Genomic DNA, 57,671 nt, shown 5'->3' with positions numbered 1-57,671 from the left:
CTGCGTGGTTTCGCCGACGCGCTGATGATGCGCCTGCAGCAGGCGATCGCCTTCGGCGACAACCTCGGCTACCTGCCGCCGCACCACTACGACCAGATCTTCACCGCGCACGGCGTGATCATGATCTTCTTCGTGGCGATGCCGCTGGTCACCGGCCTGATGAACTACCTGGTGCCGCTGCAGATCGGCGCGCGCGACGTGGCGTTCCCCTTCCTCAACAACTTCAGCTTCTGGATGACCGCCAGCGGCGCCGGCCTGGTGATGATGTCGCTGTTCTTCGGCGAGTTCGCCGCCACCGGCTGGCTGGCGATGCCGCCGCTGTCGGGCAAGGCCTTCAGTCCATCGACCGGCGTGGACTACTACATCTGGTCGTTGCAGATCGCGGGTGTCGGGACATTGCTATCGGGCGTGAACCTGCTGGTGACCATCATCAAGATGCGCGCGCCGGGCATGACCCTGATGAAGATGCCGGTGTTCACCTGGACCTCGCTGTGCACCAACGTGCTGATCGTGGTTTCGTTCCCGGTGCTGACCGCCGTGCTCGCGCTGCTGACGATGGATCGCTACCTGGCCACCAACTTCTTCACCAGCGATCTCGGCGGCAACGCCATGATGTACGTGAACCTGATCTGGATCTGGGGTCATCCGGAGGTCTACATCCTGATCCTGCCGCTGTTCGGCGTGTTCTCCGAGATCGTGTCGACCTATTCGGGCAAGCGCCTGTTCGGCTATTCGTCGATGGTCTACGCGACCGTGTGCATCACCGTGCTCTCGTACCTGGTGTGGTTGCACCACTTCTTCACGATGGGCTCGGGCGCCAGCGTCAACTCGTTCTTCGGCATCACCACGATGATCATCTCGATCCCGACGGGCGCGAAGATCTTCAACTGGCTGTTCACGATGTACCGCGGCCGCATCCGCTTCGAAGTGCCGATGCTGTGGACGATGGGCTTCATGATCACCTTCGTCGTCGGCGGCATGACCGGCGTCCTGCTCGCGGTGCCCCCGGCGGACTTCGTGCTGCACAACAGCCTGTTCCTGGTCGCGCACTTCCACAACGTGATCATCGGCGGCGTGGTGTTCGGCCTGTTCGCGGCGATGACCCACTGGTTCCCGAAGGCCTTCGGCTTCAAGCTCGACGACTTCTGGGGCAAGGTCTCGTTCTGGTTCTGGCTGGCCGGCTACTGGTTCGCGTTCACGCCGCTGTACGTGCTCGGCCTGATGGGCGTCACCCGCCGCATGAGCCACTTCGAGGATCCGTCGCTGCAGATCTGGTTCCAGATCGCCGCGTTCGGCGCCGTGCTCATCGCGATCGGCATCGCTGCTTTCCTGTTCTGCATCTACATCAGCTTCCGCCGCCGCGAGCAGCTGCGCGACCACACCGGCGACCCGTGGGATGGCCGCACGCTGGAATGGTCGACCTCGTCGCCGCCGCCGGCCTACAACTTCGCGTTCACGCCGGTGGTGCACGACAGCGACGCCTGGTGGGACATGAAGCGTCGCGGTTTCGAGCGTCCGACCAGCGGTTTCCTGCCGGTGCACATGCCGAGGAACACGGGCTCGGGTGTGATCCTGTCGCTGCTCGCCACCACCTGCGGTTTCGCCCTGATCTGGTACCTCTGGTGGCTGGCCGCTGCATCCCTGATCGCGCTGGTCGCGTATGCCATCTGGCACAGCTTCGACTACGACCGCGACTATCACATTCCTGCCGAGGAAGTTGCGGCCACGGAGCAGGCACGCACCGAGCAGCTGAGGGCTTCCCATGTCTGAGTCCATCGCCCTGAACCGCCCCGACGGCACCCCGGTCTTCCTGGACACGGAGGGTCGCCATCATCCCGAGAACGGCACGTTGCTCGGGTTCTGGATATACCTGCTCAGCGACCTGATGATCTTCGCCTGCCTGTTCGCGACCTACGGCGTGCTGGGGCGCAACTATGCGGCGGGCCCCTCCGGCGCGGACCTGTTCGAGCTGCCGCTGATCGCGGTCAACACGGCGGTGCTGCTGGTGTCGTCGATCACCTACGGCTTCGCGATGATCGCGATGCAGGGCCGCCGGGTGCGCGGCGTGATCGGCTGGCTGCTCGCGACCGGCCTGCTCGGTGTCGCGTTCCTCGCGATCGAGATCTACGAGTTCGCGCACCTCATCCACCTCGGTGCCGGTCCGCAGCGCAGCGCCTTCCTGTCGGCGTTCTTCGCCTTGGTCGGCACCCACGGCCTGCACGTGCTGTTCGGCGTGGTCTGGCTGGTGGTGCTGTGCGTCCAAGTCCGCAAGCATGGCCTGACCCGCGCCAACATGCGGCGCATCGCCTGCCTCTCGATGTTCTGGCATTTCCTCGACGTCGTCTGGATCGGCGTCTTCACCTTCGTCTATCTGATGGGCACGCTCCCATGAACAACGCTTCCGCGAACAGCGACGCCATGCGCGACCTTCACGCGCACCACGAAGACGATGCGCACCACGACGACGGCATTCCGCATGTATCGCTGCGCGAGTACATCAACGGTTTCGTGCTGTCGGTGGTACTCACCGCCATCCCGTTCGCGCTGGTGATGACCGGCAGTTTTTCCGACTCGCGCGTCGCGGCGGTGGTCCTGCTGTTGTTCGCGGCGGTGCAGGTGGTCGTGCACATGGTCTATTTCCTGCACATGAACACCAAGTCCGAGGGCGGCTGGAACCTGCTGGCCCTGGTCTTCACCGCCGTGCTGGTGATCATCGTGCTCGCCGGGTCGCTGTGGGTCATGCACCACCTCAACAGCAACATGATGCCGGGCGAGCACGACATGCAAGAGATGATCAAGGCCGCGCAATGACCGTCGACCGCGCCACCGAAGGCACCGCCACCGATCGCCGCGACCGCGCGCGTTCGCCGTGGTCGGTCGTCCTCGGTACAGCCCTCGCGGTGGCGTTCGTCGGGTTCATCGCGCTGGGTGTCTGGCAGCTGCAGCGCATGACCTGGAAGCAGGCGCTGATCGAACGGGTCGATGCACGCCTCGCGGCCGAACCCGTGGCGCCGCCGCCGCGCACGGCCTGGGCCGGCGTGAGCGAAGAGGGCGACGCCTATCGGCGCGTCATCCTGTCCGGGCGTTTCGTCGAGGTGCCCGAAGTGCGCACGCAGGCGGTCACCGCGCTCGGGGCCGGCCACTGGCTGCTGGCGCCGCTGCGCACGGACGGCGGCGACATCGTGCTGGTCAATCGCGGCTTCGTCCCGCAGGGCGTTGAGGCCGCACCGCCGCCGGCCGGATCGGTCACGATCACCGGCCTGCTGCGGATCAGCGAGCCCGTGGGCGGCTTCCTGCGCCGCAACGATCCGGCTTCGGATCGCTGGTATTCCCGCGACGTGGCGGAGATCGCCCGCGCACGCACGCTGCCGGCGGCCGAGGTCGCACCGTACTTCGTCGATGCCTTCTCCACGGCCGGGCCCGGGGTCGCCACGGATGCCCGCTGGCCGCGCGCCGGGATGACCGTGGTGCGTTTCCGCGATCCCCACCTGTCCTATGCGCTGACCTGGTTCGGCATGGCCTTGCTCACCGCGTTCGCGACCTGGCGACTGGTCGTGTCCGGGCGGCGTTTCCGGCAAGATCGGGGCCCGCGAGGAGATTTCCACCATGCAGGCGCCATCCCGCACCGCTGAGCCATCCGACGAGCTCGCCATCGCAGGCCTGCGGGGTCTGCCCGAGGCGTGGCCGCAGGACCGCACCGGCCTGCGCAACATGCAGCAGCTGATCCAGCTGCGCTGGATCGCGGTGGTCGGGCAGGTGGTCACCATCCTCGTCGTGCACTACGGCATCGGCATCGACCTGCCGCTGCCCGCGATGTTCGCGGTGCTGGGCACGCTCGTGGCGTTCAACCTCGCCAGCCAGCTGCGCTGGTGGCGAGATGGCCCGGTGTCGAATGCGGCGCTGCTCATCGCGCTGATGGTGGACGTGGTCACGCTGGCGGTGCAGCTGCACCTCAGCGGCGGCATCGCCAACCCCTTCGTCTTCCTGTTCCTGCTGCAGGTCGCACTCGGCACCGTGCTGCTGCGTCCGCCGGCGAGCTGGGTGCTGGCGCTGGCGACCGTGCTGTGCGTGGTCGGGCTGATCGCGGTGCCCGCGCCGGTGCACATCGACGTCGACCCTGCGCGCGGCTTCGCCGATCACTACGTGCAGGGCCTGCTGATCTGCTTCGTGCTGGTGGTCTCGCTATTTGTGGTGTTCATCGCCCGCATCGCGCGCATCCTCAGCGACCGCGACGCGCGCCTGGCCGAGCTGCGCCAGCGCGCCGCCGAGGAGGAGCACATCGTGCGCATGGGCCTGCTCGCCTCGGGCGCGGCGCATGAACTGGGCACGCCGCTGTCGACGCTCTCGGTCATCCTCGGCGACTGGCACCACCTGCCGACCTTCGCCTCCGATCCGGAGCTGTCGCAGGACGTGTCGGAGATGCAGGCCCAGGTGATGCGTTGCAAGTCCATCGTCACCAACATCCTGCTGTCGGCGGGCGAAACGCGTGGCGAAGCGCCGGTCGAAACGTGCCTGCACGACCTGTTCGACGACCTGGCCGACGAGTGGCGGACCTCCCGCAGCGTCGGCCATTTCCACTACCGGATGAAATGCGCCGAGAACCCGCGCATCGTGTCGGATGCGGGCCTGCGCCAGATGGTGTTCAACGTGCTCGACAACGCCGTGGAGGTCTCGCCGGACTGGGTGGCCTTCGATGTCGACTGCCGCGATGGCGCGCTGCGCATCGAGGTTGCCGATGCCGGCCCCGGCTTCGCGCCCGAAGTGCTGGAGCGCCTGGGCGCGCCCTACAACTCGACCAAGGCCCGTCCGGGTGGCGGGCTGGGACTCTTCCTTTCGGTCAACGTGGCCCGTACGCTGGGCGGGCGCCTGTCGGCGCAGAACCGCCCGCAGGGTGGCGCCCTGGTGACAGTGACCCTGCCGATGTCCGCGATCGCCATCGAGGAGCGCGACCATGACGACTGAACGCCGCCTGCTGCTGGTCGAGGACGATGCATCCTTCGCCCGCACCCTCGCGCGCTCGTTCGAGCGACGCGGCTACGCGGTGCGCACCGCCACCGGCGAAGAGGCCCTGCCTGCGCTGCTCGCGGACTTCTCGCCGACGCACGCCGTGGTCGATCTCAAGCTGGCCGGGCAGTCGTCCGGGCTGACCTGCGTGCAGCACCTGCACGAGCACGATCCCGACATCGTCATCGTCGTGCTCACCGGCTACGCCAGCATCGCCACCGCCGTCGAGGCGATCAAGCTCGGCGCGCGCCACTACCTCGCCAAGCCGTCCAACACCGACGACATCGAGGCCGCGTTCAAGCGCACGGCCGGCGATGCGGGCGTCGAGCTGACCGCGCGCACCACCTCGATCAAGACGCTGGAGTGGGAGCACATCCACGAGACCCTGGCGCAGAGCGACTTCAACATTTCCGAAGCCGCGCGCCGCCTCGGCCTGCACCGGCGCACGCTGGCGCGCAAGCTGGAGAAGCAGCGGATCAAGTAGGGCTTGTCGCATCGTGCAGGCGATGCGTTGCCGAAACGACGCGGGCCGGCGAATGCCGGCCCGCGTGCGTTCCGATGCGGGGGCTGCGCCCCGTGATCAGAGGTTGAACAGGTAGGTCAGCTTCATGAAGATCTGCTTGCCGGTTTTCAGGTTCAGGCCCTCCGTCGGCTGGATCACCGGCGGGCTGCCGACCAGGCGCAGGTTCTGCTCCTGCTCGGTGTAGCCCACGTACAGCGCGGTGCCCGGGCTGAGCACGTAGCTGACCAGGAAGTCGGTGGTCAGGCGCTTGGTGCGCGGCGCCGCGAACAGCGTGTTGTTCGGATCGAGCGCGGCGTAGTCGAAGATCACGCGTGCGTCGAGGAACTTGCTGAACTGGTAGCGGATCTTGGTGCGCGACTGCGTGCTGCGATAGGCGCGGCTGCCGGCGTCGTTGCCGTTGATCGCGCGCTGCGTGCGCAGGTCGGTCCAGATGAACTGCTGGTTGATCAGGAACTGCGGGGTGATCTTGAAGTCCGCCGAGGTCACCAGCTGGCGCGAGTCGCCGAGGAACGGGTCGACGCCCGGCGCGGGGAAGAAGTTCACCGCGTCGCCATGGTTGTAGCTGACCGAGGCGCTGAGCCACTTGAACCAGTCGGAGCTGGCCGCGAGGCTGATGTTGCGCTTGCGGAAATCGAAGCCCTGGTACAGCTCGTAGGACTCGATCAGGCGCGCCTCGAACGAGGTCAGGCGGCGGCCGTTGATGCGGTAGCCGGCTTCGGCGCTCCAGTCCTGCAGGTCGCCGTCCTGGTCCCAGGTGCGCGAGGTCGCGAACACCGGGCCGGCGCTGACCAGCCACGGGCGTTCGCTGAACTGGTGCAGGTAGGACAGCGAATGCGTGGTCTGGCGGATGTCGGTGCGCGGGATGAAGCCGAGGTCGGCGCGGAAATCCTCGCCGATGTCCAGGTACTCGCCTTCGTAGCTCCATTCGCGGCTCGACCGGCTGGCGGCTGCGTACAGGAGCCGGTCGTCGCCGCTGATGCCGGCGCCGTTGTCGAAGCGGCTGCCCACGACCTGGCCAGTGAGCGCCCAGTTGTCGTTCAGGCGCACGCGGCTGTCGAGGCTGTAGACGCGGTTCTCGACATCGCCGACGCGCCGGTCGCTGAGGAACAGGCCGACGTTCGACTGCTTCGCGAAGTCGCGCTGCACGCGCAGCACGCCGATGTGACCGGTGTCGTCGGTGCCCAGCGGCAGGCCTGCGGCTTCGTCGTTGATCGCCAGCGCGCCGACCGCCCAGCGGCCGAAACGGCCGGTGGCGCGTGCGCCGTATTCCGGATCGACGATGCGGCGCGAGAAGAACAGCGACTGCGGGGTGCCGAAGAAACCCGAGTTTTCGAGGAAGAACGGGCGCTTTTCCGGGAAGCGCACTTCGAAGCGCTGGTTGACAATGACCTGCGGCGCATCCGATTCGACTTCGCCGAAATCCGGGTTCACGGTCAGGTCGACCGCGAGCGCGTCGCGGATCACGAACTTGGCGTCGAGGCCGACTTCCGTCTCGGTCTCGCGGCGGATGCCGGGCACGCCGAAGCGGTCTCGGCCCAGCAGTTCCTGGTTGCGGTAGGTCAGGGTGGGGGTGAGGCTGATGTTGCGGCCCGGGGAGATGCTGCTGTCGATCTCCATCGGCGCGAACTGCTGCACGAAGCCCTGCTTGCGCTGGGTGATGTAGGGCCAGTACGAGAACTCGCTGAAGCGCGGGATGATGCGGCCGATCGCCACGCCCCAGTTCTGCTTCTCGCCCGGGCGGAAGCGCAGGCTCTTGAACGGAATCTCGAAGACCGTGACGTAGCCGTCCTTGGTGATCGTGCCGTTCGACTTCCACTGCGTGTCGAAGTTGTAGTCGTAGCCCTGGCCCTCGGTGAGCTTGCTGTCGAGCTGCACGCCGTAGGGATTGGCCGCGAACACGAAGGCGCGCTGGTCGTCGTCGAAGGTGTCGAGCAGGATCTGCACGCCTTCGTCGCCGAAGATGTTCTCGCGCCGGGCGATGCGCGCACGCACCAGTTCGGGGTCGTCCTTGCACACGAACACCACATAGAGGTGGTCTTCGTCGTAGGACAGATAGGCCCGGGTCTCCAGCGAGACCGGGTTGCCGTCGCCGGGCGACTGCTGCTTGAACTCGGAGATCTCGATGCCGCGGTCCGCCGGCAGGCCGGCGACGTAGTCGTCCAGCTTCGGCGGCGCCGAGGCGCGCGGGATCTTCAGCGTGTCCTGCGCGCGGACGTCGGCGGCGCCGAGGCTGCCCAGCGCGAGCAGGGCGGCGAGGCAGTACGAGAGGCGGCAGTAGGAGAGACGCTTGCGTTGCATCGGAGAATCCTTTCGATGGGTGGTGCGGTCGTGCGGACTGCGTGGCCGGATCGCGGTCGCGACCCGGATTGGGGTGGGGAATTCATGGGTGCGGTGCCGGATGCCATCCGGTCCGCGGCGTTGCTGCTTGCATGCGTCCGTCCCTGGGCGCCCGGATCTAGGGGGCGAGGGGGCGTGGCGCCGATGCGGCGCTCCCCGGGACGCGCTCGTGCGTCGTCCGCTGACTGGGGTGCGGGGGCCGTGTCTGGCCTGCGCGGGGGAGCCTTGCCGTTTTCATCAATCGCCTGTCCTTGACGGGTGTCGTGGTGCAATCGGGTCTCGATCCCTGATACGGCACTGTGTCACTGATTCGTGACATGCGGCCGTGCCCGGACCTCCCGGGTATGTCCGGATGCATACGCTCGGGAATGGGTCAATCCGCCGATATGTGATCGCGGCTTGCAGAATAAGGCGGGTGTGGTAGCTTGTGAAGCGGGGATGCAGGAGCACGCCCGGCTGTCAATGTCCCGCCACAGCCGGTGTCACAGGGAAGTCAGGTAGATGAACGATTTGCAACAGCGCTTCGCGGGGTTGTCGCCTGAAAAGCGAGCGCTACTGGAACAGTCTGCTGCACGCGGCCGCACCGCGCGGTCCCGCATCCGCCGCGAACCCCGCCCCGAACGCATCCCGCTCAGCGCCGGCCAACGCCGCCTCTGGCTGCTCGACCGTTTCTCGCCCGGGCTCGTGGCCTACAACATGGCCCAGGGCCTGTGGCTCGAAGGCCCGCTGGACATCGAATGTCTGCGGGTCGCCGCGCAATCCCTGATCGACCGCCACGAGGTGCTGCGCACGATCTACCGCAGCGATGCCGGGCTGGCCTGGCAGGAGATCCTGACCGATTGCCCCGTGCCCTGGCACGAGGTGGATGTTCCGGGCATCGATACCGATGCGAGGCGCGCCGAGGCCCTCTGTCTGGCCCGCGAGGCGGTGGCGAAGCCCTTCGCGCTCGATCGCGAACCGCCAATCCGTGCACATCTTTTCCGCCTCGAATCCGAGCGCCACCTGCTGGTCCTGGCCTTCCACCACATCGCCATCGACGGCTGGTCGCTGAGCACCCTGGTCGACGAGTTGGCCGAGCGCTACACCCGCCTGCGCGCGGGCGATGCGACCCCGCTGGCCGAGCCCGAGCTGCAGATCGCCGACGTGGCCCTGTGGCAGGCGCGCAGCCACGATGGCGAAGGCCTCGACCGGTCGCTTGACTTCTGGCGCGGCCATCTCGCCGATGCGCCCGCCATGCTGGACCTCCCCGGCGATCGTCCGCGTCCGGCGGTGCAGCGTTTCCGCGGCGATGTCCTCACCACCGTCATGCCGCAGGCGCTGCGCGATCGCGTCGACGCCTTCGCGCGATCGCGCAACGTCACCCCGTCGACCGTGCTGTTCGTCGTGCTGCAGATGCTGCTGGCGCGATACAGCGGCCAGGATCGCGTAGTGGCCGCGATGGGCCATGCCGGCCGCACCCGGTTCGAGCTGGAGCCGATGGTCGGCTTCTTCATCAACCTGCTGCCGCTGGTGGCGGACGTCGCCGACGAGCCGACGTTCGATGCCCTGCTCGCACGCGCGCAGGCGAAGCTGCTCGAAGCCCTGGAGCATGCCGACGCGCCGCTCGACCGCATCCTCGAAACCCTGCGCGTCGCGCGCTCGGCGAGCTACACGCCATTCGCGCAGGTCATGTACTTCTTCCAGAACTATCCCGCGCACGCCCTGCGCCTGCCTGACCTGCGCGTCGACGCAGTGCACTGGTCCGACCTGCGCCCGCCGACCGCGCAGGCCGACCTGTCGCTATTCGTGAACCAGCACGCGCCGGGCGAGCTGATGGTCGAATTCAGCACCGATCTGTACGACGCCGACACCATCCGGCGCATGGTCGGGCATTTCCTCGCTCTGCTGGAGGCCGCGCTCGACGCGCCGCAGCGGCCGGTGTCGCAGCTGTCGATGATGACTGCCGAGGAAGTCGCGGCGCAGGCGCGCTGGAACGACACCGTGCGCGCGTTGCCGGACGATCCGACCATCGCCGCCCAGATCGCGGCGCAGGTCGCGCGCACCCCGGACGCAACGGCGCTGGTGTTCGGCGATCGTGCGATCAGCTACCGCGAACTGGACCTGCGCGCGAACGCGGTCGCCCAAGCGCTGCGTGCGGCCGGGGTCGGTGCGGGTGCGCTGGTCGGCTTGTACGTCGAGCGTTCGCCGGCGATGGTCATCGGCCTGCTCGGCATCCTCAAGGCCGGCGGTGCCTACGTGCCGCTCGATCCGGCCTATCCGCAGGATCGCCTCGCCTACATGGTCGAACTGTCCGCCGCGCAGGTGATCGTCACCCAGCCGGAGCTGCGCGACTGCCTGCCGCTGGCGGTGCCGTCCGTGGTCGAGGTAGACGACGCCGCGCCGCACGACGGTCTGCCGTCCGCGCCGCCCGACGGTGGCGCCGGCCCCGACGATCCGGCCTACGTGATCTTCACTTCCGGCTCCACCGGGAAGCCCAAGGGCGTGGAGATCCGCCAGCGCTCCGCGGTGAACCTGATCCGTTCGATCGCGCGCGAACCGGGCATGACCGCCGACGACACGATCTGCGCGATCAGCACGCTGTCGTTCGACATCGCGCTGACCGAACTGGTCGTGCCGTTGACCGTGGGCGCGCGCATCCTGCTGCTCGACCGCGACACCGTGCGCGACGGCCTGCGCCTGCGCCGTTTCATCGAAACCGCGCGGCCCACGCTGATGCAGGCCACGCCCGCGACCTGGCGCATGCTGCTGGACGTGGGTTGGCCGGGCGATGTGGCGATGCGCATCATCTCCACCGGCGAGGCCCTGCCGCGCGAGCTGGCCGAGCGCCTGCTGCCGATGGCGCGCGAGCTGTGGAATCTCTACGGTCCGACCGAAACCACGGTCTATTCCGCGCTGTGCCGCGTCGAGCCGTGCGAGGGACCGATCCTCGTCGGGCGTCCGGTCGACAACACGGTCATCCACATCGTCGACCGACGCATGCAGCGCCAGCCGGTCGGCCTGCCGGGCGAACTGCTGATCGGCGGCGAAGGCCTGGCCGCGGGCTATCGCGGTCGCCCGGACCTGACCGCCGAGAAATTCATCGCCGATCCCTTCTCGTCGCAGCCCGGCGCGCGCCTCTACCGCACCGGCGACCTCGCGTTCTGGCGTGCCGACGGCACGCTGCAGGTGATCGGGCGCATCGACCACCAGATCAAGCTGCGTGGGTTCCGCATCGAACTGGGCGAGATCGAAAGCGTGCTCGCGCAGTGGCCGGGCATGCGCCAGGTCGTGGTGCATTGCCGTGAGGACGTGCCCGGCGACCGTCGCCTGGTGGCGTACTTCGTCTGCGAGGCTGAAGGCGATGCGCCCGACACCGCAGCGCTGCGCGAACACCTGGGCCGCGCGCTGCCCGAGTACATGGTGCCGTCGGCGTTCGTGGCGCTGGACGCCTTCCCGCTCACGCCGAACGGCAAGATCGACCGCAACGCGCTGCCGCCGCCGGGCCTCGCGGCCGGGCAGGGCGAGACGCTCGCACCGCGCACTGCGGAAGAAGCCTTCCTGGCTTCTCTGTGGAAGGAGCTGCTCGCGCTGCCTGCCGTGGACGTGCGCGCGGGCTTCTTCGACCTCGGCGGGCACTCGGTGCTGGCCACGCGGATGCTGTCGCGGGTGGTGCACGAATACGGCATCGAATTGCCGCTGCGCGCGCTGTTCGAGTCGCCGACCCTGGAAGGGTTCGCTCGGCGCATCGTCGAAGCGTGCGAGGAAGACGACCGCAGGCACATGGAAGCCCTGCTCATCGAACTCGAAGGCCTCAGCGAGGATGAGGTCGCTCGGAGGTTGTCGGAACGAGAGGGAGCAGGAAACGCATGAGCGAACTTGATCGGCGCCTGTCCGGCCTGTCGGCCGAGAAGCGCGCGCTGCTGATGCAGCAACTGGCGCGGCGCAGCGGCGCACCGGCGCAGCAGGACATCGGCCGCAGGCCCAGGCCCGAACGGCTGCCGCTGTCGTCGGCCCAGCAGCGCCTGTGGATCCTCGATCGCCTCGATCCGGGCAACAGCGTCTACAACGTCACTGCGGTGACGCGCCTGATCGGGCAACTCGATGTCGATGCGCTGACGCGCACGCTCGGCGAGATCATGCGTCGCCACGAAAGCCTGCGCACGGTCTTCGTGCAGGATGCCGAAGGCCCGATGCAGCGCATCCTGCCGCCGGTGCCGATGCCGCTGGACCGCCATGACCTCACCGATCTGCCCGCCGAGGCGCGCGCGGACCGCGCGCGGGCGATGGCGAAGCAGGATGCGGTCGCGCCGTTCGACCTGGAGCGCGGGCCGATGCTGCGCGCGCAGCTGCTGCACCTCGACGACGACCAGTGGCAACTCGCGATCAGCGCGCATCACATCGCCATCGATGGCTGGTCGATGGGCGTGATCTTCCGCGAACTGGCCGCGCTGTATCCCGCGTTCCTGGCTGGCGAGCCCTCGCCGCTGCCGGAACTGCCGCTGCAGTACGTCGACTACACCCTGTGGCAGCGCGACGAAGCCGAGGGTTCGGCGATGCGCGCGCACCTCGATTACTGGACCGGGCGCTTCCAGTCCCTGCCGCCCGTGCTGGACATCCCGGGCGACCGGCCGCGCCCGGCCGTGCAGAGCTATCGCGGCGACGTCTTCATGCACGTCCTGCCGCTGCCGCTGCTGGAAGGCATGCGCCAGCTGTCGCGCCAGGAAGGCGCCACGCCGTTCATGGTGTTCCTCGCCGCCTTCCAGACCCTGCTGTACCGCTATTCGGGGCAGGACGACATCGTCGTCGGCGTCGGCAACGCCAACCGCCCGCGTCGCGAACTCGAAGCCCTGGTCGGCTTCTTCATCAACACCCTGCCGATGCGCACGGACCTGTCGGGCAATCCGACGTTCCGCGAACTGCTCGCGCAGGTGCGCGCCACCACGCTGGACAGCTACGCCCACCAGGACCTGCCGTTCGAGCGCCTGCTGGAATCGGTCAACGTCGAACGCAGCCTGAGCCACAACCCGCTGTTCCAGACGATGGTGTTCTACCAGAACTTCCCGGATCCGGGACTGCAGCTGCCCGGGCTCAGGCTGGAGAACGTGCCGATCGAGAACGCGCATTCGGGCACCGCGCGCGCCGACCTGACGATCTTCGCCAGCGAGCACGAGAGCGGCCTGCGTCTGCTGATGGAGTACGCGACCGACCTGTTCGATGCGGACACCGTGCAGGCGTTCGCGCGTCATCTGCAGACGCTGCTCGCCGCCGCGGTCGCCGATCCGGCGTGCCGGATCGACCAGATCGCGATCCTGCCCGACGACGAGCGCCAGCGCATGCTCGTCGAATGGAACCGGACCACGCGTGCGTTGCCGCCGCAGGCCACGCTGCACGGGCTGTTCGAGGCCCAGGCGGCGCGTACCCCGCAGGCCGTGGCGGTGGTGCAGGGCGATGCCGTCGTCTCCTATGCCGAGCTGGACGCGCAGGCGGGCGCCGTCGCTGCGCGGCTGCGCGCCCATGGCGTCGGCCCGGGCGCGATGGTCGGCCTCTACCTCGAACGCACGCCGCGCATGCTGGCGGCGCTACTGGGCGTGCTCAAGGCGGGCGCGGCCTACGTGCCGCTGGATCCGGGATTCCCGCGCGAGCGCATCGCCTGCATGCTCGAGGACGCCGCCGCGCCCGTGGTCATCGCCGATGCCGCGATCGCATCGCAGCTGCCGCCGGGCGCGCATGCGCTGCTGCATGCCGGCGAGATTCTCGATGGTGCTGCGCTCGGCGGTGCAGCGCTCGATGCGGCGGTCGTGGCAGATGCCGACGAGACCGCCTACGTGCTGTTCACCTCGGGATCGACCGGCCGTCCGAAAGGCGTGCGCGTGCCGCACCGCGCGACGGTCAATTTCCTCGCGTCCATGGCCCGCGCGCCCGGACTCGGACCGGACGACACCCTCTGCGCGATCACGACACTGTCGTTCGACATCGCGTTGCTTGAACTGATGCTGCCGCTCACCGTCGGTGCGCGCGTCGCGCTGGCCGACCGCGCCACCGCCAGCGAGGGCGAAGCGCTCGCGCGCCTGCTCGATGCCGTCGATGCGACGGTGATGCAGGCCACCCCGGCGACCTGGCGCATGCTCCTCGATGCCGGCTGGCGTGGACGTCCGGGCATGCGCCTGCTCTGCGGCGGCGAGGCGCTGCCGCGCGAGCTGGCCGATCGCCTGCTCGGCTGCGGCAGCGAACTGTGGAACGTCTACGGCCCGACCGAAACCACGGTGTGGTCGACGATCGAGCGCGTGCAGCCCGGCGAGGGCGCGGTGAGCATCGGTCGGCCGATCGACAACACGGAGGTCTACGTCGTCGATGCGCGCATGCAGCCCGTGCCGGCGGGCGTGCCCGGCGAACTGCTGATCGGCGGCCTGGGCGTGGCGCAGGGCTACCTCGATCGCCCCGAGCTGACCCGCGAGAAGTTCATCGCCGATCCCTTCGGCCCGCGCGCCGGCGGCCGGCTCTATCGCACCGGCGATCTGGCCCGCTGGCGCCGCGACGGCACGCTCGACGTGATCGGCCGCATCGACCACCAGGTCAAGCTGCGCGGCTTCCGCATCGAACTCGGCGAGATCGAGTCCGTCCTGCTGGCGCGCGACGATGTGGCCGAGGCGGTGGTGGTCTGCCGCGAGGATCGTCCGGGCGACAAGCGACTGGTGGCCTACGTGGTGCCGGCCGCAGGCGCTGCGCTCGACATCGCCGCGCTGCGCGCCACTGCGCGCGACCGCCTGCCGGACTACATGGTGCCCTCCGCGTGGATGGCGCTGGAGCGGATGCCGCTGACGCCGAACGGCAAGGTCGATCGCCGCGCGTTGCCGCCGCCGGAAGCCAGCGAGGCGGAGGAACATGCCTACGTCGCGCCGCGCACGCCGGAGGAAAGCGACCTGGCCGCGATCTGGGCCGAAGTGCTGGGCAAGCCGCGCGTCGGCGTGCACGACAACTTCTTCGAACTCGGCGGGCATTCGCTGCTCGCCAACCAGCTGGTCTCGCGCATGCAGAAGCGCTTCGGTACCGACATCGGCCTGCGCATGGTGTTCGAAGCGCCGACCGTGGCCGAGTTCGCCGAGAAGCTGCTGCAGATGCGCCTGGGCGCGATCGACGAGAGTGCGCTCGCCGGCATGCTCGACCAGCTCGAAGGGCTGTCCGAAGCCGAAATCCTCGAACTGCTCGGCAGCTGAGGCCGACGGCCCGCCTGCGACAGCCGCGACGCCACCCCATACGACACACACGACACAACAGACATGCTCCAGGAGACCCGCACGACATGACGTCGACCACCGACACCCCGGCCGCAGGCATGAGCGCAGCGCTCGCCGAGCGCATGGCCAAGCTCAGCCCGCAGCAGCGCGAGCTGCTCGTGCGCAGCCTGGCCCGTCGCAGCGGCGGCGCGCCCGAGCCCGAGGCTCCGTGGCCGCGCGCGGTGCCGGGCCAGGCCCTGCCGCTGAGTTCCGCACAGCGGCAGATCTGGGTGTTCGAACGCCTCCAGCCCGACAGCGGTGCGTACCTGATCTACGAGAGCCGGCTGCTCGAAGGCGTGCTGGATGTCGATGCGCTGTCCCGCGCGTGCGAACGCATCGTCGCGCGCCACGACGCGCTGCGCATGCAGTTCCGCGAAGAGGCCGGCGAACCGGTGCAGGTGGTGGTGGACGACTGCGGTTTCGCGCTCGCGCACCTGGACCTGAGCCATCTGCCCGAGGACGAACGCGAGCGGGCGATGCGCGATGCCGTGGATCGCCTGGCGATCGAACCGATCGACCTGTCCCGCGCGCCGCTGCTGCGCATGCAGCTGATCCGCCTGGCGCCGGACCGTCACGTGCTGACCGCGACCACCCACCACATCATCGCCGACGGCTTGTCGCTGGGCGTGATCTGGTCGGAGCTGTCCAGCGACTACAACGCGCTCTGCGCCGGCGACGATGGCGGCGTGGCGGTGCCGCTGCGCTACGCCGATTACCTGCTGTGGCAGCGCGAGCCCGCCGCGCGCGAGCGGCTCGAGCGCCAGCTCGCGTTCTGGCACGAGGCCCTGCGCGGTACCAGCGGCCTGCTCGACCTGCCTACCGATCGTCCGCGCGGCGCGGTCTTTTCCGCGCGCGGCGGGCGCCATGTCTTCACGCTGCCCGACGGGCTGCATGCGCGCCTGGGCGCGCTGGCCCGGCGCGAGAACACCACGCTGTTCGTGCTGATGCTGACCGCCTGGCAGACGCTGCTGTCGCGCTACTCGGGCGATCACGACATCGTCGTCGGTTCGCCGGTCGCCAATCGCAACAGCGACGGCCTGCAGCGCATGGTCGGCCTGTTCATCAACACCATCGCCCTGCGTGGCGACCTGTCCGGCGATCCGGGCTTCCGCGATCTGCTCGCGCGCAATCGCGACCACGTGCTGCGCGCGCTCGAGAACGCCGATGCGCCGCTGGAGCGTGTGATCGAAGGCGTGCGCATCGAGCGCGCACCGGGGCGCACGCCGCTGTTCCAGACCATGTTCGTGCTGCAGCCGAAGGCGGCCGGCAGCGGCGAATCGATGACCGGCCTGCGTTCCACCGGCCTGCTCCCGGCCACGCAGAGCGCGCGCTTCGAGATGACGCTGTCGCTCACGGAATGGTCGGGCGGCTTCGAGGGCCTGATCGACTACGGCGCCGACCTGTTCGAGCCGGAGACCATCGCGCGCATGGCGCGTCATTACGTGACCCTGATGCAGGGCATCTGCGATGCGCCCGAGCTGCCGGTGTCGCGCCTCCCGCTGCTGGAGGCCGACGAGCGTGCGGCGGAGATCGCGCTGGGCGACGGCGGCCCCGCACTGGCCGGCGATGGCGAGACCCTGCACGCACTGTTCGCCGCGCAGACCGCGCGCACGCCGGATGCCGATGCGCTGGTGGTGCCGACCGCCGACGGTCCGAAGACCTGGTCGTACGCGCAGGCGGCGGCGCAGGCCAATGGCATCGCCGCATGGCTGCACGCGCAGAACATCGGCCGCGAGGCCGTGGTCGCCGTGCTCGCGGACCGCTCCGCAGAAGCGGTGCTTGCGGTGCTCGGCACGCTGGTCGCCGGTGCCGCCTACCTGCCGCTGGACCCGGGCAGCCCCGACGAGCGGCTTGCCTTCCTGCTCGCCGACTCCGGCGCGCGCGCGCTGCTCGTGCCGCCGGCCCTGTCGGCGCGTGCCGAAGCGCTGCCGCAGAGCCTGCCTGTCGCGCGGGTGGCCGACCTCGCGCCGGCCGATGCGCCGCCCGCCGTTGCGTCGACGGCCTCGGATGCGGCGTATCTCATCTACACCTCCGGCTCGACCGGCACGCCCAAGGGCGTGGTCGTCGAGCATGCCGGCGCGGTCAACCTGGTGCGCGGCTTCCTGGCGCGGCATCGCTTCGAAGGCCAGCGCCTGCTGATGATCCCGCCGCTGATCTTCGATGCCTCGGTCGGCGACGTGTTTCCCGCGCTGGCCTGCGGTTCGGCGCTGGTGCTGCATCCGGCGCCGACCGAACTCGGCTCGGTCGAGCTGGAACGCTTCTGCCGCGACTTCGGCGTCACCGCCATCGACGCGCCTGCTGCGCTGTGGCGGCGCTGGAGCGAAGGCTGGGCGCTCGCATCGCGCAGCGGCCCGCTGCTGCCCTCGCTGCAGCTGATGATGATCGGCGGCGAGAGCGTGCCGATCGAACAGGTGCGCCGCTTCGCCTCGATCACCGACGGCCGCGTCGTGCTGTGCAACCACTACGGCCCGACCGAGGCCTCGGTCTGCGCGACCCTGCTGCCGACCACGCACGCCGCCGAGGTGATCGCCGCGGACCTGCCGATCGGCCGTCCGCTGCCGGGCGTGCGCGTCTACCTGCTTGATGCGCACGGCGAGCCCGTGCCGCGCGGCGTCGCAGGCGAGCTGTGCATCGGCGGCATCGGCGTGGCGCGCGGCTATCTCGGCGCGCCCGAGCTGAGCGCCGATCGCTTCGTCGCCGATCCCTTCGCCGGCGGCGACGCGCGCATGTACCGCACCGGCGACCTCGCGCGCTGGACCCTGCATGGCGATGGCGCCCCGGTGCTGCAGTTCATCGGTCGCCGCGACCATCAGGTCAAGCTGCGCGGCGTGCGCATCGAGCTGGGCGAGATCGACAACGCGCTGGCCTCGCTGCCCGGCGTGCGCGCGGCGGCGACGCTGCTGCGCGAGGATCGTCCGGGCGACAAGCGACTGGTGGCCTACGTGGTCGCCGACGCGGGCATCGACGCCGCCGCGCTGCGTGCCGGCCTCGCGCGCCGACTGCCCGAGGCGATGCTGCCGTCGGCCTGGGTGCTGCTCGCGAGCATGCCGCTCAACGCCAACGGCAAGATCGATCGCCGCGCACTGCCCGCGCCGACCGCGGACATGGCGGCCGAGCGCGTGATCCGCGCGCCGGCCACCGCGACCGAGGACGCCGTGCTCGCTGTCTGGCGCGACGTGCTCGGCCGCGACGACCTGAGCACCGACGACGATTTCTTCTCCTGCGGCGGCGATTCCCTGTCGACGCTGCCGCTGGCGTTCAAGCTCAATGCCGCGTTCGGCATCGAGGTGCCGCTGTCGTCGATCTTCGCCACGCCGACGATCGTCGGCCTGGCCGAGACCATCGATCGCATCCGCAGCGGCGACGCGCCCGATGCGCTTGACCTCGACGCCAAGGTCGTGCTAACCGAAACCATCGACGCCGCGCGCGTCGCGCCGCCGCGCGCGCCTCGCGACAGGCCGCGCTCTGTGCTGCTCACCGGTGCGACCGGCTTCCTCGGCGCCTACGTGCTGCGTGACCTCATCGACTTCAGCGACGCCGAAGTCGTCTGCCTGGTGCGCGCCGATACGCCGGAGGACGGCATCCGCCGCATCCGTCGCAATCTCGAAAGCTACCGGCTCTGGCGCGACGGCGACGAACGCCGCCTCGTGCCGGTGCTCGGCGACCTGGGCAGCTCGCGCCTGGGCCTGGACGAGGCCGGTTTCGCCGCGCTCGCCGATCGCGTCGACGCGATCGTGCACAACGGCGGCCAGGTCAACTTCATCGCGCCCTACGAAACCCTGGAAGCCGCGAACGTCGGCGGCACCCGCGAAGTGCTCGCGCTGGCCACCCTGGGCCATCTCAAGCCGGTGCAGCTGGTGTCCACGCTCGGCGTCTACCTCACGCGCCGCCATGTCGGCGTGGTCGTCGCCGAAAACCACGCGCCGCCGGACGGCGCCGGCCAGTACAGCGGCTACAACCAGAGCAAGTGGGTGGGCGAGCAGCTGGCGCTGGTCGCGCGCGCGCGCGGCGTGCCGGTGGCGATCCATCGTCCGGCGCGCATCACCGGCGACGTGCAGCACGGCATCAGCAACCCGGGCGACTACTTCAACGCCTGGATCCGCGGCTGCGCCCAGCTGGGCCTGGCGCCGCACCTGCCGGGCGACTTCTTCGACATGACCCCGGTCGACTACGTCGCGCGCACCGTGGTCAAGGTGCTGCTCGGCGCGGGCGACGCCAGCGGCAACTACCACTACTTCAATCCGCGCACCCTGCCGGCCACCGAGGCGGTCGCGGTGATGCGCGAGCGCATCGGCGGCATCGACGAAGTGCCGTACGCGCAGTGGCGTCGCGCGCTGCTCGATGCGGTGGCCGCCGGCGCCGACAACGCGCTCAAGCCCTTCGCCGGTCTGTTCCCCGAAGAAAGCGGCGAGCCGCGCGAACCCGGCGCCGACATGCCGGTGTTCGACTGCAGCGCCACCGAAGCGGTCGCCGCGTCCTTCGGCGCCGTGTGTCCGCCCGCCGATCGCGCGCTGTTCGAGCGCTACGTCCGCTTCCTCCAATCCAGCGGCGCCCTGCCGTGCAATTCCACGGTGACCGCATGAACGACCAGACCCTCGCCGCTGCAGCGCCGACCGACGGCTCCTACTTCTCGCGCTTCCGCGGCATGCGCGATTTCCTGCTGGTCTGGACCGGCCAGCTGATCTCGGGCATCGGCACGCGCTTCAGCGCCTTCGCGCTGGGCATCTGGGTGCTGGAGAAGACCAAGTCGACCCTCGACTTCGCGATGATCTTCGTCGCGATGTCGATTCCCGCGCTGATCCTGCTGCCGTTCGCGGGCGCGCTGGTCGACCGCTGGAACCGGCGACGGGTGATGATCGCCTGCGAACTCGGTTCGGCATCCGCGATCGCCGTGCTTGCCACGCTCAATGCCTTCGAACTGCTGCAGGTCTGGCACATCTACGTCGGTGTCGGTGTTTCGGCGATCTGCAACGCCTTCATGCAGCCGGCCTACGGCGCCAGCGTGCCGCTGCTGGCGACCCGCGAGCACCTCAGCCGGGCCAACGGCCTGATCCAGACCGGCAACGCCATCGCGCTGCTCGGCGGCCCGCTGCTGGCCGGCATCCTCTACAAGATCATCGGCATCGACGGCATCCTCTTCGTCGATGCCGCGACCTTCCTCGCCGGCGCGGTCTGCCTGTTCCTCGCGCGCGTGCCGCAGCCGCCGCACGACCCGGCGGCTGCGAAGCCGAACATCCTGCGCGAAGCGCACGAAGGCTGGCGCTACATCGCCGAGCGTCGCGGCCTGTTCGGCCTGCTGACGGTGTTCGGCATCACCAACTTCTTCTTCGGCATCGCCAGCATCGCGATCTACCCGCTGGTGCTGTCGATGGGCACGCCGGAAATGGTGAGCTACCAGATGGTCGCCGGTGGCTTGGGCCTGCTGCTGGGCGGTGCCATCGTCACGTTCCTGGGCTGGCCGAAGCACAAGGCCGCCGGCATCCTCGCCTGCACGATGCTCGGCGGCGTGGCCATGGCCGCGCACGGCGTCTACCCGTCGCTCTGGCTGATCATGGCCTGCGGCTTCTCGCTGTTCGTGACAATCCCGATCGTCAACGCCGCGATCGCCACGCTGTGGCAGACCAAGGTGCCGTCGCAGTTGCTGGGACGCTGTTTCGCCATCCTGCGCGTGATGACGGAAGCGGCGATGCCGGTCGGCTTCCTGCTCGCCGGCCCGCTGGCGGACTTCGTGTTCGAGCCGGCGCTCATGCCCGGCGGCGCGCTCGCCGACACGGTGGGCGAGCTGATCGGCGTGGGCAAGGGGCGTGGTCACGGTTTCATGTTCGTGGTGCTGGGGATCGCGATGGTCGTCGCTGCTGCGATCGGTTATTCGATCCGCGCCATCCGGCGCGCCGATACCGACCTGCCGGATGCGGTGGTCGCGCCGGCACCGGTCGCGGCATCGGCATGAGGACAGCGACATGGATTCGCCACAGGCGGGCAGGGGACAAGGTGACCGGAGAGCGCGTGAATCCGACATGCGGTGGCATGTCCGTCGCGCGTAATCCGTAAAGAGGGGCAAGTCGGCCATTGCACGCGCGAAATGGCCGGGCAATGAGGAGCGTGGTGCCGCAGGGACGACGGAAGATGGGAAAGCAGGCCAGGACGGTGACGCCGACATGGGGTCGGTGCAGGACAGACGGACGTCCCTGGGGCTTGCTGGCGCGAAGCAGTCAATTCAAGGGAAGAATGCAATGAACGCAGACAATCAGACGACCATCGCCGCACCGGCGCCGACGGGTTGCCCGCATGCACGGGCGCAGGCGGTCGCGTCGTCCGCCCATCCGGATCTCGTGTTGCGCCGTGCGTCCGAAGTGGCCGCCAGTGAGGCGCCCGAGACCGCGCTCGGCGAAACGATCGCGTGGGTACGGCGTTTCCTCGCCAAGCCCAATCCGGAGCTCGGTCGGGCCGGCCCGGTGTGTCCGTTCACGCCGATGGCCCTGGAGCTGGACACCATCTGGATGACCGAGGTGCGCGAATCCACGCCCGATCCGTCGGCGATCCAGAACGTGATCGAGCAGTGCCGCGAAGTCTTCATGAAGACCGAGCCGCGCGAAGGTCCGCTGGCGATCAACAAGGTGATCATGGTGGTGTTCTCCGGCATGAGCGAAGCGGACGCGCCGTGGATCGACGCCATGCAGGCCCGGCTCAAGCCCGGTTTCGTCGAGGTCGGCCTGATGCTCGGCGAGTTCCACGCCCGCAACGAGACGCCCGGCCTGCGCAACGAAGCCTTCCGGCCGCTGCGCAGCCCGATCCCGATGCTGGTGATCCGGCACATGGTCGAATCCGACCTGCCGTTCCTCAAGCGCATGGTCGACCGTCCGGACATCCGCGCGTCGTACCTGCGTTCGTACCTGCGTCGCCTCGGCGCGAACATCCGCCGCAACTACTTCGACCAGGCGGTCGAGGCGCTGGTCGACGCCGAACTGGAACTGCGCGCCGCCGTGGCGCATCCGGAACCTGTCGAGGTCGTGCGATGACGGCGAAGATCGATGCGGCGAACGCTGCCGCGCAGCGGGTGGCGATCGTCGGTGGCGGCCTGGCCGGTTCGCTGCTGGCGCTGGCGCTGGCGGAACGCGGCTATCGCGTCGACGTCTTCGAACGTCGCAGCGACCCGCGCGTGGCCGGCGCCGAAAGCGGGCGCTCGATCAACCTCGGCCTGTCCAAGCGCGGCATCCAGGCGCTGACCGAAGTGGGTCTCATCGACATGGCCATGCCGCTGACCGTGGTCATGCGCGGTCGCGTGATCCATGCGCCGCACGGCCACACGCGTTTCCAGCCCTACGGCAAGGACCGCGGCGAAGTGCTGTACTCGATCGACCGCAGCGAGCTGATCCGCCTGCTGCTGGATCGCGCCGAGCGCCAGCCCGGCGTGACCCTGCATTTCGACCATCGCTTCGTGTCCGCCGACAAGGTCGCGCGCGAGCTGACGCTGGAAAGCGGCGGCGAGACGCGCCGCATCGCCGCCGACTGGGTGATCTGCGCGGACGGTGCGTTCTCGCGTTGTCGTCCGGAAATGCAGCGCGGCCTGCGCGCGGATTTCCATCGCGAATACCTGGAGTGGGGCTACAAGGAACTCACCCTCGCGGCGGGCCCCGATGGCGAATCGGTCATCGACCTGACCGCGCTGCACGTCTGGCCGCGCGCGCACTGCCTGTTCGTCTCGCATCCCAATCGGGACGGCTCGCACACGCTCACGCTGTTCCTGCCGCACGAGGGCCCGGACAGCTTCGCGACCACGAACACCCCGGAGGAGATCCGTGCGTTGTTCCAGAAATATTTCCCCGACCTGCTGCCGATGCTGCCGGCGCTGGTCGAGCAATGGACCTCGCGTCCGACCGGATCGCTGCTGACCACGAAGACCGCGCCCTGGCGCTTCGAGGACTGGATGGTGCTGGTCGGCGATTCGGCGCATGCCGTGTATCCGTTCTACGGGCAGGGCATGAATTCCGCGTTCGAGGACTGCTCCGCGCTGCTCGCCGCGCTGAAGGCGCATCCGGGCGATCGCGCCGCCGCCTTCGCCGCCTACGAGAATGCGCGCCGCCCGCATACCGACGTGCTGATGGAGCTGTCCAAGGCGAACTTCGTCGAACTTCGGCAGAAGGTGAGTTCGCCCTGGTTCCTCGCGCGCAAGCGCCTGGACGTGCTGCTCAATCGACTGCTGCCCGGAATGTGGCTGCCGATCTACACGATGGTCTCGCACACCACGATGCCCTATGCCGAAGCCCTGGCGCGCGCGCGCAGGCAGGACCGCATCCTCGGTGCGGTCGCCACAGGCCTGGTGCTCGCGATCGGCGGCGGCCTCTGGTGGGGGTTGCGCGCATGAGTGCGGTCATCTCACCGGTCGCGAAGATCGACCACGACATCCCGTCGCTGTTCCGCATGCTGCTGCCGCCATCGGTACGGCTGGCGGAAATGCCGCCCGAGCGCGCAGATCCTGCGGCACTGTCCGCCGAGGAGCAGCAGCAGATCGCACGCGCGGTCCCCAAGCGGCGCATGGAGTTCGCCGCCGGGCGCCAGCTCGCGCGACGCCTGCTCGGCGACATGGGGCTGGAGATCGACGCGCTGGTCAGCGATGCCGACCGCGTGCCGCGCTGGCCGGCGCCGGTGGTCGGCTCGATCACCCATTGCCGCAGCCTGTGCGCCGTCGCCGTGGTGCCGCGCGCGCTGTCCCTCGGCATCGGCCTCGACGTCGAGCCCGCCGAGCCGATGAAGCCCGAGCTGCTGCCGCACATCCTGCGCGAGTCCGAGTCCGCCCGTCTGCGCGACTGGCCGGCGCGCTGGCGCGAACTGGGCGGCATCCTGACCTTCTCGGCGAAGGAATCGCTGTACAAGTCGATCTATCCCGTGCACCGCGTGTTCCTGGATTTCCAGGATGTCGAGCTGCACTGGTCCGACTTCGAACCCGACGGCAGCGGGCTGCTCGCGACCTTCGAAGGCGACGTGCGCGTGCCGCAGGCCACCTTCCCGGGCATGACGCGCATCACCGGCCAGGCGCGCGTCGCGCACGGCCACATCGGCACGGTGGTGGTGCTGCCGCCACAGTGAGGCGGCGTCACGCATCTTCGCGTCGTCCGCGCCTCAGGCCATCCGGTCGAAGCCGAAGATGTCCGACAAGGGATGCTTGCGTCTCTCGATGAGGGCGCGGATCAATCCCGCGCCCAGCATCGAATAGGTGATGCCGTTGCCACCATAGGCCATCGCGAACAGCAGCCGTGGTCCCGTGCCGGGCCGGGTGCCGAACCAGGGAAGCCCGTCCTCGGTTTCCGCGAAGGTGCCGGCCCAGGCGAAGGCGGGTTCGACGGGCAGGTGCGGGAAAAGCCTGCGCACCTGCTTCGCCAGTCGCGCGGCCTTCGAGTCGACCCGGGCATCGCGGCGAGACGGGATGTCCACGTCGTCGTCCTCGCCGCCGACCAGCAGGCGGCCATCGCCGGTCGAGCGCAGGTAGAGATACGGTCGCGCGGATTCCCACACCATCGTGTCGGCCAGTTCGCCGAGGACGCCGGGTGCGATCGGATCGGTCACGAACGCATAGCTGCTGCGGTTCTTCGCGACCTTGCGATCGACGTAGTCCTGGCTCGCGTAGCCCGCAGCCATCACCACGTGCTTGGCGCGGACGGTGCCGCCGGTCGCGGTTTCGAGCGTCGCGCCGCGTGCGCCGATGTCCAGACGCACCACCGGCGAGCGGTCGTGCACCGCAGCGCCGGCCTTCTGGATGCGTGCGAGCAGCCTGGATGCCATTCGATAGGGATCGATGCGCGCCGCCTGGCGGCTGAGGATCGCGGCGGGCGCATCGATGCCGTAGCGCGCTTCGACGTCGCCGCGATCGAGCCAGTCCATCTCGAAACCATGCCGGCGACGCAATGCGTATTCTTCGCGAAGCACGGGTCGGTCCCGTCGATGGCTGGCCAGGTAGAGGCTGCGCGTGCGGCGGAAATCCACGTCGCGCAGTTCCGCCGCCTTGGCTGCCAGCATGTCGATCGCATCGCTGCAGGCCCGATACGCCAACGCCGCGCTCGGTTCGCCGTAGCGCTTCGCCAGGTCGACCATGTGCGTATCGATCTCGTACTGCAGCAGCGCGGTGCTCGCCGCCGTGCTGCCCCAGCCGACATCCCGCTGGTCGACGACCAGGACGTCATGGCCGTGCTTCACCAGTTCGTCCGCGATCAGCGCGCCGGTGATGCCTGCGCCGATCACCGCGACATCGCAGCGCAGGTCGGACGTCAGCGGCGGAAAGGCATGCATCAATCCATTCTTGATCGACCAGAAGGGATATCCGCTTTTGAGGTCCATGCTGAACTCGTCCGAAAGGATGCGATGCAGTCTGCTGCCATTCCGCTACCAATTCAACCGGAAAGCCTGCACTCTCGGTGGATGCCGTCGAAAACCGATCGTGCGGTGCATGAAACCGTCTGTTTCATGGGGTTTTCGTGCATCCTGCACGAACCTCGTTGCAAAAGGAACGATCGCGGCGGCACGTCATGCAATCCGCATGCATCGACCCAATCCGAGGAGAACATCATGGCCACGAGGAAATCATCCGGCGATCGTCCGGCAGCGCGGTCCACCGCATCGGGACGCGCGAACGACATCGCGAAGCAGAGAACCAGGCCGGCGGGACGCGCGCACGGAGCAGGCGAAGACGAGCGCGGCAATGGCGGCGAACTGCAGCGGCAGGCCCGAGGCGCCCATCCGCTCATGACCACGGCCCAGGGCATTCCCGTGGCGGACAACCAGAACTCGTTGCGGCCCTTCTCGCGTGGCCCGACGCTGCTCGAGGATTTCATCCTGCGCGAGAAGATCACCCACTTCGACCACGAACGCATTCCGGAGCGCATCGTGCATGCGCGCGGCAGCGCCGCGCACGGCTACTTCGAACTGACTCATTCGCTAGAGAAATGCACCACTGCGCGCATCCTCACCGAGAAGGGCGTCCGCACACCGGTGTTCTGCCGCTTTTCCACGGTGGCGGGCGGCGCGGGCTCGGTCGACACGCCGCGCGATGTGCGCGGATTCGCGGTGAAGTTCTACACGCAGCAAGGCAATTGGGACCTGGTGGGCAACAACATCCCGGTGTTTTTCATCCAGGACGCGATGAAATTCCCCGACCTCGTCCACGCGGTGAAGATGGAGCCCGATCGCGGCTGGCCGCAGGCCGGCAGCGCGCACGACACGTTCTGGGATTTCGTGTCGCTGATGCCCGAAACCATGCACATGGTCATGTGGGCGATGAGCGACCGCACGCTGCCCCGCAGCCTGCGCATGATGGAAGGCTTCGGCGTGCACTCGTTCCGCCTGCTCGACGACAAGGGCGCCTCCACCTTCGTCAAGTTCCACTGGCGGCCGAAGCTCGGCCTGCAGTCGACGCTCTGGGACGAAGCGCTGAAACTGCAGGCCGCCGACAACGATTTCCATCGTCGCGACCTGTGGGAGGCGATCGATGCCGGGGATTTCCCGGAGTGGGAGCTGGCCGTGCAACTGTTCACCGAGGACGAGGCCGAGGCGTTCCCGTTCGATCACCTGGATCCGACCAAGCTGATCCCGGAGGAACTGGTGCCGCTGAAGGTGATCGGGCGCATGGTGCTGGACCGCAACCCCGACAATCTCTTCGCCGAAACCGAGCAGGTCGCCTTCTGCCCGGCGAACCTGGTGCCCGGCATCGACCTGTCGAACGATCCGCTGCTGCAGGGACGCCTGCATTCGTACCTCGACACCCAACTGTCGCGCTTGGGCGGCCCGAATTTCCACCAGCTTCCGATCAATGCGCCGAAATGCCCGTTCGCCAACCACCAGCGCGACGGGCACATGCAGATGGCGGTGCCGCGCGGACGCGTCGCCTACGAGCCCTCCAGCCTCGATCCGGAATCGCCGCGCGCCAGCCGCGAACGCGGCTTCCGTCATTTCGCCGAAATTCCGGGCGATGGCGGCAAGGAACGCCTCCGTCCCGCCAGCTTCAGCGACCACTACAGCCAGGCGCGCATGTTCTTCCGCAGCCAGGGCCTGCTGGAGCAGGCGCATCTCGCGTCCGCGCTGGTCTTCGAGCTGTCCAAGGTGCAGGCCGCGCACGTGCGCGATGCCGTGGTCGGCCATCTGCGCAACATCGATGCCGACCTGGCCTCGCGGGTGGCGGATGGCCTCGGCATGACGTCCCTGCCGCCTGCGCCAATGCCGGTATCGCCGGTGCTGGACCTGGCCCCGTCTCCGGCCCTGCGGATCATCGATCGCATGAAGGACACGCTGCAGGGGCGATGCATCGGCATCCTCGTGTCGGAAGGCACGGACATGAAAGCCGTGGATGCGCTGCGAACGGCGGCAAGGAAGGCGGGCGCGCAGGTCAAGCTGGTCGCACCCAGGCTCAGCGTGATCGCGGCCGATGGCCGTCCTCTCGACGTCGACGGGCAGCTGGCCGGCACACCGTCGGCGCTGTTCGACGCAGTCGCGAGCATCCTCGCGCCGGAGGAAGGCGCGCGACTGGCGAAGGACGCCGGTGCGGTCGACTGGTTCCGCGATGCCTTCGGTCATCTCAAGGCCATCGCCGCCTGCGAGGGAACGCGCGCGATCCTCAAGGCGGGTGGCATCAAGCCCGATGCCGGCGTCGTGATGCCCGACGACGTGCGCGCGTTCCTCGCCTTGGCCAGGACCCGGCAGTGGAAGCGCGAGCCGAAGCTGCGCTCCCTCGCCTGAACCGGCGCCCCGCTTCTCCAGGTGGGAAGTGGGGTGCGTCCACCGATCCGGAGCCCCTGGCCCATGTCGATCATCCTCGTCACGTCGCTGCTGACGCTGGTCGCGATCGTGGTCGCGATGAACTTCGCGACGCCGGAAAAGAAGCTCGAGCGCAGGATCGAGCACGGGTCCACCGTGCGCGATCCGCAGTTCCGGCGCGAGATGAGCGTGATGCTGGGCCCCGGCCTGCTGCCGGGCAACCACGTGCGGGACCTGCAGAACGGCGACGACATCTTTCCCGCCATGCTCGACGCGATTCGCGCGGCCGAGCGTTCGATCAACTTCGAGACCTACATCTACTGGTCCGGCGACGTCGGCAGGCAGTTCGCGGACGCCTTGTCCGAGCGCGCACGGGCTGGCGTGCAGGTGAGCGTGCTGCTCGATTGGCTGGGCAGCGTGAAGATGGACGACGCACTGTTGCGACAGATGACGGAGGCCGGTGCGCAGGTCGAAAAGTACCGGCCGCTGAAGTGGTACAACCTGGGCCGCATCAACAACCGCACCCATCGCAAGATCCTGGTGATCGACGGCAAGCTCGGCTTCACCGGCGGCGTGGGCATCGCCGACCAGTGGAACGGCCATGCCCAGGATGCGGACCACTGGCGCGACATGCACTTCCGGGTCGACGGGCCGGTGGTCGCGCAGTTCCAGGCCGCGTTCAACGACAACTGGATCAAGTCCACCGGCAAGGTGTTGAACGGGCCCGGACATTTCCCGTCGATCCCGCCGGCCGGCGACATGGATGCGCACATGTTCATCGCTTCGCCCGCAGGCGGCAGCGAGAGCATGCACTTGATGTACCTGATGTCGATCGCCGCATCGGCCGAGAGCATCGACTTGGAGGCGGCGTATTTCGTGCCCGACGCGCTCATCCTGCAGGCGCTGCTGGCCGCCTGCAGGCGCGGTGTCCGGGTTCGCGTGCTCTTGCCCGGCAGGCATATCGATTCGGCCACGGTGCGGCTGGCGTCCAGGGCGCACTGGGGCGAACTGCTGCGTGGTGGCGTCGAGGTATACGAGTACCAGCCGACGATGATGCACAACAAGCTGCTGGTCGTGGACCGCACGATGGTTTCGGTCGGATCCACCAATTTCGATGTGCGCTCGTTCCGCCTCAACGACGAGGCCAGCATGAACGTCTACGACCGCGCGTTCGCGCTGCGCATGACGGCCGTCTTCGAGGACGACCTGGCGCACGCAGTGAGATACACCTGGGACATGTGGCGCGCGCGTCCACTGCGCGAGAAGGTCCTCGAAGCGCTGGTCCTGCCGTTCAAGTCGCAGCTCTGAGCCCGGTGCCGGCGCGCGTGCTCTACGCCGGCGGTGGCGTGGACGAGGGGGCGGCCTCAGGCCACCCGCATGCGATAGCTGCGCAGCCGCTCGTACACAGGCCGGCACGCTTCCGCCGCCGCCAGCGCGTCGCCGGTCAACGTGTCTCCGCGCGGGCGCCAGGGTTCGAAGCCGGTCGATTTCCAGACCACGTCGTACCAGTACTTCGCCCACACGCCGTCGCTGTCGCGCGGGCCGGCCGGCCACGACAACATGCGCGGGGTGAAGGCGATGCCCAACCGCGCGCAGAGCAGGCGCAGATGCGATTCCGGCGCGCGCAGGAAATCGCCCGCATCGATCACCGCAGGCGCTTCGCCCAGCTGGTCGCACAGCCAGTCGAACAGCTCGCCCTGCTGCTGCAGGCCGATGTCCTCGGGCGCGACGGCCGCGCGCGAACGCACGTAGGACGCCACCACTTCCGCCGGATCGCGGATCAGCAGCACGTTGCGCAGGCCGAGCATCCACTGCCGGTCCATCTGCGGCAGCAGGTGGTGGGTCATGTGTTTCTGGTACCACACCGGCTTGTGGCCGGGTGCGGGCCCGAGCAGGTCGCGGGTGACCTTGCGCCAGTCGGTCTCGCCGGCGGCCAGCACCTCGTCGCGACCCGGGTGGTCGATGCCGGTCTCGGCGAGGTAGGCCGCATACAGCGGTTCGTCGCTCACCGCGCAGTCGTCGCGGTTTTCCCAGGCGCGCATCATCGCGGTCGAGATGTTGCGCGGCCCGCTCCACATCGCGATGCGCAGGGTGTCGCGGACCGGCGGCTCGAACATGCGGATGCTCATGCGAGGCGCACTCCCGCGCGGAAGGCCACGTCGCGCGCGACCAGCTCGCGGTACAGTCCCTGCAGGCGCGTCACCATCGGGCCGGGCAGGGGGCCGTCGCCAACCTCACCGATGGTCCGGCCGTCGATGCTGCGTACCGGCGCCAGGCCGGCGAAGGTGCCGGTGGTGAAGGCTTCGTCGGCGGAATAGACCTGGGTCAGGCTGAAGTTCTTTTCGAAGCAGGGAATGCCGGCCTCGCGGCAGGCGCGCAGGACGTTCGCGCGGGTGATCCCGCCGAGGCAGTAGTCGCCGGTCGAGGTCCACACCTCGCCCTTGCGCACGATGAAGAAATGCGTCGAATTGCAGGTCGCCACGAAGCCGTGCGGATCGAGCATCAGCGCCTCGTCGGCGCCGGCCTCCGTCGCCTGGATGCAGGCCGTGATGCAGTTGAGCTTGCTGTGGCTGTTGAGCTTCGGATCCTGCACGTCCGGGAAGCCGCGGCGCACGTGCACGGTGAACAGGCGCAGGCCCTTCGCCAGGGTCTCGGGCTTGGCGACCTTGAACTCGGGAATGATCACCACCGTCGCCGGGCCCACGGTCACGCGCGGATCCTGGTAGGGCGTGCGCTTCACGCCGCGCGACACCATCAGGCGCATGTGCACGCCGTCGTGCATGTCGTTCGCGGCAAGCGTGTCGTACAACGCCCGGGTCAGCGTCGCGCGATCCAGGCCGATGTCCAGCGCGATCGCCTTTGCGCCCTCGTACAGCCGATCCAGGTGCTCATCGAGGAACACCGGATGCCCGCCGATCACCCGCAGCCCTTCCCAGACCCCGTCGCCGAGCACGAAGCCACTGTCGAATACCGACACCGTGGCCTCGGCCCTGGGCTTGAGCGCGCCGTTGATCCAGATCCGGATGCCGGCATTGCGCGGGTCGTCGTGGAAGTCGTGGATGCTCTGGGACATCGCGGGTCCATGCCGAGGGGGAGGTCGAGTGTAGTGCACCCGAGTGTAGGACTGCGGCCCCGTGGGTGGAATGCGACTCAGGTCGGAAGCGTCTCGGCACATGCCCGCAAGCCCCGGATTTCGTTGACATCCCGTCCATCCCAGCGCTAAGGTGCGGGCACCGCGAACTGACCCAGGTGACGCCCGGAAACGGCCGTCGAGCGTGCGACATGAGCACTACCCGCCACCCCTGACGACCCCGCCCGAGGCCCGCGACACCGCGAGAGCGCCTTCGGGGCGCTTTTTTGTTGCCTCACTTCCGCCGCGCGCCCACCGGGTGCCGGCCGCGCATCCACGACAAGACACCCCATGATCGCCATCACGCTCCCCGACGGCAGCCGCCGCGAGTTCGAATCCGCTCCTACCGTCGGCGATGTCGCCGCCTCCATCGGCGCCGGCCTGGCCAAGGCCGCGCTGGCCGGCAAGGTCGACGGCAGGCTCGTCGACACCAGTTTCCGCATCGAACAGGATGCCGAGCTGGCCATCGTCACCGAGAAATCCCCCGAGGCGCTGGACATCCTCCGCCACTCCACCGCCCACCTGCTGGCCCAGGCCGTGCAGCGCCTGTTCCCCGGCGCGCAGGTCACCATCGGCCCGGTGATCGACAACGGCTTCTACTACGACTTCGCCTACGAGCGCCCGTTCACGCCGGAAGACCTGCCGGCGATCGAGGCCGAGATGCAGAAGATCGTCAAGGAAGCGCATGCGGTCAGTCGCAGCGTGAAGTCGCGCGACGACGCCGTGGCCTACTTCAAGGGCCTGGGCGAGCACTACAAGGCCGAGATCATCGAAAGCATTCCGGCGAACGAGGATCTGTCCCTGTACACGCAGGGCGAATTCACCGATCTCTGCCGCGGCCCGCACGTGCCCGCCACCGACAAGCTTCGCGCGTTCAAGCTGATGAAGGTCGCCGGCGCCTACTGGCGCGGTGATTCCAACAACCAGATGCTCAGCCGCATCTACGGCACGGCCTGGCTCAACGACAAGGACCTCAAGGCCTACCTGCATCAGCTCGAAGAGGCCGAGAAGCGCGACCACCGCAAGATTGCCAAGGCCCAGGACCTGTTCCACCTGCAGGAAGAAGGCCCCGGCCTGATCTTCTGGCATCCCAAGGGCTGGGCGATCTGGCAGGTCGTCGAGCAGTACATGCGCAAGGTCTACCGCGACAGCGGCTACCAGGAAGTGCGCTGCCCGCAGATCCTCGACGTGACCCTTTGGCAGAAGTCCGGCCACTGGGACAACTACAAGGACAACATGTTCTTCACCGAGTCGGAAAAGCGCACCTATGCGCTGAAGCCGATGAACTGCCCGGGCCACGTCCAGGTCTTCAACCAGGGCCTGCACAGCTACCGCGACCTGCCGATCCGCTACGGCGAGTTCGGCGCCTGTCATCGCAACGAGCCCTCGGGCGCGCTGCACGGCATCCTCCGCGTGCGTGGCTTCACCCAGGACGACGGCCACATCTTCTGCACCGAAGACCAGATCGAGTCCGAGGTCCGCGCCTTCCACGAGCAGGCGCTCAAGGTCTACGGCCATTTCGGCTTCGAGGACGTTCAGATCAAGATCGCCCTGCGCCCGGAATCGCGCCTCGGCGACGACGCCACCTGGGACAAGGCCGAGAACGCCCTGCGGTCGGCCCTCGGCGCCGCCGGCGTGCAATGGGAGGAGCTGCCGGGCGAGGGCGCCTTCTACGGCCCGAAGATCGAATACCACCTCAAGGACGCCATCGGCCGCACCTGGCAGCTCGGCACCATGCAGGTCGATTTCATGATGCCGGGCCGCCTCGGCGCCGAATACGTGGACGCCAGCAGCCAGCGCCGCCACCCGGTCATGCTGCACCGCGCCATCGTCGGCTCGATGGAGCGCTTCATCGGCATCCTGATCGAACACCACGCCGGGCATATGCCCGCCTGGCTGGCCCCGATCCAGGCGGTCGTGATGAACATCACGGACGCCCAGGCCGACTATGTCGACGAGGTCCGGAAATCCCTTATGAATCAAGGTCTCCGGGTCTCGGCCGATTTGCGCAACGAGAAAATCGGCTTTAAGATTCGCGAGCACACGCTGCAGCGGGTGCCGTACCTGCTCGTGGTCGGGGACCGCGAGAAGGAACACGGCGTAGTGTCGGTGCGCTCGCGCTCGGGGGAAGATTTCGGCAACATGACCGTCGCCGACTTCGTCGCCCGCGTGGCGGCCGAGTCGTCGGCAGCGTGATCCAACACCGGCGGATGCCCAGTCCGCCGGCTCACATCCCTCTTCGGAGATCGCAACATCAGTACCCCTCAGGAAAAGCAGAACCGCAAGAATCACGAGATCCGCGTTCCGCGCGTCCGCGTGATCGGCAGCGACGGCGAGATGATCGGCGTCCTGTCGCGTGATGAAGCGTTGGCCAAGGCCGAGGACGAAGGTCTCGACCTTGTCGAGATCCAGCCGAACGCCGATCCGCCGGTCTGCAGGATCATGGATTTCGGCAAGTTCAAATTCGAAACGCAGAAGAAGGCGTCTGCTGCCAAAAAGAAGCAGAAGATCGTCGAGATCAAGGAAGTCAAGTTCCGTCCGGTCACGGACGAAGGCGACTACCAGATCAAGCTGCGCAAGATGCGCGAATTCCTGGCCGAAGGCGACAAGATCAAGGTCAACATCCGCTTCCGTGGCCGCGAGATGAGCCACATGGAGCTCGGTCGCGAGATGGCCAACCGGATCGAAGCCGATCTCGGCGAGGACATCGTCATCGAATCGCGCCCGCGCCTCGAAGGCCGGCAGATGGTGATGATGATCGCGCCGAAGAAGAAGTAAGCGTTTCCCGAGATGTCCGACGCTGCCCGGTGGCCTTGCCCCCGGGCAGCGTTCGTATGGGCGCGCCCTTGGCCTTGCGGCGGCCGGATGCGAACCCGGTCAGGATCGATCCACGTACTTCGGGGTATGCTCCAATGACCGGCACTGACCGACCGGCGCGCAAGGAGCACGCATGATCGAACCGCAGATCGCGACCGCCAGCCCGCAGGGCGGCGATGTCTTCGAGGATCCCGTCGTCGCCGCGCTGGCCGAGGCGATCCGCGTGCACGACAACGCGAACGTCCGAGCCCTGGCCTCCCGGGCGGACCTCCGGGCCTGCGGCGATCGCAAAGTGACCCTGCTGCAATGGGCGCTTCTGCAGCGCAACGCCGACGCCATCCGCGCGCTCATCGAAGCCGGTGCCGATCCCGCGCAGTCCGGCCTGGACGGGGACACCGTCGTCCACCTGGCCACGATGGCCGAAGATCCGGTCTGGCTGGACACCCTGCTCGCGCTGTCGGTCAATCCCAATGTCGTCAACGCGCACACCGGCGCGGTGCCGCTGTGCGAGGCGCTGATGAACGGCCGCGAGCGCCAGTTCCATCGTCTGCTGGCGACGCCCGGCATCGATCTGGACCATGCCGATGCCGGCGGCAACACGCCGCTGCATGTCGCGGCCATGATCAACGCACCGGCCCGGGTGTTCGAATTGCTGGAGGCGGGCGCCGATCCAGCCCTGCGCAACCGCCAGGGCGCCACCTTCCAGCGCTATCTGTTCAAGGTGCGGCTCGACATGATGGATGCCGAAGGCAGTCGTCGCTGGGAAGACGTCCTGGAATGGATGGTCGCGCGCCAGATCCCGATCGACCTGCATTGACGCCGCTCCGAGCGGATCCGACCGAGGGAGGAATCATCGATGGAATATTTCAGGAACCTGGTGCGTGCCCACGTCCCGAGGCCGCAGCCCGAGCCGCCGCCGCAGGTGCCGGCCCAGACCATGGCCGAACTGGCCAAGGACGTCTACCGCGCGCCGGGCGAGACGCCATCGTCGACCGGCTTCCGCCGCCTCGGGGAAGAGGAACTGCGCGAAAAGGGCATCGATCCGCAGGCCATGCACACCAAGAGCGGCATGCAGGCCGAGCTGTACGCCAACGACAGCGGCCAGCACGTGCTGTCGTTCCGGGGCACGGTCAATCCCAGCGTGCGCGTGGAAACGCGGCCGTTCGACGGTCCCAGCGGCCTGGACATCGAATCCGACATGCTCGGCATGCTGCGCGGGCACGAATACGCGCTGAAGGTGGATGATGTCCGTCAGTCTGGCCAGGACTGGGTGACCAACCTCAAACAGGGCCTGGGCATCGAAAGCCAGCAGCACAAGGATGCGGTCGCCCTCGGCAACCTCTGCAACGAAGCGATCGGTCGCGACCAGCTGATGGTGACGGGCCACTCCAAGGGCGGTGGCCAGGCACAGCTGGTCAGCGCGATGTTCGGCAACCATGGCATGACCTTCAATTCGGCCGGCCTGCACGACGAGACGCTTCGCGGGTTCCAGCTCGATCCCGAGCGCGTCCGCGAGCGTGCGCCGCAGCTGATGACCAGCGTGGTCACCCGCGGCGAGATCCTCGACAGCGTGCAGGGACGCGAATTCAACACCGGCGAGTGGATGAAGTCGGTGCTGCGCGGCAGTTCGCTCGGCGAATACGGCGAGCCGCAGGAAGTCATCGACCAGCTCGGCATCGACGGCATGACCACCCGGGTGCCTACCGCCATGGGCAAGCGCCACGAGCTGACGCCGCAGGAGGGCCTGGGCAGCGTCAAGCTGCACACGATGGACGGCGGGGTGTTGCCGTACGTCTCGCAGTTGCAGGGATTGTCCGTCGGGCCCGTCCAGCAGCAGGCGTCATCGCATGCGTTCGGTCACATGCCGATGGGGCTTGGCATGTTCCGTTCGCCCCTGTTCGACGACACCCTGCTGCACGGACGCTTCGCGCAGGCATTCCGCGATCTCGCGCCGCGCGACCCCCTGCTCAGCGACGAACGGCATCCGATGCACGGCATGTACACCCAGGCGCTGACCCAGGTGCGCGACCATCTGCCCGGTGACCGCGACAGCGAACGCATCGCCGGCGCGCTGACCGTGGCCGCGCAGTCGCGGGGGCTGGAACGGATCGATGCGCTCGTGCCCGCCGACAATGGCAACACCTTGTTCGCCGTGCAGGGACGCGTCCCTGATCCGGCGGCCCGCGTCTCCGAAGCGGTCGATGTCGGGGTTGCGCGCCAGACAACGCTGGAGGACAGCAGCCGGCGATCGGCCGAACTGCATGCCCTGCAGCCTCAGGAGCGCGTGCAGGACGAGGTCCAGCAGGTCCATGCGCGCCACCACTGACCGCGCCATCACCGACATGCCCTGCCTTGTGGCGGTCATGGCTTGCCGGCACGATGCACCCATCGATGCGTTCAATGTGTCCCGAGGTGAGCGATGCGGCTGGACCGTCTGACCGCCGGGCCGGCGGCTCCCGCCATCCTGCTGCTCATCGCCACCTGCGTCGCCTGTACCGCTTGCGCCAAGGAGAAGTCCGCAATGCCCGCAACCGCAGAAATCCACCGCGTGTCGCCGAATCAGGTCTTTCCCGACCCGGCGGTCGCGGCCCTGGCCGAGGCCATCGCCGAGGGCGACCTCGCCCGCATCCGCACGCTCGCGCCCGCCACCGACCTCGCCGCACGCGGCAACAAGCAGGTGACCCTGCTGCAGTGGGCCCTGCTCAACCAGCGCCTGGACAGCCTGAAGGCGCTGCTCGATGCCGGCGCCGACCCGAAACAGCCCGGCGTCGACGGCGAGACCGTCGTCCACATGGCGGCGATGGCCAACGACCCGGCCTATCTCGCCGAGCTGCTGGCGCGCGGCGCCGACCCGAACGTGCGCAATCCCGAGTCCGGCGCCGGTCCGCTGCGCGCCGCGCTGATGGGCGAGCGCGAGGCCCAGTTCCGTGCGCTGCTCGCCGCCGGCGCCGACCCGAACCTGGCCGACCGCCTCGGCAACACGCCGCTGCACGTCGCCGGCCAGATCAACGAGCCGGCGCGCGCGCTCGACCTGCTCGATGCCGGCGCCGACCCGAACGCCCGCAACGCACAGGGTGCGACGTTCCAGCGCTACCTGTTCATGACCCGCGCCGCCCTGCTCAACGCCGAGACGCGCAAGCGCCGCGAGGCGGTCGAGGCATGGCTGGCGCAGCGCGGCATTCCGCTGGAGGGCGCGCGCTGATCGCGCGAGGGATTTCTTGACGTGCCGGCCCGAGCGGCCGGCGTCTCCCGGGCACACCGGGACTAAGATGGGGAGAGTGGCAGGGATGAATGCACGGATCGATCCGGACCGCTTGGGCGGCCAGACACAGCGACCGACCTTCGCCGATGAGGTGCGCGGGCAGTCTGCGCTGCCGGTGGACATGACGCTCGCCAAGCTCATGCGCGACGTCTACGACTACGACCGCAACGGCCGGCAGGAGGGCGTCGGCCAGTGGAAGCCGCTGGGCGAGGACGAACTGCGCCGCCACGGCATCGATCCGACCCTGCTGAAGAACCAGAGCAGCGGGTTCATGGCCGTGATCTACGGCGACGGCCAGGGCCGCCACGTGCTGGCCTACAGCGGCACCGACGAGGGCAAGGACTGGCTGACCAACTTCGGCCAGGGCCTGGGCTTCGAGACCTCGCAGTACAACCAGGCGATGGCGCTGGCCCGCCAGGCCAAGGTCGCCTTCGGCCAGGACATGGTCATCACCGGGCATTCGCTGGGTGGCGGGCTGGCTGCGGCGGCCGCCGTCGCGACCGACACCCCGGCCGTCACCTTCAATGCGGCGGGCGTGCACGACAAGACCCTCGAACGCGTCGGCCTGGACGCGGATGCGGTCAAGCGCGAAGCGGAGCAGGGCGGACTCGTCCGCCGCTACGCCGTGCAGAACGAGATCCTGACCGAGCTGCAGGAACACAAGCCGATCATCCGCCACCTCATGCCGGATGCGGTCGGCCACAAGATCGAATTGCCGGACCCGGACCCCCTGGGCTTCTGGCAGAAGCTCAATCCGGTGAAATCGGTGAAGCACGGCGTCGAGATGCACTACATCGACGCGGTGATCGAGGCGCAGGAGAAGGTTTTCGGCAAGGACTTCGAAACCCGCGGCGCTCGGATGGACCAACCGGCCCATCCGGCGAACCCGCTGTACCGGCAGTCGCTGGGCGCCCTGCAGCCGCAGGCCTCGGCGCGCGGCCTCGACGGCGTGCAGACCGAGCGACTGGCCGGCGCCCTGGCCGTGGAGGCCCAGCGCGGCGGTCTGCAGCGGGTCGACCATGTCGTGTTCGGCGAGGACGGCCGTCGCGCGTTCGCGGTGCAGGGCCACCAGCCGGAAACCCAGCGCGTTGCCCATGTCGACGTCGCAACCGCCCGCGAACAGCCGCTGGAACGCAGCAGCGAGCAGGCGCTGGCGCAGGCCGGGCAGCCGCAGGCCATGCCCGCGCAGGAACCGCAGGTTGCCCGCGCCCGCTGATCCGGTCGGACGCGTTCGGGCAAATCCATGATTTCCATGGAAATTGGCTCCAGTCCGGTTTGCATCGCCGGGCGGGGCCGGGCATAATGCGCGGCCCGGTTTGCCGGGATGCTGCACGCAACACCCGCGTCACTCGCGTGACTTCGGTACGGACCCGTCGTCGGACCGCCAGGAAATTTCCTTGCGGATCAACGACCTAAAACCGGCAGGGCAGGACGGAAAGAGCAGTTTCGGCTGCCGCCCACGCCAGTACTCGATCAGACCCCAGGACTTTCCAATGCCCAAGATCAAGACCAATCGGGCGGCGGCCAAGCGCTTCCGGAAGACCGCTTCCGGCAAGTACAAGTGCGGCCACGCCAACAAGAGCCACATCCTCACCAAGAAAGCGACCAAGCGGAAGCGCAACCTGCGGCAGACGAACCACGTTCGTGCCGAGGACGCAGGCCGTCTGGATCGCATGCTTCCGTATTTGTGAGGAGACTGAACAATGGCACGAGTTAAACGTGGTGTTACGGCGCGTCGCCGCCACAAGAAAATCCTGAAGCAGGCCAAGGGCTACTACAACGCCCGCCGCAAAGTCTTCCGCGTCGCCAAGCAGGCGGTCACGAAGGCCCTGCAGTACGCCTACATCGGCCGCAAGCAGAAGAAGCGCAATTTCCGCACCCTGTGGATCGCCCGTATCAACGCGGCCGCCCGCAGCAACGGCATCAGCTACAGCCGCTTCATCAACGGCCTGCTCAAGGCCGGTATCACCCTCGACCGCAAGGTGCTGGCCGACATCGCCGTGCACGACGCGAAGGGCTTTACCGCGCTGGCTGAAAAGGCGAAGAGCGCGCTCGCGGCATAACTGATTCCCCTCCGAGCCCGCACTTCCCGTGCAGGCTCGGTGCGAAGGACATCGAACCATGCATGGGGAAGGGCGCAAGTCCTTCCCCATGTTCGTTTTTGCGGCACACGAAAAGACGGAACCGTCGACATGAGCGATCTGGAACATCTTTCGACCACGGCGCTGGCGGACATCGCCGCCGCCGAGACTCCCGAGGCGCTGGAAGCCCTGCGCGTCGCGCTGTTCGGCAAGAGCGGCAGCGTGTCGGCATTGATGAAATCGCTCGGCGCATTGCCGGCCGACCAGCGCAAGGCCGCGGGCGAGGCGATCAACCGCGTGCGCGACGGTCTCGGCGACGCGCTTGCCGCACGCAAGGCCGCGATCGACGAGGCGGTGCTCGAAGCGCGCCTCGCCAGCGAAACCATCGACGTGACCCTGCCGGGCCGCGATGCCGCACGCGGCGGCCTGCATCCGGTCACGCGCACGCTGGAGCGCATCACCGAGATCTTCGGCCGGCTCGGCTACGAACTCGCCGACGGCCCCGAGATCGAGGACGACTGGCACAACTTCGAGGCGCTGAACTTCCCGCCGCACCATCCGGCGCGCGCCATGCACGACACCTTCTATTTCAACGACGGCCGCCTCCTGCGCACGCATACCTCGGGCTGCCAGGTGCGCTACATGCTCGACCAGAAGCCGCCGCTGCGCATGATCGCCGCCGGCAAGGTCTATCGCAGCGACAGCGACCAGACGCACACGCCGATGTTCCACCAGGTCGAAGGGCTGCTCGTCGACGAGCACGCCAGCTTCGCCGACCTCAAGGGCACGCTCGCCGAATTCGTCCGCGCCTTCTTCGAGCGCGACTTCGAGATGCGCTTCCGCCCGAGCTACTTCCCCTTCACCGAGCCCTCGGCCGAAGTCGACATCGCCTGGCAGCAGCCCGACGGTTCGACGCGCTGGCTGGAAGTGCTCGGCTGCGGCATGGTCCACCCGAACGTGCTGCGCAGCGTCGGCATCGATCCCGAGCGCTACACCGGCTTCGCCTTCGGCCTCGGCGTCGAGCGTTTCACGATGCTGCGCTACGGCGTGAACGACCTGCGCAACTTCTTCGACAACGACGTGCGCTTCCTGAAGCAGTTCGCGTAATTCGCGGCGACGATCGCTGTCATCCCGAGCGCAGCGAGGGACCTGCTTTCCAATCCGGACATTCGAACCGCAGGTGCCTCACTGCGTTCGGAATGACACAACAAGGTGTCCAAGCATGAAATTCTCCGAAAACTGGTTGCGGCAACATGTGAAGACCGACGCCTCGCGCGAGCAGCTCGCGGCGACGCTCACCGCCATCGGTCTTGAAGTCGAGGAACTCACGGTGCTCGGCGCCGCGCTCGACGGCGTGGTCGTCGCGCGCATCGTCGAATGCGCGAAGCATCCCGAAGCCGATCGCCTGCAGGTCTGCCAGGTCGATGCCGGCACCGGTGGTCTTCTGCAGATCGTCTGTGGCGCACCGAACGCGCGCCCGGGCCTGATCGCGCCGCTCGCGACCATCGGCACCCATGTCGGCGAACTCACGATCAAGGCCGCGAAACTGCGCGGCGTCGAATCCAACGGCATGCTCTGCTCGGCGAAGGAGCTCGGCATCGACGCCGATGCCTCCGGCCTGCTCGAACTGCCGGCCGACGCGCCGATCGGCACGCCGCTCGCCGATTACCTCGGCCTGCCCGACGCGACGATCGAACTCAAGCTCACCCCGAATCGCGCCGACTGCTTCGGCGTGCGCGGCATCGCCTTCGACGCCGCCGCCGCACTCGGCAGCCAGGTCGAACCGCTGCAGGCCGATCCCGTGCCGGCCGCGAGCGACGCCGTGCTGGCCGTCGAACTCGATGCCGGCGCGAAAGTGCCGCGTTTCGCCGGTCGCGTGATCGACGGCGTCGACGCGACGGTGCCGACGCCGCTGTGGATGGCCGAGCGCCTGCGCCGCAGCGGTGTGCGCCCGATCAGCTTCCTCGTCGACGTGACGCAATACGTGATGCTGGAACTCGGCCAGCCGATGCACGCGTTCGACAAGGACACGCTGCAGGCGCCGGTGGTCGTGCGTCCCGCGCGCACCGGTGAAGAAACCAAACTGCTCGACGGCCGCACGGTCGAACTGGACGAGGATTTCCTCGTCGTCTCCGACAGCACCGGCGGTCGCGGCGCGCGCGCCGTCGCGCTGGGCGGGATCATGGGCGGGCACGACACGCGCGTGACCGACGCCACCCGCAATGTCTTCCTCGAAGCCGCGCACTGGGTGCCGTCTGCAATCATCGGCCGCAGCCGCAAGCTCGGCATGCACACCGACGCCGGCCATCGCTTCGAGCGCGGCGTCGACCCGGAACTGCCGCGCATCGCCGTCGAATACGCAACTCGGCTCATCCTCGACATCGCCGGCGGCGTGCCCGGCCCGGTGATCGACGTGGTCCGCGACGCCGACATGCCCAAGCCGCAGGTCGTCGGCCTGCGCCGCGAGCGCCTCGCCCGCGTGCTCGGCGTGCGCGTGCCCGATGCCGAAGTCGAACGCATCCTGCGTGCGCTCGGCCTGGGCGTGGACGCGACCACCGACGGCTGGACCGTCACCGCGCCGACGCGCCGCTTCGACATCGCGATCGAAGAGGACCTGGTCGAGGAAATCGCCCGCATCCACGGCTACAACGCGATCCCGACCACGCTGCCCGGCGGCGCCACGCGCGTCGTCGCGCAGCCCGAGAGCGTGCTCGACGAAGTCACGGTGCGCCGGCAGATGGTCGCCCGCGACTACCTCGAAACCATCAACTACGCCTTCGTCGACGCCGGCCTGCTCGACAGCTGGCAGGCCGCCGAGGGCGCGGTCGCGCTGGCCAACCCGCTCAGCGCCGAACTCGGCGTGATGCGGACCTCGCTGCTGCCCGGCTTGGTCGCCGCGCTGGGCCGCAACGCCGCGCGCCAGCAGCGCCGCCTGCGCCTCTTCGAGGTCGGCAAGACCTTCCACGCCCGGGCCGTCGGCGAGGCCCCGCGCGAGACCCGCCGGATCGCGGCCGTCGCCAGCGGCGATGTCCAGGCCGAGCAGTGGGGCGCCCCCGCCCGTCCGGTCGATTTCCACGACATCAAGGGCGACCTCGAAGCCCTGGCCGCCGCCTCCGGCGCCCGGCTGATCTTCCGTCCGTCGGGGATCGCCTGGGGCCACCCCGGCCGCTCGGCCGACATCCTCCGCATCGATGGCGACGCCGAGGTCGCGATCGGCTGGATCGGCCAGCTTCACCCCCGCCTGCAGAAGGCGCTGGACCTGGACGCCCCGGTCGTGGCCTTCGAGGTCGAGCTGGCCCCGCTGCAGCGCCGCGCCCTGCCGGCGGCCAGCGCCCTCAGCCCGTATCCGTCCGTCCGCCGGGATCTCGCGTTCGTCGTCCCGGAAACGGTGTGCTGGGCGGCCCTCGAAGCCAGCGTCCGCGCCGCCGCAGGCCCGTCGTTGCGGGACCTGACGCTGTTCGACCGCTACGTCGGCAAGGGGGTCGAAACCGGATGCAAGAGCCTCGCTATGGGCTTGATTCTCCAAGAAGAATCACGCACTCTGACCGACCGCGAAGTCGATCAGGTGGTGGCTGAAGTCATCGCCGCGCTGCGCGGGCAACACGGCGCGGAAATCCGCTCGTGAGCCGGCCAGGTGGCCGGTTTCGCCGGCCGCCTCGCGCAGTTCAACGGGCTCGTTTTGGGGGAAACGGATGGCTTTGACCAAGGCAGAAATGGCGGAACGCCTGTTCGACGAGGTCGGTCTGAACAAGCGTGAGGCGAAGGAATTCGTGGACGCGTTCTTCGACGTGCTCCGCGAGGCGCTGGAGCAGGGACGCCAGGTCAAGCTGTCCGGCTTCGGCAACTTCGACCTGCGCCGCAAGAACCAGCGCCCCGGCCGCAACCCCAAGACCGGCGAGGAGATCCCGATCTCCGCCCGCACCGTCGTCACCTTCCGCCCCGGCCAGAAGCTGAAGGAGCGGGTCGAGGCCTACGCGGGAGCCGGCGATGCTTGATCCCGGCAGCAACCGCGAACTCCCCCCGATCCCGGCCAAGCGCTACTTCACCATCGGCGAAGTCAGCGAGCTGTGCGACGTCAAGCCGCACGTCCTGCGCTACTGGGAAACCGAATTCCCCAGCCTCAAGCCGGTCAAGCGGCGCGGCAACCGCCGCTACTACCAGCGCCACGACGTGCTGATGGTCCGGCAGATCCGCAGCCTCCTCTACGAACAGGGCTACACCATCGGCGGCGCGCGCCTGCGCCTCGACGGCGATGGCGCCAAGCAGGAATCCGCCATGAGCTCGCAGATCATCCGCCAGGTGCGGATGGAGCTCGAAGAGGTCCTGCTGCTTCTCAAGCGTTGATCGCTCGCAAGGCTGGCCTGCCAGCCGCGCGGCGAGTACAATGCGCGACCTACCCGGGGTATAGCGCAGCCTGGTAGCGCACCAGTCTGGGGGACTGGTGGTCGTCGGTTCGAATCCGGCTACCCCGACCAAATTCAAGTCCGGCCAAGGCCGGCAGCATCTGATAAGTGATTGAAAACCCCGGAGCGATCCGGGGTTTTTTGTTGGGGTTGTCTTGGGGCGCCCTTGGATTCTCAGCTCCGATGGAGGCTGTCAAATCTTACAGTCTGCGGCGGATATCACATGCGCTCTATGATGCGGTTCGGAGTATCGGAGAAATATGTAATCAGATTCGCTACATCTCTTGCGAATGGAGGGCAGGGATGGTGAGGAGTCGTTTACGCCGGGCTTATTTCCTAGGGGCGAACCTTTGTCCGCAAGTATGGGCCTCCGCCATGTCTCTAATGCCTTCATGGATGTTGATCATGACGGCGGATCGCGAGCTGCGAGCAGTAGGGGTTGGCTCGTAGTCCCTCGATTGGATGTCAGCAGCAAGTCGATTCACATCGAGAATCCTGTCCGCTATCCTCCGGCGTTCAGTTTGTCTGGGGAGGTGTCCCTGCTAACTTGATGGGGAAGCAAACATGGCAAGCAAAAGTTTCATTCTGCAGGGGTTCACTGCTCGGACGCATAAGGCCGCAATCCACGACCTATTCGACGTGGCCGACATTCAGCGCGTCATCGTCAGCGTGGCGTTCGTAAACTTGGGCGGTGTGGAGCTGCTGGAAGAGAAGCTGCAAACACATAAGGAAAAGACGACTGCCTTTATCGGCATTCGCAACGACATAACTACCGTCCAAGGTGCTCGTCGTCTACTCGACCTGGGTGTTGTGTTGTTCACCGTGGACACAGGGACACGTCGAGTTATCTACCACCCCAAGATTTACCTTGTGCGAGGCGCCCAGCACGCGAGATTGATTGTAGGCAGCGCTAACCTGACACCGGGTGGTCTGAACAACAACATAGAAGCCGGTATCTTGATCGAATGTGATCTCGATAACTCGACAGATCGCGCGCTGGTGGAAAGCATTGAAGCAAGTTTCGATGCAGCCCAGGCGGAGCACCCCAACAATATCACCAAGATTACGACGGCGGCTCAGCTAGATGCGCAGTACGAGATTGGCCTGTTGCTTGATGAAATGGCAGCATCGCCTCCACGTCCGTCCAGTTTTGGTACTTCGCCGTCCAACGACGCTACCCCTCGCATCAAGCTCAAAGTTACACCGATATTTAGCTCGATCACTGCGGCCAAACGCGCCGCCAAAAAAGCGGTAGCCAAGGCAATGGCCACGCCGGTGGCAGAGGATAAGGCTGGATATACGCAGCAGGAAGAAGAAAAAGCGCTGACCGAGGGCGTCGAACTTGAACTGGTCTGGCAGAGCAAAGAGCTAAAGCGCCGGGATCTCAATATCCCGGAGGAAGGGCGTAACACCAACCCAACCGGCTCCATCAACCTAGACAAAGGGCGGTTGCCGGAAGACGTGGACCACCGCCACTACTTCCGGGAAGAGGTCTTCGACGCATTAGACTGGTCTCCAAGCACGACCACGGTCGATGAGGCCTTTGCCAGATTCCAGCTCGTCGTACGGGGCGTAGACTATGGCGCGTTCGACTTGCGAATTGCCCATACCACCAGCACCAATACCCGAAGCTACGAACAGCGCAACGCAATGACACGCTTGAGTTGGGGGCTTGCGCGCGATCACGTTGCCAACCTAACACTGATCGGTGGTCGGCTGTCGCTCTACCGGGACAGGGCAAACCCCAAGCGATTCCTTTTGGAAATCGACTAGACGGTCTCACTCGCTTCTTCATCACTAGAAGTCCGGTGCCGCCTGTTGCGCAGTCGCTTCCAGCCATTGAAGACGATGTCTTGCTTGACCTTGGAAAGTCCCAGTCCACCCAACACTTCTTGCGAGTTGGCCTGAAGCACGCCGCGGGCCGACTCGGTCCTAACCTTTTTGTCGAGATCTTTGATGCTGATATTGACCTTACTAGGCAGCGGCATCAGCAGTTTCTCGATTTCACTTGGCACGAGCTCCAGCACACCGCCACCGTAGTGCCTACCTTCCAGCTCGGCACTCAGCGCCGTCAGGCTGTTAATGAAACACGACACAAGCTTGTCAGCTGAGGTGCCGTTCAAAGTGCGAATGCGGTAAGCGGTGTCGGTGGTGTAGGCGCCCGCCTTGTTGAGGATCAGGCGCGGCAGGTCGTGGGAACGCTTCAGCATGCCGATTTCGGTCGAATAGACCGATGGAACGGCAAACCACGGAGAGCGGATCCGACACTTATAGCGCGTGTGCAGCGCATCTTCTTCACCGGCTTCGATATAGCTGCGTGACTTCTTGTAGCGCATCGGTTCGTTGTCCGGGAACCACAGGAAGTTCGTCGGGTTGCCCATTTTGGCGTTGGCCGAGTGTTGTTTCTTATCGTAGATGACACCTGGGCAGTGCTCGCTACGCCCGAACATCGGGTGCGCCCAGCGCTCCAAGCCATGCTCAGCCACGACATCGTCGGTGACCAGGAAGAATTTGTTGGCACCCGTTACGATGCCTACGTCAACGTCTGCCACGTCAGAGAAGCGATGAACTTCCTCGTGTTCGGCCAGCTCGTCGAATAGATCGCGCGTTTCCTTGTCCAGCAAAGCACGCGTCCACTTGCCTGCCACCGTCTTACCGTTGATAGACTGCGGCGCAGCAAAAACGGCCGACGGCTTGACGCGAAGGAACTCGCGATCCTTGACCTCGTAGATCCCAAGGCCTTGGGCTTTGGCCTTCTCGTCCTGCCGCTTTTCGGCCATCAGCAGTACCGCGCCCTGCAAGGTTCCATCGAACCACAGTTTCTCGGGATCGACGATAACCAGACGGCTACATTCCTCGCCCAAGTACGAGCGCAACGATTGTGCATGCATCACATGTATGATTTCAGCTGGCACGACCATGGCCAGCCGACCGCCCGGCCGCAGCATTCGCATGCTGGCCAAGATGAAAGGCACCCAGGCGTTGGTGTGCTTGGTGAACGGCAGCCCCAACTCACGAAAGACCTGCTCGGCCTTCTGCTGGAAGGGTTGCGGCAAATACTGATAACGAACGAAAGGGGGGTTGCCGATTACGGCATCGAAAGTCCCTTCCGCCTTGCCGGTCATATCCAGCGCCCAAGATAGGAAGTCCGTCGAATGGATATTTCCTGCCTTCAGTCCAATTTCCTCGACCCTTCGCTTTGCCTTGACAGCTTCCACTTCGTCCAGCTCGATCGCAGTGATGGCCAAGTCTTCGGGCGCGCCGACTTGGCGGAGTGCCCCCAGGAACACACCATCTCCACAGCTGGGTTCCAAAACCCGCCTAGGTTCGATCTCCATCACCCATTCACACAGGAATGCGGCCAAGTCATCTGGCGTGTAGTAGCCACCCCGCAACTTCTGTGCGGTCTCATTCTCAATAAAATTCATGGCTGTTCCCTACCGACTAACGGCCGTTGATCGGCGACGTACTTCTCGGCCGCATCCCGGATGACCCAGGCGACCGATACTTTTTTTTGCTTGGCTATGCCCTGCAGCGTTGCGCAAATATCGGGTGGAAGGCTGGCCGTGATCCGCACTGTCCGCGGTTTGCCAGTAGGTTTCCGTCCTCGTCTTGCGGCCATAGACAGGGTCTCGAATTAGGTGCATCACTCTACATCACTTTGCTGCTGATCTACAACGGCCCAGCCCAGCACCCTGACTTGGCCCCGGATCACAATCTGCGACTGCCAGGGCAAAAGGGGGCGGGTTCATTCTCCAAGGCCGTGACCCATGTGGCGTGTGAATTCCCTGCGTAAGGCGGATCGTGCACCCGCCGGATGAAAGGCCGTAAGGCGCATGCGCTGTTGTAACGTGCATAAGCGAAGCGTCATGCACCGTTTTGAGTCTCGGACATCGGCAACGTTTGACGGCGCATGACGCCTTCGGCTTATGCGCCCTACAACTGCAAAATCTGGCAGCTGACAGATTGTCGTGATGTGCCCACCGTTGTCCTCCCATTCTCGCACCGTGCTCGGCGCGTCAAGGTCGAGGCAAGTTGCGGTGCAAACCTTGACGCGCCTGCGCGCGATGCGCCTCTGAATCGCCAACGGCGTCCACTCCGGGCGTCAGGCGAAACGGAGGTCCGTCATGTCCAAGCCCAAGCCGAAGTTCCAGCCGTCCAACGTCCTGCTGGTCGAAGTCCTGCCCCAGTTCATCGCCCTGTGCGAAGCCAGCGGCGCCAGCCCGCAAGCAGCACTGCGCGGCATGGCCGCGATGCTCTGCGGTCTGCGCTACGACGAGGATGACCGGCTGGTGCCGCTCGACGTGCCAGCAGCGTGAGCCTCACCCGGGCGCAGGCGGTGTCTGCGCCCGGGAGTCTCGTAGGGTGGCGGTGAGCGCAGCGAACCCCACCAATGCCGAGCCGGTGGCGGTGCAGCGCAGGTCGTGCGTGTCGAAGCGAGAGACGCTGGCATGTTCGAGCCGGTGCCGTGCTTGATGCTCCCGAATGGTGGGGTTCGCTGCGCTCACCACCACCCTACAGGTTGCAGATCAACGGCTGGGTCCGTTCCGCTGGTTCGCATGGGAAGGTCGGCTTCCTGCTGAAGGGCCTGCCGACCGGCCCGGACGGTCGCGCCCTGTCGTCGTGGCACGACTGAAGCCGATGGGTGGGCGAATCACGTGTCCTGCGCATGCGTCTCAAGCCGCGCACGTGCCCGTTGGTACACAATGCAGCACCTCGACAGATCTGGAAGCCACATGGACATTAAAGCCCTTCTGACTGCGGCTTTGCGCGAGGCAGGTTATGGGCCGGACGCCATAGGCTCGGCGATGCCCAGGCTCCTGCGCATTCTGGAGGCCGAGGATGTACGGATCGAAATGGGGCGCAACCTGTCGCGCAAGGAGCGCGAATACGTACGCCTTCAACTCGAACTGGGACTTGGCGTGTCGGAAATCGTCGCAGCGTTGAAGAAGTGAGCGACGGCGCTGCGCGCAGTAGGGCCCGGCAAGCACAGGACACCTGACAGCACCGCGCCTGTCGAATGCCACCCTCGCTTCGACCGGCAACGTTGCCCCTTCGTGGGCCGTCGTCGGTCCTTTGATGGGCGGCGTTGCTCCTCCGAGGGCCGCCGCAGGCCCTTTGACGGGCAACGTTGCCCCTTCGACGGCCATCGTTGGCCCTTTCACCGGCAACGTTCCCCGTTCTAGAGCCGTCGTTGTCCCTTCCACTGGCAGCGTTGCGCCCTGGGGGGCATCGTTGCCCCTTCGACCGGCAACTTCCTGCCCCTTCGAGGGCATCGTCGGCCCTTTGATGGGCGGCGTTGACGCTTCGAGGGCCAACACCGGCCTTTTGACGGCCGACCTTGTCCCTTCGAGGGCCAATAACGGCCCTTCGACGGGCAACGTTGCCTCTTCGAGAGGCATCATCGGCGCTGTGATCGGCATCGTTGCGCCTTTGATGGCCGTCGTCGGCCCTTTGGCTAGCAGCATTGCCTCCGCGAAGCCATTCGTCCGGATAAGGCCGAAGGCGCACATGGGGACTTCGTGACGGTTCGTGTTACTTCCTCCCGGGTTTCGTTGCGCTCTACCCGGGCTACAAAAATTGACGTGCCTGCGCGCGATGCGCGACACATCGTCCCGGCGGTCAGGGTGGTCTGGTGCCTGCACCCGCTGCACTGGTGGTAGGCCGACGGGCCTGAAACGTGAACGAGTGCGTCCATCGCACTTGGGGTAGCGGAAGCCCTTGGGCCTGCGCCATTTCTGCAGCGCGCGATGGCACTTGGCCTCTGTTCCGTAGCTGGCGATGAACTCCGTCATCGACAGGTAAACTGGAACTGCACAGCGTTGATGCCCAGGAGCCAATTCACCATCGTCAGGTGGCCGCATCCTTCGGGCAGGCAGGCTCGGTTCGTGCGACCGACGGCTGAGAAACAAGGATGATCAGGTTGCAGGATGGTTCCTTCGACAGGCTGCTGCGCGGAAAAACTGCGCAGCGATGGGTCCGGGCGGACCCATCGCCGTGATGCGCGGTTACGGCTGACAGTTGGCGCCGCCAGTGAGTCGATACAATGAAATCGTGCGACTGGGCCGGCCAGGAATGTTGTACGTCAACGTTGCCGCAGAGCAGCTTGAGAAAGACAGCGTAGCGGTTCCGACCTGCACCGCTGTTGTGATCGGTGCTGCGTCGAAGTTGCCGCCGCTGTTCTGATAGATCGGCAGATTGAACGCGTGCGGACTACCCGGCGTATAAGTGCCCGCTACCGTGTACCAGCGCTGCCCATCGCTTCCGGAAGACTGGCCGTTGATATCGTAAGTGAACCAGGCGATCGAGGCGAGATTGCCGTTTTGCGGCAGGAACGCGAACTGGAAGCCTTGGCCAGAGGTGTTCGGGTCGTACCACGCGCCCTCGAGCGCGGGGCTGATGCCTTGCTGACTGAAGCTGAACGTCGGCGTCCAACCCTGCTCGCAGTACTGTGCGGACCCGAGTCGTGACAGCGGAATCGAACCAGTGCGGGCAGTTCCGTCGAGATTGATTTCATAGTCGAACCTGCCGGAGGTGCAGCTCTGGAACGACAGTGTGGCCGTGCCGACAGCAACCGCATTGGTGATCGGAGGTGCGTCGAAGTTGCCACCCGTGTTGCGATAGACAATCATGCTGCTTGACGTCTGGCCGTACGAGAACGGCGCTGAAACGCTGAACCAGCGATGCCGAGGTCCCGATTCGCTGTTTTTCTCCGATGATGCGGAGCCTGCGCCGGCATACGTGTACCAGCCGCCGTACACGATCGATTGCTCCGGCCTGATTTCGATGTAGAAACCTTGACCCGACGTTTCGGGTTGATACCACAAGCCGCTCAACTCAGGGGTCATCGGTCGATTTGTTGGAATCGTCGAACCGAGTCCCGCCGCGTTGATAATGAAATTCCGTATCGACGGAGAAGACACCCGCGTGTAAACACCGAATAGATTGGGTTGCGCGCAGCCGATGCCCCAGCTGGTGATTCCGGTCAGGGTCGAGCTGCCGATGCCACGGGTAAGCGGGCCACCGGAGTCGCCTTGGCACGTATCGATACCGCCGGAATCGCGGCCAGCGCATAGCATGTTCGAGGTGATCTGACCGTTATAGGAATTGGCGTCGTTACAGTTGCCGCGATCGATCAGGGGCAATAGCACCCGCCGCAGATTGATCGATCCAGCACCGCCCTGGCTTATCGCGCCCCAGCCAGTGGCGAGCAAGTTGGCGCCGACAGGGCCATCCTCTGTTGCCAGGGTTGCAAACGGAATTCCTGACGTCCCGGTGGCGAGCTGCCATACGGCAACATCGCTATCGTACGTCTTGGGATTCCAGCTGGGATGGATCGTGATACGGACGACGTTGCGGCGAACCCCGGTGCCGTCGAGCCGACGGGCTCCCGTAAGCACTTGAACATTCGCCGCGGTCACGAAGTCACTGCAATGCGCTGCGGTGACGATATGGTTGGCACTGATCAACGTCCCGCCGCAGAACTGTGCGTTGAAATTGTTGCTGATGCTTTTATCCAGCAATGCAACCTGAAACGGGTTGTCGCTGGGGGATGCGTCGGTACCACCGACGATCCTCGTGTTGAGGATCGCATCGATTTCTCTCGGAGTCATTTTTTTCGGCAAGAAGCGCGAAATCTGCTCTTTGCTTCGCCGTTGCACGTGATCCCGCATCCAATTCTTGCCATCGGCGTTCGTGGTCTTGGGTTGGGTGACCGGCCGCGTGGCAGGGCGAAGCGGTGCAGCCGTTCGTCCGTCGGAGAAGCCTTTGATCTTCTGGGCGGAGGCAAGCCCCGGCGTTGTCGCTATCGCTGCGGCCAGCAGCAATAGTGAAAGGTAGCGTGAATATGACCGCAACATGATGAAGTCCTGTTCTGTGGTGTCGGGGGATCCCAGTGCCGTTGTCGCGGCGCCCGAGTCAACGAATGGCGCTTGATGAAACGACAGCGCCAATGGATGTAGCGAGATCTGCAAGTGAACAGGATCACCCATCTGCCTATGAGATCTTCGTGGAAGACGGTGGTTCCAATCGGCTCAATTAAAGGGCTGCGTCCCGGCCTGCGCCAGGACGACGTTATTCTTGCTGTGGGGCAGGGGGCATTTGCTGGAAATGCGATGTGCCGTTCGATGGCCGCGACGCGTAAGCTTCACTCGGGCGCAGGTGATGCCGGCGTCCGGGGTGCTCGATCCATTGCGATGGGGGTTTTCATGGGTTCGTGGGTCACATGCCTGTGTGGAAACAGACTGCACAAGAACCTGTTCTGTGGTGCGGGCATCTCGCATGTCGTGCCGGAGGAATGGTTCGAACAGGATTTCGATGGCATGGACGGAGAAGGCGTCGTCTCCAGATTGGTGCTCGTTTCCGAAAGGCTGATTCACTGCCCCCAGTGCGCACGACTCGTGTTGGTCAATGATCGCGACGGCGATCCGGTCGTCCGTTTCTATGCACCAGAAGAAGTTTCGGATTCATCGGAAGGCAGATCGCTCGGGTAAGGCCGAAGGCCGCACCGGGGACTGCCGGGGAGGCCTGCATCCGTTCCTCCCGGATGCGCGCGTTGCGCTTATCCGGGCGACAAGGGTTGGTGCATCTGGCTGCGATGCGAGTGCGTATCCAAAGGGCCGCTCAGCCAAGCCCACGATTGGCTGAACGCGGAGGCGGAAGTCCGGCGCGCGTCACGTTTTTTTGTTGGACACTTCGCGTCCCCGTCCCCCCCTTGCTGGATTCGCCGATGACCCCTCGTCCGCTCGCGATGCTCGCCGCCTGCCTGCTCGCTGTCACCTGTGCTTCGCCGGTCCTGGCGCAGACGCCGCCGCCGGAGCCGGTCGGGGAGGATGGGGAGCTGAAGACCAGCGCCGACGACCCGTCGCTGCAGAGCCTGGAGGCGATCGTGGTCAGCGGGCGCCAGCCGGGGCCGGGGTTGTGGAAGGTGACCCGGGGCGGGAACGTGATGTGGATCCTGGGCACGCAGAGCCCGCTGCCCAAGCGCATGGACTGGGATACCGCGCAGGTCGAGCGCCGGTTGTCGGAGTCGCAGGAACTGCTGCTGCCCGCGAGCGTGTCGCTGGATGCGGATGTCGGCTTCTTCAAGGGTTTGCTGCTGCTGCCTTCGCTGCTGAAGGCCCGCAAGAACCCGGACGAGAAGACCCTGAGCGACATCATCCCGCCGGCGCAGTACGCGCGCTGGCAGGTCCTGAAGCAGCGCTACATCGGTTCGGACAAGGGCGTGGAGGAGATGCGTCCGCTGTTCGCCGCGATGGAACTCTATGGCAAGGCGATCAACCGGTCCGGGCTGACCCTGGACAGCGTGATCAGCGAGACCGTGACGAAGCTGGCCCGCCGTCATGATGTGAAGACGACCGATCCGAAGGTCGTGATCAAGATCGAGAACCCGAAGGTGCTGTTGAAGGAATTCCAGCGCACGACCCTCGACGACACCGCGTGCTTCGAGCGCACGCTCTCGCGCATCGAAGGCGACCTCGGGCTGATGACGACCCGCGCCAACGCGTGGGCGCAGGGCGACGTGGAGGCCTTGCGCGACCTGCAGGCGCGCAACACCCAGTGGGCTGCCTGTCGCGACGCATTCACGAATTCGGCGCTCGCCCGCAAGGCGGGCATCACGGACATGGAGGCACGCGTGCGCAAAAGCTGGCTGGATGCCGCCGAAGCGGCACTCGCGCGCAACCGCAGCACCTTCGCACTGCTGTCGACCGCCGATCTGCTGTCGCCGGACGGCTATCTCGCAGCCCTGGCGGCCAAGGGCTACATGGTCGAGGAACCCTGAGTTCGCGGGTTCGAAATCGATCCTCTTCGAATGAATTCCGGCCAGCGTGATCCGGTGGCAGCGCGGATTGCGCTATCGATCATGGAGTGAACCAGGCCCGTGGAGGGCAAAGCCGATGAGTTTCGATCCATGAGTTTCGATCTGATCGTGTTGGTGCCAAGCCTGTCGCGGGACATTGCGGAGCGTTTCAACCGTGAGCCGCATCCCGCCTTGCCCGAGGGCATGCGGTTCGCGACGGACACCTGCGGCGAAGCCAGTCCGTGCTGGGAAGTGCATCACGACGGCGAGGTGTGGGCGGAGATGTATCCCGGGCCGCGCCGGGCGCGTTTCGACGGTGCCCTGTCGCAGCGCGTGGAAGGCCTGACCCATCAGCTGCATTTTCCCAATCGCGCGCATCCGCTCGCCTTCCATCTGGCGGCGGACCTCGCCGAGGCCGCAGGCGGCCTGGTGTTCGATCCGCAATGCGTCGCGGAAGAGTTCGCGGGCGCGCTGGGCGCTGCGTTCACCGCCGACGCCCGGCAGGGTCTCTATTCGCCTGCGCTGACCCGCCTGATCGCGGAGGAAATCCGCCGGGCCGATGGCTGAGACGCCGCGCGGCGCTCAGCTGCCGGTGTAGGGACCGGTGCCCGGCAGCGCCCACAGCAGGCCGTGGGTGATCGTGCGCGGCAGCACGGTGAGATGGTCTTCGCCCGGCAGGATTTCCGAGCGGATACGCAGCCCGGGATAACGGCGTGACTGCAGCACCTGCTCGAAGCGTGTCATGTCGCCGACCATGTCGGTGCCCATGTGGCGCGGGCCGGATCCGCGCGTTTCGTAGGCACCGATCGACAGGAACACGTCGGCCGGCAGGTCCTGGTGGCGCCGGGCGTATGCGGCTTCGACATCGAACATCACGCGACGGTCGAACCACAGCGACGGGCTGCCGAGGATGTAGTGGCTGAACATCGACGGCTTGGTCAGCAGCACGTAGCTGCCGAACAGGCCGCCGAGCGAGTGGCCGACGTAGACCTTGCGCCGCATGTCCACGCGGTACTGCATCGCGATCAACGGGAACACGTCGCGCTCGATGTAGTCGCGGTAGGCGGCGGCTTCGCCGTAGGTATCGTCGCGGCTGTAGGCGTTCGACGACTGCGTGCCGGGGCGTGCGAAGGGATTCGTCGGCGTGTAGTCGCGCCGTTTGCTCGGCATCGACTGCTCGCCGATGCCGTAGGACAGGCCAACCAGCACGAAGTCTTCGAGGTTGCGGCCTTTCGCGCCGATCCGGCGGCGCAGGCTGCGGATCAGCGGCACGCCGTAGTCGGCGTCGGTGGTGAAGACGACGGGATAGGGCCTGTCGTTCTCGAAGTAGGACGGCGGCAGGTCGACCCAGACCTCGTAGCGGCGTCCCGTCGCGGTATTGGGCACCGCGTGCACGCGGGTGTTCGGCAGCGACAGCGGGGGCGCGGCGCGCGGGGTCGACACGGGCGCGGCGGCGCCCGGGGCGGGCGCCGGTGCTTCGATCGGGCGCGTGGGTGCGGAACGCCCGATCCACCAGCCCGCGAGTCCGCCAAGCGCGAGCAGCGCGCCCGCGGCGGCGACGCGCGTGATGGCGGGCGGCATCAACCCGCCGCGCGTGCGGCGGGCGGGGCGACCAGCGCAGGCCAGCGCTGCAGCACGGCGGCGCGGATGCCGTCGGCATCCAGCCCGGCCTCGGCGAGCAGCTGTTCGCGGCTGGCGTGGTGCTGGAAGGCGTCGGGCAGGCCGAGGTGCAGGATCGGCAGGGCGATGCCTTCGGCGGCGAGCAGTTCCGCCACGCCCGAGCCGGCACCGCCGGCGACGACGTTGTCTTCGAGGGTGACGAAGCCGTCGTGGGTCTTCGCCAGTTCGAGGATCAGGCTGCGATCCATCGGGCGGATGAAGCGCATGTTGACGACGGTGAGGTCGAGCGCGTCGCCGACCTGCTGCGCGGCCGGCACGACGGCGCCGAAGGCGAGCAGGGCGATGCGCGCGCCCATGTTCTGCGCCCCCTGGCGACGCAGCTCGGCCTTGCCGATCGGCAGGGTGTCGAGCGAGGGCTGGATCGCCGTGCCGGGACCGGTGCCGCGCGGGTAGCGCACTGCCGCCGGGCCTGCGTACTTGTGGCCAGTGGTGAGCATCTGCCGGCATTCGTTCTCGTCGGCGGGGGCCATCACCACCATGTTCGGCACGCAGCGCAGGAAGCTGAGGTCGAGGTTGCCGGCGTGCGTGGCGCCGTCGGGGCCGACCACGCCGCCGCGATCGATCGCGAACAGCACGTCGAGGTTCTGCGTGGCGACATCGTGGACCAGCTGGTCGTAGGCGCGCTGCAGGAACGTGGAGTAGATCGCGACGACCGGTTTGGCGCCTTCGCAGGCCATGCCGGCGGCCAGCGTCACCGCGTGCTGCTCGGCGATCGCGACGTCGAAATAGCGGTCCGGATATTCCTTGCTGAAGCGCACCAGGCCCGAGCCCTCGCGCATCGCCGGGGTGATGCCCAGCAGCAGCGGGTCGGCGGCGGCCATGTCGCACAGCCAGTCGCTGAAGATGTCGGTGTAGGTCGGCTTCTTCGCGCCGGGCTTCGAGACGAGACCCTTTTCGGGATCGAACGGCGACACGGCGTGATAGCCGATCTGGTCGCCTTCGGCGAGGTCGTAGCCTTTGCCCTTCGTGGTCATCACGTGCAGCAGCTGCGGACCCTTCATGGTCTTCAGCAGCTTGAGCGTCGACACCAGCGCGCCGACATCGTGTCCGTCGATCGGGCCGGTGTAGTGGAAGCCCATTTCCTCGAACAGCGTGGACGGCACGAACATGCCCTTCCAGTGTTCTTCCCAGCGGCGCACGAAACGCGCGGACTTGCTGGTGCGCTTGTCGCCGAGCAGTTTCTTGCCGCTTTCGCGGATCGCGTTGAGCGTGCGACTGCCGGTCATGCGGCCGAGCATCTTGGTCAGCCCGCCGACGTTCTCGCTGATCGACATCTGGTTGTCGTTGAGGATGACGAGCAGGTTCGGCTCGTCGTCCATGCCGCCGGCGTGGTTCAACGCTTCATAGGCCATGCCGGCGGTCATCGCGCCGTCGCCGATCACCGCGACGACGCGGCGGTCGCTGCCCGCGCGCGCGGCGGCGATGGCCATGCCCAGCGCGGCGGAGATCGAGGTGGACGAGTGGCCGACGCCGAAGGTGTCGTATTCGCTTTCCTCGCGCTTGGGGAACGGCGCCACGCCGTCCTTCTGCTTGACCGAGTGGATGACGTCGCGGCGACCCGTCAGGATCTTGTGCGGATAGGTCTGGTGGCCGACGTCCCAGACCAGGCGGTCGTTCGGGGTGTCGTAGAGGTAGTGCAGGGCGACGGTGAGTTCGATCACGCCGAGGCCGGCGCCGAAGTGGCCGCCGCTCTTGCCCACGGATTCGATCAGGTAGGCACGCAGTTCATCGGCGACGGCGCGGAGTTCGCTTTCGTCGAACCGGCGCAGGTCGGCCGGGTACTGGATGCGGGACAGGCGCGGATAACGGGCGCCATCGATGGGAACGGAGGGGACTGAGACGGCCATCCGCGTATTGTCCCCGGACCGCTGCAGGGCGGCAAGGAACGCGGGATGACCGGGACGACATGTCCCGGTTCATCTGCCGTCTGGACGGGCGCTCAGCGCCCGCGGAGTCGACCCAGCAGGCCGCCGCTGGCCTTGTCGGCGGGCGGATCGCCGCCTTCGCTGGCCGGCTCCGCGAAGCCCGTGGTCAGGTTGGCGTTGATGAAGTCGATCACGTCCTCGGCCGGCACGCTGCTGGCGGCGGCGATTTCGGCGATGGTCGACGGGCCCTTCATCATCGCGGTGGCGATGCGGAAGTGGCGGGGGTATTCGCGTTCGGTTTCTGGCCACTTGCTGAGCGTGAAACGGCCATCGGGGCTGTAGCCCGGCAGCATCTTGCCTTCACCGGCGAGCAGGCCGCCGTACCACTGCAGGCGGGTCAGCGACTGCGCGGCGCCGAGCGACGCGACCGCGCTCTGCCAGGCGCTGTCGTCGAGCTGTTCGAAATCGCGCAGGCCGACGGTCGCGGAGAAATACTCGGCCAGCGGCTTGAGCGTGGCCGGGCCGTAGTACTGACGCTGGCCGAAGTCGATGTACAGCTCCGGGCCGCTGCCGTGGCGGTAGCGGGCGCGGCCGGTGAGTGCGCCGGGGCGCAGCCAGTGCGAGAAGGCCGTGCTGCGTGCGGCGGCAGGGGCCTCGACAGGCGTTGGGGCAGGTGCGGGAGCGGGAGCAGCGGCGACGGGTGCTGCAGGCGGCGCAGCCGGAGCCGGAGCGGGTGCGGGTGCGGCCGGCGCAGGTGCGGCCACGGGCGGCGCGAC

The 57,671-nt window shown here is 67.1% G+C and carries 43 protein-coding genes, 1 tRNA gene and 1 pseudogene (1 of these 45 running past the window's edge); 34 read left to right on the top strand and 11 right to left on the bottom strand.

All coding sequences use genetic code 11. The features are described 5' to 3' along the window. The 6 genes in view from cyoB to ACFQ0E_RS18350 are tightly spaced (each overlapping or abutting the next) and all read left to right on the top strand, a layout consistent with a single transcriptional unit that may run on beyond the window. A protein-coding gene (gene cyoB / locus ACFQ0E_RS18375) for a cytochrome o ubiquinol oxidase subunit I (protein ID WP_386826467.1) crosses the window boundary here: on the top strand, positions 1-1,770 show its 3' portion. Its footprint begins 210 nt before the window's first position; only the last 1,770 of its 1,980 coding nucleotides appear in the window; the start codon falls outside the window, past its left edge; its stop codon occupies positions 1,768-1,770. After that, the gene (gene cyoC, locus ACFQ0E_RS18370; protein WP_386826348.1) at positions 1,763-2,392 is read left to right on the top strand and encodes a cytochrome o ubiquinol oxidase subunit III; all 630 of its coding nucleotides are present in this window, start codon (positions 1,763-1,765) and stop codon (positions 2,390-2,392) included. The genes cyoB and cyoC overlap by 8 nt, the downstream gene beginning before the upstream one ends. Continuing rightward, positions 2,389-2,811, top strand: coding sequence for a cytochrome o ubiquinol oxidase subunit IV (gene cyoD, locus ACFQ0E_RS18365; RefSeq protein ID WP_386826346.1), 423 nt, complete (start codon positions 2,389-2,391; stop codon positions 2,809-2,811). Before cyoC ends, cyoD begins: the two co-directional genes overlap by 4 nt. After that, a complete protein-coding gene (locus tag ACFQ0E_RS18360) occupies positions 2,808-3,632 on the top strand; it encodes an SURF1 family protein (RefSeq protein WP_386826344.1) in 825 nt (274 codons plus the stop codon). The genes cyoD and ACFQ0E_RS18360 overlap by 4 nt, the downstream gene beginning before the upstream one ends. Further along, entirely contained in the window at positions 3,607-4,962 is a 1,356-nt protein-coding gene (locus ACFQ0E_RS18355; RefSeq protein ID WP_386826342.1) for an ATP-binding protein, read from the top strand. The genes ACFQ0E_RS18360 and ACFQ0E_RS18355 overlap by 26 nt, the downstream gene beginning before the upstream one ends. After that, positions 4,952-5,488, top strand: a complete 537-nt coding sequence (locus ACFQ0E_RS18350; RefSeq protein ID WP_386826340.1) for a response regulator transcription factor — start codon at positions 4,952-4,954, stop codon at positions 5,486-5,488. Before ACFQ0E_RS18355 ends, ACFQ0E_RS18350 begins: the two co-directional genes overlap by 11 nt. A 96-nt stretch (positions 5,489-5,584) precedes the next feature. Here the strand turns inward: ACFQ0E_RS18350 and ACFQ0E_RS18345 are convergent, their stop codons facing one another. Beyond that, positions 5,585-7,825, bottom strand: coding sequence for a carbohydrate binding family 9 domain-containing protein (locus ACFQ0E_RS18345; protein ID WP_386826338.1), 2,241 nt, complete (start codon positions 7,823-7,825; stop codon positions 5,585-5,587). A 540-nt stretch (positions 7,826-8,365) separates the two neighbouring features. Here ACFQ0E_RS18345 and ACFQ0E_RS18340 point away from each other — a divergent pair. The 7 genes from ACFQ0E_RS18340 to ACFQ0E_RS18310 all read left to right on the top strand — a co-directional run bounded on the left by ACFQ0E_RS18340 (position 8,366) and on the right by ACFQ0E_RS18310 (position 24,204). Then, entirely contained in the window at positions 8,366-11,713 is a 3,348-nt protein-coding gene (locus ACFQ0E_RS18340) for a non-ribosomal peptide synthetase (protein ID WP_386826337.1), read from the top strand. Then, positions 11,710-15,057, top strand: coding sequence for a non-ribosomal peptide synthetase (locus tag ACFQ0E_RS18335; RefSeq protein WP_386826335.1), 3,348 nt, complete (start codon positions 11,710-11,712; stop codon positions 15,055-15,057). The genes ACFQ0E_RS18340 and ACFQ0E_RS18335 overlap by 4 nt, the downstream gene beginning before the upstream one ends. 86 nt (positions 15,058-15,143) lie before the next feature. Continuing rightward, positions 15,144-19,700 carry a non-ribosomal peptide synthetase family protein gene (locus ACFQ0E_RS18330; protein WP_386826333.1) on the top strand — a complete coding sequence of 1,519 codons (4,557 nt, stop codon included), beginning with the start codon at positions 15,144-15,146 and terminating at the stop codon, positions 19,698-19,700. Further along, on the top strand, positions 19,697-21,067 hold the full coding sequence (locus tag ACFQ0E_RS18325) for an MFS transporter (RefSeq protein WP_386826331.1): 1,371 nt from the start codon (positions 19,697-19,699) through the stop codon (positions 21,065-21,067). The genes ACFQ0E_RS18330 and ACFQ0E_RS18325 overlap by 4 nt, the downstream gene beginning before the upstream one ends. A gap of 283 nt (positions 21,068-21,350) precedes the next feature. Next, positions 21,351-22,136 carry a DUF6875 domain-containing protein gene (locus tag ACFQ0E_RS18320; RefSeq protein WP_386826329.1) on the top strand — a complete coding sequence of 262 codons (786 nt, stop codon included), beginning with the start codon at positions 21,351-21,353 and terminating at the stop codon, positions 22,134-22,136. Further along, the gene (locus ACFQ0E_RS18315; RefSeq protein ID WP_386826327.1) at positions 22,133-23,482 is read left to right on the top strand and encodes an FAD-dependent oxidoreductase; all 1,350 of its coding nucleotides are present in this window, start codon (positions 22,133-22,135) and stop codon (positions 23,480-23,482) included. The genes ACFQ0E_RS18320 and ACFQ0E_RS18315 overlap by 4 nt, the downstream gene beginning before the upstream one ends. Continuing rightward, positions 23,479-24,204: a 4'-phosphopantetheinyl transferase family protein gene (locus tag ACFQ0E_RS18310; protein ID WP_386826326.1), complete on the top strand. Its 726-nt coding sequence runs from the start codon at positions 23,479-23,481 to the stop codon at positions 24,202-24,204. The genes ACFQ0E_RS18315 and ACFQ0E_RS18310 overlap by 4 nt, the downstream gene beginning before the upstream one ends. Positions 24,205-24,237: 33 nt before the next feature. On the opposite strand, the gene ACFQ0E_RS18305 is transcribed toward ACFQ0E_RS18310, so the two are convergent. Beyond that, the gene (locus ACFQ0E_RS18305; protein WP_386826324.1) at positions 24,238-25,449 is read right to left on the bottom strand and encodes an NAD(P)/FAD-dependent oxidoreductase; all 1,212 of its coding nucleotides are present in this window, start codon (positions 25,447-25,449) and stop codon (positions 24,238-24,240) included. Between the two features lie 405 nt (positions 25,450-25,854). On the opposite strand from ACFQ0E_RS18305, the gene ACFQ0E_RS18300 reads away from it, so the two are divergent. Both ACFQ0E_RS18300 and ACFQ0E_RS18295 read left to right on the top strand, forming a co-directional pair. Beyond that, a complete protein-coding gene (locus ACFQ0E_RS18300) occupies positions 25,855-27,840 on the top strand; it encodes a catalase (RefSeq protein ID WP_386826322.1) in 1,986 nt (661 codons plus the stop codon). 63 nt (positions 27,841-27,903) lie between these two features. Further along, entirely contained in the window at positions 27,904-29,166 is a 1,263-nt protein-coding gene (locus ACFQ0E_RS18295; protein WP_386826320.1) for a phospholipase D-like domain-containing protein, read from the top strand. 56 nt (positions 29,167-29,222) lie between these two features. On the opposite strand, the gene ACFQ0E_RS18290 is transcribed toward ACFQ0E_RS18295, so the two are convergent. Beyond that, positions 29,223-29,987: a sulfotransferase-like domain-containing protein gene (locus tag ACFQ0E_RS18290; protein ID WP_386826318.1), complete on the bottom strand. Its 765-nt coding sequence runs from the start codon at positions 29,985-29,987 to the stop codon at positions 29,223-29,225. Further along, the gene (locus tag ACFQ0E_RS18285; protein ID WP_386826316.1) at positions 29,984-30,931 is read right to left on the bottom strand and encodes an aminotransferase class IV; all 948 of its coding nucleotides are present in this window, start codon (positions 30,929-30,931) and stop codon (positions 29,984-29,986) included. Before ACFQ0E_RS18285 ends, ACFQ0E_RS18290 begins: the two co-directional genes overlap by 4 nt. A 348-nt stretch (positions 30,932-31,279) precedes the next feature. Here ACFQ0E_RS18285 and thrS point away from each other — a divergent pair, with 348 nt between their 5' ends. The 14 genes from thrS (at position 31,280) to ACFQ0E_RS18215 (ending at position 45,324) form a co-directional block, all read left to right on the top strand. Continuing rightward, positions 31,280-33,184: a threonine--tRNA ligase gene (gene thrS, locus ACFQ0E_RS18280; protein WP_386826314.1), complete on the top strand. Its 1,905-nt coding sequence runs from the start codon at positions 31,280-31,282 to the stop codon at positions 33,182-33,184. Positions 33,185-33,241: 57 nt separating this feature from the next. Beyond that, positions 33,242-33,766, top strand: coding sequence for a translation initiation factor IF-3 (gene infC, locus ACFQ0E_RS18275; protein WP_386826465.1), 525 nt, complete (start codon positions 33,242-33,244; stop codon positions 33,764-33,766). A 172-nt stretch (positions 33,767-33,938) separates the two neighbouring features. Next, complete coding sequence (locus ACFQ0E_RS18270) at positions 33,939-34,622, top strand: ankyrin repeat domain-containing protein (protein ID WP_386826312.1); 684 nt, start codon at positions 33,939-33,941, stop codon at positions 34,620-34,622. A 39-nt stretch (positions 34,623-34,661) separates the two neighbouring features. Next, positions 34,662-36,131 carry an XVIPCD domain-containing protein gene (locus ACFQ0E_RS18265; RefSeq protein WP_386826310.1) on the top strand — a complete coding sequence of 490 codons (1,470 nt, stop codon included), beginning with the start codon at positions 34,662-34,664 and terminating at the stop codon, positions 36,129-36,131. A 93-nt stretch (positions 36,132-36,224) separates the two neighbouring features. Beyond that, positions 36,225-37,007, top strand: coding sequence for an ankyrin repeat domain-containing protein (locus ACFQ0E_RS18260; RefSeq protein WP_386826308.1), 783 nt, complete (start codon positions 36,225-36,227; stop codon positions 37,005-37,007). 85 nt (positions 37,008-37,092) lie between these two features. After that, positions 37,093-38,283 (top strand): XVIPCD domain-containing protein, encoded by a 1,191-nt coding sequence (locus ACFQ0E_RS18255; protein ID WP_386826306.1) that lies wholly within the window; start codon positions 37,093-37,095, stop codon positions 38,281-38,283. Between the two features lie 277 nt (positions 38,284-38,560). Continuing rightward, positions 38,561-38,758 carry a 50S ribosomal protein L35 gene (gene rpmI, locus ACFQ0E_RS18250; protein WP_027083463.1) on the top strand — a complete coding sequence of 66 codons (198 nt, stop codon included), beginning with the start codon at positions 38,561-38,563 and terminating at the stop codon, positions 38,756-38,758. A gap of 12 nt (positions 38,759-38,770) precedes the next feature. After that, a complete protein-coding gene (gene rplT / locus ACFQ0E_RS18245) occupies positions 38,771-39,130 on the top strand; it encodes a 50S ribosomal protein L20 (protein WP_137851956.1) in 360 nt (119 codons plus the stop codon). Between the two features lie 129 nt (positions 39,131-39,259). Beyond that, positions 39,260-40,255, top strand: a complete 996-nt coding sequence (gene pheS, locus ACFQ0E_RS18240) for a phenylalanine--tRNA ligase subunit alpha (RefSeq protein ID WP_386826303.1) — start codon at positions 39,260-39,262, stop codon at positions 40,253-40,255. Between the two features lie 115 nt (positions 40,256-40,370). Beyond that, positions 40,371-42,773 carry a phenylalanine--tRNA ligase subunit beta gene (gene pheT, locus ACFQ0E_RS18235; RefSeq protein WP_386826301.1) on the top strand — a complete coding sequence of 801 codons (2,403 nt, stop codon included), beginning with the start codon at positions 40,371-40,373 and terminating at the stop codon, positions 42,771-42,773. A gap of 67 nt (positions 42,774-42,840) precedes the next feature. Next, complete coding sequence (locus ACFQ0E_RS18230) at positions 42,841-43,143, top strand: integration host factor subunit alpha (RefSeq protein ID WP_137851953.1); 303 nt, start codon at positions 42,841-42,843, stop codon at positions 43,141-43,143. Next, entirely contained in the window at positions 43,136-43,492 is a 357-nt protein-coding gene (locus ACFQ0E_RS18225) for a MerR family transcriptional regulator (protein WP_137851952.1), read from the top strand. The genes ACFQ0E_RS18230 and ACFQ0E_RS18225 overlap by 8 nt, the downstream gene beginning before the upstream one ends. Before the next feature lie 54 nt (positions 43,493-43,546). Then, positions 43,547-43,623: transfer RNA gene (locus tag ACFQ0E_RS18220), tRNA-Pro, on the top strand. Between the two features lie 492 nt (positions 43,624-44,115). After that, entirely contained in the window at positions 44,116-45,324 is a 1,209-nt protein-coding gene (locus tag ACFQ0E_RS18215) for a phospholipase D family protein (protein ID WP_386826298.1), read from the top strand. Here ACFQ0E_RS18215 and ACFQ0E_RS18210 read toward each other — a convergent pair. Together ACFQ0E_RS18210 and ACFQ0E_RS18205 are read right to left on the bottom strand one after the other, a co-directional pair. Then, the gene (locus ACFQ0E_RS18210) at positions 45,321-46,979 is read right to left on the bottom strand and encodes an N-6 DNA methylase (RefSeq protein WP_386826296.1); all 1,659 of its coding nucleotides are present in this window, start codon (positions 46,977-46,979) and stop codon (positions 45,321-45,323) included. The genes ACFQ0E_RS18215 and ACFQ0E_RS18210 overlap by 4 nt on opposite strands. After that, a complete protein-coding gene (locus ACFQ0E_RS18205; RefSeq protein ID WP_386826294.1) occupies positions 46,976-47,173 on the bottom strand; it encodes a ribbon-helix-helix domain-containing protein in 198 nt (65 codons plus the stop codon). The genes ACFQ0E_RS18210 and ACFQ0E_RS18205 overlap by 4 nt, the downstream gene beginning before the upstream one ends. Positions 47,174-47,678: 505 nt before the next feature. Here ACFQ0E_RS18205 and ACFQ0E_RS18200 point away from each other — a divergent pair. Beyond that, a complete protein-coding gene (locus ACFQ0E_RS18200) occupies positions 47,679-47,870 on the top strand; it encodes a hypothetical protein (RefSeq protein ID WP_386826292.1) in 192 nt (63 codons plus the stop codon). Between the two features lie 417 nt (positions 47,871-48,287). Further along, positions 48,288-48,506, top strand: a complete 219-nt coding sequence (locus ACFQ0E_RS18195; protein WP_386826290.1) for a polyprenyl synthetase — start codon at positions 48,288-48,290, stop codon at positions 48,504-48,506. Between the two features lie 638 nt (positions 48,507-49,144). On the opposite strand, the pseudogene ACFQ0E_RS18190 reads toward ACFQ0E_RS18195, so the two are convergent. After that, positions 49,145-49,384 (bottom strand): annotated as a pseudogene (locus ACFQ0E_RS18190) (transposase); the annotation flags it as partial. Positions 49,385-49,559: 175 nt separating this feature from the next. Further along, entirely contained in the window at positions 49,560-51,542 is a 1,983-nt protein-coding gene (locus ACFQ0E_RS18185) for a serine protease (protein WP_386826288.1), read from the bottom strand. Between ACFQ0E_RS18185 and ACFQ0E_RS18180 the strand changes: the two genes are divergently transcribed. The 3 genes from ACFQ0E_RS18180 to ACFQ0E_RS18170 all read left to right on the top strand — a co-directional run bounded on the left by ACFQ0E_RS18180 (position 51,525) and on the right by ACFQ0E_RS18170 (position 53,917). Next, positions 51,525-52,043: a hypothetical protein gene (locus tag ACFQ0E_RS18180; protein WP_386826286.1), complete on the top strand. Its 519-nt coding sequence runs from the start codon at positions 51,525-51,527 to the stop codon at positions 52,041-52,043. The genes ACFQ0E_RS18185 and ACFQ0E_RS18180 overlap by 18 nt on opposite strands. Positions 52,044-52,279: 236 nt before the next feature. After that, on the top strand, positions 52,280-53,332 hold the full coding sequence (locus ACFQ0E_RS18175) for a TraB/GumN family protein (protein WP_386826285.1): 1,053 nt from the start codon (positions 52,280-52,282) through the stop codon (positions 53,330-53,332). Positions 53,333-53,431: 99 nt separating this feature from the next. Then, a complete protein-coding gene (locus tag ACFQ0E_RS18170; protein WP_386826283.1) occupies positions 53,432-53,917 on the top strand; it encodes a hypothetical protein in 486 nt (161 codons plus the stop codon). 15 nt (positions 53,918-53,932) lie between these two features. Here the strand turns inward: ACFQ0E_RS18170 and ACFQ0E_RS18165 are convergent, their stop codons facing one another. The 3 genes from ACFQ0E_RS18165 to ACFQ0E_RS18155 form a co-directional block, all read right to left on the bottom strand. Then, a complete protein-coding gene (locus ACFQ0E_RS18165; RefSeq protein ID WP_386826281.1) occupies positions 53,933-54,931 on the bottom strand; it encodes an alpha/beta hydrolase in 999 nt (332 codons plus the stop codon). Further along, positions 54,931-56,877, bottom strand: a complete 1,947-nt coding sequence (dxs, locus tag ACFQ0E_RS18160) for a 1-deoxy-D-xylulose-5-phosphate synthase (RefSeq protein WP_386826280.1) — start codon at positions 56,875-56,877, stop codon at positions 54,931-54,933. Before dxs ends, ACFQ0E_RS18165 begins: the two co-directional genes overlap by 1 nt. A 92-nt stretch (positions 56,878-56,969) precedes the next feature. Beyond that, the coding region (locus ACFQ0E_RS18155; protein WP_386826278.1) for a hypothetical protein at positions 56,970-57,671 on the bottom strand (702 nt) is incomplete at its 5' end.

This window comes from Lysobacter brunescens (assembly GCF_042677005.1).
Taxonomy (GTDB): Bacteria; Pseudomonadota; Gammaproteobacteria; order Xanthomonadales; family Xanthomonadaceae; genus Lysobacter_I; species Lysobacter_I brunescens.
Note: the sequence above shows the minus strand (reverse complement) of the source record. Positions and strands in the feature narration are given on the sequence as shown.

Excerpts from the sequence above, each read along its gene's own strand:
- ACFQ0E_RS18210 (WP_386826296.1), bottom strand. The coding sequence starts at position 46,979 with ATGAATTTTATTGAGAATGAGACCGCACAGAAGTTGCGGGGTGGCTAC.
- ACFQ0E_RS18185 (WP_386826288.1), bottom strand. The coding sequence starts at position 51,542 with ATGGGTGATCCTGTTCACTTGCAGATCTCGCTACATCCATTGGCGCTG.
- ACFQ0E_RS18270 (WP_386826312.1), top strand. The coding sequence starts at position 33,939 with ATGATCGAACCGCAGATCGCGACCGCCAGCCCGCAGGGCGGCGATGTC.
- cyoD (WP_386826346.1), top strand. The coding sequence starts at position 2,389 with ATGAACAACGCTTCCGCGAACAGCGACGCCATGCGCGACCTTCACGCG.
- ACFQ0E_RS18230 (WP_137851953.1), top strand. The coding sequence starts at position 42,841 with ATGGCTTTGACCAAGGCAGAAATGGCGGAACGCCTGTTCGACGAGGTC.
- ACFQ0E_RS18340 (WP_386826337.1), top strand. The coding sequence starts at position 8,366 with ATGAACGATTTGCAACAGCGCTTCGCGGGGTTGTCGCCTGAAAAGCGA.
- ACFQ0E_RS18200 (WP_386826292.1), top strand. The coding sequence starts at position 47,679 with ATGTCCAAGCCCAAGCCGAAGTTCCAGCCGTCCAACGTCCTGCTGGTC.
- ACFQ0E_RS18225 (WP_137851952.1), top strand. The coding sequence starts at position 43,136 with ATGCTTGATCCCGGCAGCAACCGCGAACTCCCCCCGATCCCGGCCAAG.
- ACFQ0E_RS18315 (WP_386826327.1), top strand. The coding sequence starts at position 22,133 with ATGACGGCGAAGATCGATGCGGCGAACGCTGCCGCGCAGCGGGTGGCG.
- cyoC (WP_386826348.1), top strand. The coding sequence starts at position 1,763 with ATGTCTGAGTCCATCGCCCTGAACCGCCCCGACGGCACCCCGGTCTTC.
- ACFQ0E_RS18175 (WP_386826285.1), top strand. The coding sequence starts at position 52,280 with ATGACCCCTCGTCCGCTCGCGATGCTCGCCGCCTGCCTGCTCGCTGTC.
- ACFQ0E_RS18255 (WP_386826306.1), top strand. The coding sequence starts at position 37,093 with ATGAATGCACGGATCGATCCGGACCGCTTGGGCGGCCAGACACAGCGA.
- ACFQ0E_RS18345 (WP_386826338.1), bottom strand. The coding sequence starts at position 7,825 with ATGCAACGCAAGCGTCTCTCCTACTGCCGCCTCTCGTACTGCCTCGCC.
- ACFQ0E_RS18285 (WP_386826316.1), bottom strand. The coding sequence starts at position 30,931 with ATGTCCCAGAGCATCCACGACTTCCACGACGACCCGCGCAATGCCGGC.
- ACFQ0E_RS18260 (WP_386826308.1), top strand. The coding sequence starts at position 36,225 with ATGCGGCTGGACCGTCTGACCGCCGGGCCGGCGGCTCCCGCCATCCTG.
- ACFQ0E_RS18295 (WP_386826320.1), top strand. The coding sequence starts at position 27,904 with ATGTCGATCATCCTCGTCACGTCGCTGCTGACGCTGGTCGCGATCGTG.
- ACFQ0E_RS18205 (WP_386826294.1), bottom strand. The coding sequence starts at position 47,173 with ATGGCCGCAAGACGAGGACGGAAACCTACTGGCAAACCGCGGACAGTG.
- ACFQ0E_RS18310 (WP_386826326.1), top strand. The coding sequence starts at position 23,479 with ATGAGTGCGGTCATCTCACCGGTCGCGAAGATCGACCACGACATCCCG.
- rpmI (WP_027083463.1), top strand. The coding sequence starts at position 38,561 with ATGCCCAAGATCAAGACCAATCGGGCGGCGGCCAAGCGCTTCCGGAAG.
- ACFQ0E_RS18330 (WP_386826333.1), top strand. The coding sequence starts at position 15,144 with ATGACGTCGACCACCGACACCCCGGCCGCAGGCATGAGCGCAGCGCTC.
- ACFQ0E_RS18355 (WP_386826342.1), top strand. The coding sequence starts at position 3,607 with ATGCAGGCGCCATCCCGCACCGCTGAGCCATCCGACGAGCTCGCCATC.
- pheS (WP_386826303.1), top strand. The coding sequence starts at position 39,260 with ATGAGCGATCTGGAACATCTTTCGACCACGGCGCTGGCGGACATCGCC.
- ACFQ0E_RS18350 (WP_386826340.1), top strand. The coding sequence starts at position 4,952 with ATGACGACTGAACGCCGCCTGCTGCTGGTCGAGGACGATGCATCCTTC.
- ACFQ0E_RS18320 (WP_386826329.1), top strand. The coding sequence starts at position 21,351 with ATGAACGCAGACAATCAGACGACCATCGCCGCACCGGCGCCGACGGGT.
- ACFQ0E_RS18325 (WP_386826331.1), top strand. The coding sequence starts at position 19,697 with ATGAACGACCAGACCCTCGCCGCTGCAGCGCCGACCGACGGCTCCTAC.
- rplT (WP_137851956.1), top strand. The coding sequence starts at position 38,771 with ATGGCACGAGTTAAACGTGGTGTTACGGCGCGTCGCCGCCACAAGAAA.
- pheT (WP_386826301.1), top strand. The coding sequence starts at position 40,371 with ATGAAATTCTCCGAAAACTGGTTGCGGCAACATGTGAAGACCGACGCC.
- ACFQ0E_RS18335 (WP_386826335.1), top strand. The coding sequence starts at position 11,710 with ATGAGCGAACTTGATCGGCGCCTGTCCGGCCTGTCGGCCGAGAAGCGC.
- ACFQ0E_RS18305 (WP_386826324.1), bottom strand. The coding sequence starts at position 25,449 with ATGGACCTCAAAAGCGGATATCCCTTCTGGTCGATCAAGAATGGATTG.
- ACFQ0E_RS18290 (WP_386826318.1), bottom strand. The coding sequence starts at position 29,987 with ATGAGCATCCGCATGTTCGAGCCGCCGGTCCGCGACACCCTGCGCATC.
- thrS (WP_386826314.1), top strand. The coding sequence starts at position 31,280 with ATGATCGCCATCACGCTCCCCGACGGCAGCCGCCGCGAGTTCGAATCC.
- ACFQ0E_RS18360 (WP_386826344.1), top strand. The coding sequence starts at position 2,808 with ATGACCGTCGACCGCGCCACCGAAGGCACCGCCACCGATCGCCGCGAC.
- dxs (WP_386826280.1), bottom strand. The coding sequence starts at position 56,877 with ATGGCCGTCTCAGTCCCCTCCGTTCCCATCGATGGCGCCCGTTATCCG.
- ACFQ0E_RS18215 (WP_386826298.1), top strand. The coding sequence starts at position 44,116 with ATGGCAAGCAAAAGTTTCATTCTGCAGGGGTTCACTGCTCGGACGCAT.
- ACFQ0E_RS18195 (WP_386826290.1), top strand. The coding sequence starts at position 48,288 with ATGGACATTAAAGCCCTTCTGACTGCGGCTTTGCGCGAGGCAGGTTAT.
- ACFQ0E_RS18165 (WP_386826281.1), bottom strand. The coding sequence starts at position 54,931 with ATGCCGCCCGCCATCACGCGCGTCGCCGCCGCGGGCGCGCTGCTCGCG.
- ACFQ0E_RS18265 (WP_386826310.1), top strand. The coding sequence starts at position 34,662 with ATGGAATATTTCAGGAACCTGGTGCGTGCCCACGTCCCGAGGCCGCAG.
- ACFQ0E_RS18300 (WP_386826322.1), top strand. The coding sequence starts at position 25,855 with ATGACCACGGCCCAGGGCATTCCCGTGGCGGACAACCAGAACTCGTTG.